Source organism: Priestia sp. FSL R5-0597, from assembly GCF_038006305.1.
GTDB lineage: Bacteria > Bacillota > Bacilli > Bacillales > Bacillaceae_H > Priestia > Priestia zanthoxyli.
The window spans coordinates 592,501-650,171 of sequence record NZ_JBBOUZ010000001.1 but is presented as its reverse complement, the minus strand read 5'-3'; the positions used below and the strand labels follow the sequence as shown (position 1 = coordinate 650,171).

General features: G+C 39.9%; 47 protein-coding genes, 19 tRNA genes and 2 rRNA genes (2 of these 68 only partly in view). 17 read left to right on the top strand and 51 right to left on the bottom strand.

Annotation, left to right across the window (positions count from 1 at the left end):
* Nucleotides 1-168, bottom strand: partial view of a bifunctional ornithine acetyltransferase/N-acetylglutamate synthase gene (gene argJ, locus MKX72_RS03460; RefSeq protein ID WP_033578034.1) — the start only. Its footprint begins 1,068 nt before the window's first position; 168 of the gene's 1,236 nt are visible here — the first part of the coding sequence; the start codon lies at nt 166-168; the stop codon falls past the left edge of the window.
* A gap of 45 nt (nt 169-213) precedes the next feature.
* Nucleotides 214-1,257: an N-acetyl-gamma-glutamyl-phosphate reductase gene (argC, locus tag MKX72_RS03455; protein ID WP_155008537.1), complete on the bottom strand. Its 1,044-nt coding sequence runs from the start codon at nt 1,255-1,257 to the stop codon at nt 214-216.
* Nucleotides 1,258-1,609: 352 nt separating this feature from the next.
* Here argC and MKX72_RS03450 point away from each other — a divergent pair, with 352 nt between their 5' ends.
* Complete coding sequence (locus MKX72_RS03450; RefSeq protein ID WP_033578032.1) at nt 1,610-2,308, top strand: Crp/Fnr family transcriptional regulator; 699 nt, start codon at nt 1,610-1,612, stop codon at nt 2,306-2,308.
* A gap of 31 nt (nt 2,309-2,339) precedes the next feature.
* On the opposite strand, the gene MKX72_RS03445 is transcribed toward MKX72_RS03450, so the two are convergent.
* Complete coding sequence (locus MKX72_RS03445; protein WP_013055384.1) at nt 2,340-2,648, bottom strand: metal-sulfur cluster assembly factor; 309 nt, start codon at nt 2,646-2,648, stop codon at nt 2,340-2,342.
* Nucleotides 2,649-2,883: 235 nt separating this feature from the next.
* Here MKX72_RS03445 and MKX72_RS03440 point away from each other — a divergent pair, with 235 nt between their 5' ends.
* The 3 genes from MKX72_RS03440 to MKX72_RS03430 all read left to right on the top strand — a co-directional run bounded on the left by MKX72_RS03440 (nt 2,884) and on the right by MKX72_RS03430 (nt 4,732).
* On the top strand, nt 2,884-3,696 hold the full coding sequence (locus tag MKX72_RS03440; protein ID WP_028412391.1) for a Cof-type HAD-IIB family hydrolase: 813 nt from the start codon (nt 2,884-2,886) through the stop codon (nt 3,694-3,696).
* A gap of 121 nt (nt 3,697-3,817) precedes the next feature.
* On the top strand, nt 3,818-3,967 hold the full coding sequence (locus MKX72_RS03435) for a hypothetical protein (RefSeq protein WP_162200718.1): 150 nt from the start codon (nt 3,818-3,820) through the stop codon (nt 3,965-3,967).
* Nucleotides 3,968-3,970: 3 nt separating this feature from the next.
* On the top strand, nt 3,971-4,732 hold the full coding sequence (locus MKX72_RS03430; RefSeq protein WP_155008539.1) for a DUF3813 family protein: 762 nt from the start codon (nt 3,971-3,973) through the stop codon (nt 4,730-4,732).
* 37 nt (nt 4,733-4,769) lie between these two features.
* On the opposite strand, the gene MKX72_RS03425 is transcribed toward MKX72_RS03430, so the two are convergent.
* The gene (locus MKX72_RS03425; RefSeq protein ID WP_025749916.1) at nt 4,770-5,609 is read right to left on the bottom strand and encodes a YitT family protein; all 840 of its coding nucleotides are present in this window, start codon (nt 5,607-5,609) and stop codon (nt 4,770-4,772) included.
* Between the two features lie 255 nt (nt 5,610-5,864).
* On the opposite strand from MKX72_RS03425, the gene MKX72_RS03420 reads away from it, so the two are divergent.
* On the top strand, nt 5,865-6,725 hold the full coding sequence (locus MKX72_RS03420) for a DegV family protein (protein ID WP_028412393.1): 861 nt from the start codon (nt 5,865-5,867) through the stop codon (nt 6,723-6,725).
* A gap of 52 nt (nt 6,726-6,777) precedes the next feature.
* On the top strand, nt 6,778-6,909 hold the full coding sequence (locus MKX72_RS03415; RefSeq protein ID WP_013055378.1) for a DUF3941 domain-containing protein: 132 nt from the start codon (nt 6,778-6,780) through the stop codon (nt 6,907-6,909).
* A 34-nt stretch (nt 6,910-6,943) separates the two neighbouring features.
* Here the strand turns inward: MKX72_RS03415 and MKX72_RS03410 are convergent, their stop codons facing one another.
* Nucleotides 6,944-7,807 carry a CvfB family protein gene (locus MKX72_RS03410; protein WP_028412394.1) on the bottom strand — a complete coding sequence of 288 codons (864 nt, stop codon included), beginning with the start codon at nt 7,805-7,807 and terminating at the stop codon, nt 6,944-6,946.
* A gap of 255 nt (nt 7,808-8,062) precedes the next feature.
* Here MKX72_RS03410 and MKX72_RS03405 point away from each other — a divergent pair, with 255 nt between their 5' ends.
* The 3 genes from MKX72_RS03405 (at nt 8,063) to MKX72_RS03395 (ending at nt 11,073) form a co-directional block, all read left to right on the top strand.
* Nucleotides 8,063-8,554 (top strand): YajQ family cyclic di-GMP-binding protein, encoded by a 492-nt coding sequence (locus MKX72_RS03405; RefSeq protein WP_014461618.1) that lies wholly within the window; start codon nt 8,063-8,065, stop codon nt 8,552-8,554.
* Nucleotides 8,555-8,692: 138 nt separating this feature from the next.
* Complete coding sequence (locus MKX72_RS03400; protein ID WP_014461619.1) at nt 8,693-9,556, top strand: SDR family oxidoreductase; 864 nt, start codon at nt 8,693-8,695, stop codon at nt 9,554-9,556.
* A 104-nt stretch (nt 9,557-9,660) separates the two neighbouring features.
* Nucleotides 9,661-11,073 (top strand): sigma-54 interaction domain-containing protein, encoded by a 1,413-nt coding sequence (locus tag MKX72_RS03395; RefSeq protein ID WP_098113545.1) that lies wholly within the window; start codon nt 9,661-9,663, stop codon nt 11,071-11,073.
* 27 nt (nt 11,074-11,100) lie between these two features.
* On the opposite strand, the gene MKX72_RS03390 is transcribed toward MKX72_RS03395, so the two are convergent.
* The 12 genes from MKX72_RS03390 to asnB form a co-directional block, all read right to left on the bottom strand.
* Nucleotides 11,101-12,519: an amino acid permease gene (locus MKX72_RS03390; RefSeq protein WP_098113546.1), complete on the bottom strand. Its 1,419-nt coding sequence runs from the start codon at nt 12,517-12,519 to the stop codon at nt 11,101-11,103.
* 23 nt (nt 12,520-12,542) lie between these two features.
* The gene (locus tag MKX72_RS03385) at nt 12,543-14,222 is read right to left on the bottom strand and encodes a M20/M25/M40 family metallo-hydrolase (RefSeq protein WP_098625746.1); all 1,680 of its coding nucleotides are present in this window, start codon (nt 14,220-14,222) and stop codon (nt 12,543-12,545) included.
* Between the two features lie 103 nt (nt 14,223-14,325).
* The gene (locus MKX72_RS03380; protein ID WP_155008540.1) at nt 14,326-15,531 is read right to left on the bottom strand and encodes an ornithine--oxo-acid transaminase; all 1,206 of its coding nucleotides are present in this window, start codon (nt 15,529-15,531) and stop codon (nt 14,326-14,328) included.
* Nucleotides 15,532-15,554: 23 nt separating this feature from the next.
* The gene (gene pruA, locus MKX72_RS03375) at nt 15,555-17,102 is read right to left on the bottom strand and encodes an L-glutamate gamma-semialdehyde dehydrogenase (RefSeq protein WP_098113549.1); all 1,548 of its coding nucleotides are present in this window, start codon (nt 17,100-17,102) and stop codon (nt 15,555-15,557) included.
* Nucleotides 17,103-17,447: 345 nt separating this feature from the next.
* Entirely contained in the window at nt 17,448-18,482 is a 1,035-nt protein-coding gene (locus MKX72_RS03370; protein ID WP_028412401.1) for a LacI family DNA-binding transcriptional regulator, read from the bottom strand.
* 57 nt (nt 18,483-18,539) lie between these two features.
* A complete protein-coding gene (locus MKX72_RS03365) occupies nt 18,540-20,054 on the bottom strand; it encodes an alpha-amylase family glycosyl hydrolase (protein ID WP_098113550.1) in 1,515 nt (504 codons plus the stop codon).
* A 149-nt stretch (nt 20,055-20,203) separates the two neighbouring features.
* Complete coding sequence (locus tag MKX72_RS03360; RefSeq protein ID WP_034327384.1) at nt 20,204-21,604, bottom strand: ammonium transporter; 1,401 nt, start codon at nt 21,602-21,604, stop codon at nt 20,204-20,206.
* A gap of 37 nt (nt 21,605-21,641) precedes the next feature.
* Nucleotides 21,642-21,983 (bottom strand): P-II family nitrogen regulator, encoded by a 342-nt coding sequence (locus MKX72_RS03355; RefSeq protein WP_098113552.1) that lies wholly within the window; start codon nt 21,981-21,983, stop codon nt 21,642-21,644.
* Nucleotides 21,984-22,168: 185 nt separating this feature from the next.
* Nucleotides 22,169-23,017 carry a phytoene/squalene synthase family protein gene (locus tag MKX72_RS03350; protein WP_034267741.1) on the bottom strand — a complete coding sequence of 283 codons (849 nt, stop codon included), beginning with the start codon at nt 23,015-23,017 and terminating at the stop codon, nt 22,169-22,171.
* A gap of 59 nt (nt 23,018-23,076) precedes the next feature.
* The gene (locus MKX72_RS03345; protein WP_028412406.1) at nt 23,077-24,534 is read right to left on the bottom strand and encodes a phytoene desaturase family protein; all 1,458 of its coding nucleotides are present in this window, start codon (nt 24,532-24,534) and stop codon (nt 23,077-23,079) included.
* Nucleotides 24,531-26,063, bottom strand: coding sequence for a phytoene desaturase family protein (locus MKX72_RS03340; protein WP_034267744.1), 1,533 nt, complete (start codon nt 26,061-26,063; stop codon nt 24,531-24,533). The genes MKX72_RS03345 and MKX72_RS03340 overlap by 4 nt, the downstream gene beginning before the upstream one ends.
* Nucleotides 26,064-26,377: 314 nt before the next feature.
* Nucleotides 26,378-28,225 (bottom strand): asparagine synthase (glutamine-hydrolyzing), encoded by a 1,848-nt coding sequence (gene asnB, locus MKX72_RS03335; protein ID WP_098113554.1) that lies wholly within the window; start codon nt 28,223-28,225, stop codon nt 26,378-26,380.
* A 171-nt stretch (nt 28,226-28,396) separates the two neighbouring features.
* Between asnB and MKX72_RS03330 the strand changes: the two genes are divergently transcribed.
* Nucleotides 28,397-28,957: a DUF2777 domain-containing protein gene (locus MKX72_RS03330; RefSeq protein ID WP_028412409.1), complete on the top strand. Its 561-nt coding sequence runs from the start codon at nt 28,397-28,399 to the stop codon at nt 28,955-28,957.
* A gap of 85 nt (nt 28,958-29,042) precedes the next feature.
* Here the strand turns inward: MKX72_RS03330 and MKX72_RS03325 are convergent, their stop codons facing one another.
* From MKX72_RS03325 to MKX72_RS03315, 3 genes are all read right to left on the bottom strand, one after another.
* Nucleotides 29,043-29,177 carry a hypothetical protein gene (locus tag MKX72_RS03325; RefSeq protein ID WP_255293414.1) on the bottom strand — a complete coding sequence of 45 codons (135 nt, stop codon included), beginning with the start codon at nt 29,175-29,177 and terminating at the stop codon, nt 29,043-29,045.
* A gap of 133 nt (nt 29,178-29,310) precedes the next feature.
* On the bottom strand, nt 29,311-29,658 hold the full coding sequence (locus tag MKX72_RS03320) for a DUF1516 family protein (RefSeq protein WP_013055360.1): 348 nt from the start codon (nt 29,656-29,658) through the stop codon (nt 29,311-29,313).
* Between the two features lie 78 nt (nt 29,659-29,736).
* Nucleotides 29,737-30,909, bottom strand: a complete 1,173-nt coding sequence (locus tag MKX72_RS03315) for a DUF418 domain-containing protein (protein ID WP_098625742.1) — start codon at nt 30,907-30,909, stop codon at nt 29,737-29,739.
* A 198-nt stretch (nt 30,910-31,107) separates the two neighbouring features.
* On the opposite strand from MKX72_RS03315, the gene MKX72_RS03310 reads away from it, so the two are divergent.
* From MKX72_RS03310 to MKX72_RS03285, 6 genes are all read left to right on the top strand, one after another.
* A complete protein-coding gene (locus MKX72_RS03310; protein WP_013055358.1) occupies nt 31,108-31,329 on the top strand; it encodes a spore germination protein in 222 nt (73 codons plus the stop codon).
* A 30-nt stretch (nt 31,330-31,359) separates the two neighbouring features.
* Nucleotides 31,360-31,635, top strand: a complete 276-nt coding sequence (locus MKX72_RS03305; protein WP_014461637.1) for a spore germination protein GerPB — start codon at nt 31,360-31,362, stop codon at nt 31,633-31,635.
* Nucleotides 31,636-31,724: 89 nt separating this feature from the next.
* Nucleotides 31,725-32,441 carry a spore germination protein GerPC gene (gene gerPC / locus MKX72_RS03300; protein WP_098625741.1) on the top strand — a complete coding sequence of 239 codons (717 nt, stop codon included), beginning with the start codon at nt 31,725-31,727 and terminating at the stop codon, nt 32,439-32,441.
* Nucleotides 32,438-32,614 (top strand): hypothetical protein, encoded by a 177-nt coding sequence (locus tag MKX72_RS03295; protein WP_013055355.1) that lies wholly within the window; start codon nt 32,438-32,440, stop codon nt 32,612-32,614. The genes gerPC and MKX72_RS03295 overlap by 4 nt, the downstream gene beginning before the upstream one ends.
* Nucleotides 32,615-32,626: 12 nt before the next feature.
* The gene (locus MKX72_RS03290) at nt 32,627-33,058 is read left to right on the top strand and encodes a spore germination protein GerPE (RefSeq protein WP_014461639.1); all 432 of its coding nucleotides are present in this window, start codon (nt 32,627-32,629) and stop codon (nt 33,056-33,058) included.
* A gap of 61 nt (nt 33,059-33,119) precedes the next feature.
* Complete coding sequence (locus MKX72_RS03285; protein WP_013055353.1) at nt 33,120-33,338, top strand: spore germination protein; 219 nt, start codon at nt 33,120-33,122, stop codon at nt 33,336-33,338.
* Between the two features lie 46 nt (nt 33,339-33,384).
* Here MKX72_RS03285 and MKX72_RS03280 read toward each other — a convergent pair whose 3' ends face one another.
* The 8 genes from MKX72_RS03280 to MKX72_RS03245 form a co-directional block, all read right to left on the bottom strand.
* Nucleotides 33,385-33,690, bottom strand: a complete 306-nt coding sequence (locus tag MKX72_RS03280; protein WP_013081707.1) for an HNH endonuclease — start codon at nt 33,688-33,690, stop codon at nt 33,385-33,387.
* 14 nt (nt 33,691-33,704) lie between these two features.
* Nucleotides 33,705-37,097: an SbcC/MukB-like Walker B domain-containing protein gene (locus MKX72_RS03275; protein WP_098625739.1), complete on the bottom strand. Its 3,393-nt coding sequence runs from the start codon at nt 37,095-37,097 to the stop codon at nt 33,705-33,707.
* Nucleotides 37,094-38,278: an exonuclease SbcCD subunit D gene (locus MKX72_RS03270; RefSeq protein WP_155008543.1), complete on the bottom strand. Its 1,185-nt coding sequence runs from the start codon at nt 38,276-38,278 to the stop codon at nt 37,094-37,096. The genes MKX72_RS03275 and MKX72_RS03270 overlap by 4 nt, the downstream gene beginning before the upstream one ends.
* A 53-nt stretch (nt 38,279-38,331) precedes the next feature.
* The gene (gene addA, locus MKX72_RS03265) at nt 38,332-42,069 is read right to left on the bottom strand and encodes a helicase-exonuclease AddAB subunit AddA (protein WP_098625735.1); all 3,738 of its coding nucleotides are present in this window, start codon (nt 42,067-42,069) and stop codon (nt 38,332-38,334) included.
* Nucleotides 42,062-45,562: a helicase-exonuclease AddAB subunit AddB gene (gene addB, locus MKX72_RS03260; RefSeq protein ID WP_098625733.1), complete on the bottom strand. Its 3,501-nt coding sequence runs from the start codon at nt 45,560-45,562 to the stop codon at nt 42,062-42,064. Before addB ends, addA begins: the two co-directional genes overlap by 8 nt.
* 263 nt (nt 45,563-45,825) lie before the next feature.
* A complete protein-coding gene (fabG, locus tag MKX72_RS03255; protein WP_014461644.1) occupies nt 45,826-46,566 on the bottom strand; it encodes a 3-oxoacyl-ACP reductase FabG in 741 nt (246 codons plus the stop codon).
* A gap of 580 nt (nt 46,567-47,146) precedes the next feature.
* Complete coding sequence (locus tag MKX72_RS03250) at nt 47,147-47,764, bottom strand: TVP38/TMEM64 family protein (RefSeq protein ID WP_028412419.1); 618 nt, start codon at nt 47,762-47,764, stop codon at nt 47,147-47,149.
* 164 nt (nt 47,765-47,928) lie between these two features.
* Entirely contained in the window at nt 47,929-49,908 is a 1,980-nt protein-coding gene (locus MKX72_RS03245) for a S9 family peptidase (RefSeq protein WP_155008544.1), read from the bottom strand.
* A 176-nt stretch (nt 49,909-50,084) separates the two neighbouring features.
* Between MKX72_RS03245 and MKX72_RS03240 the strand changes: the two genes are divergently transcribed.
* Entirely contained in the window at nt 50,085-50,321 is a 237-nt protein-coding gene (locus MKX72_RS03240) for an IDEAL domain-containing protein (RefSeq protein WP_028412421.1), read from the top strand.
* A gap of 195 nt (nt 50,322-50,516) precedes the next feature.
* Here MKX72_RS03240 and aceA read toward each other — a convergent pair whose 3' ends face one another.
* The 23 genes from aceA to MKX72_RS03125 form a co-directional block, all read right to left on the bottom strand.
* Nucleotides 50,517-51,800: an isocitrate lyase gene (aceA, locus tag MKX72_RS03235; RefSeq protein WP_028412422.1), complete on the bottom strand. Its 1,284-nt coding sequence runs from the start codon at nt 51,798-51,800 to the stop codon at nt 50,517-50,519.
* 392 nt (nt 51,801-52,192) lie between these two features.
* Nucleotides 52,193-53,452: a M48 family metallopeptidase gene (locus tag MKX72_RS03230; protein WP_154973623.1), complete on the bottom strand. Its 1,260-nt coding sequence runs from the start codon at nt 53,450-53,452 to the stop codon at nt 52,193-52,195.
* A gap of 209 nt (nt 53,453-53,661) precedes the next feature.
* Nucleotides 53,662-53,733, bottom strand: a tRNA-Glu gene (locus MKX72_RS03225).
* A 4-nt stretch (nt 53,734-53,737) separates the two neighbouring features.
* Nucleotides 53,738-53,812, bottom strand: a tRNA-Asn gene (locus tag MKX72_RS03220).
* A gap of 3 nt (nt 53,813-53,815) precedes the next feature.
* Nucleotides 53,816-53,892, bottom strand: a tRNA-Ile gene (locus MKX72_RS03215).
* A 6-nt stretch (nt 53,893-53,898) separates the two neighbouring features.
* A tRNA-Gly gene (locus tag MKX72_RS03210) sits at nt 53,899-53,972 on the bottom strand.
* 11 nt (nt 53,973-53,983) lie between these two features.
* A tRNA-His gene (locus MKX72_RS03205) sits at nt 53,984-54,059 on the bottom strand.
* Between the two features lie 10 nt (nt 54,060-54,069).
* Nucleotides 54,070-54,145: transfer RNA gene (locus tag MKX72_RS03200), tRNA-Phe, on the bottom strand.
* Between the two features lie 8 nt (nt 54,146-54,153).
* Nucleotides 54,154-54,229: transfer RNA gene (locus MKX72_RS03195), tRNA-Asp, on the bottom strand.
* A 4-nt stretch (nt 54,230-54,233) separates the two neighbouring features.
* Nucleotides 54,234-54,310 (bottom strand) — tRNA-Met (locus tag MKX72_RS03190).
* A 25-nt stretch (nt 54,311-54,335) separates the two neighbouring features.
* Nucleotides 54,336-54,428, bottom strand: a tRNA-Ser gene (locus MKX72_RS03185).
* A gap of 27 nt (nt 54,429-54,455) precedes the next feature.
* Nucleotides 54,456-54,532, bottom strand: a tRNA-Met gene (locus tag MKX72_RS03180).
* A 30-nt stretch (nt 54,533-54,562) separates the two neighbouring features.
* Nucleotides 54,563-54,638 (bottom strand) — tRNA-Ala (locus tag MKX72_RS03175).
* Nucleotides 54,639-54,643: 5 nt separating this feature from the next.
* Nucleotides 54,644-54,720: transfer RNA gene (locus tag MKX72_RS03170), tRNA-Pro, on the bottom strand.
* A 4-nt stretch (nt 54,721-54,724) separates the two neighbouring features.
* Nucleotides 54,725-54,801: transfer RNA gene (locus MKX72_RS03165), tRNA-Arg, on the bottom strand.
* Nucleotides 54,802-54,807: 6 nt separating this feature from the next.
* Nucleotides 54,808-54,882, bottom strand: a tRNA-Gly gene (locus MKX72_RS03160).
* A gap of 9 nt (nt 54,883-54,891) precedes the next feature.
* Nucleotides 54,892-54,964: transfer RNA gene (locus MKX72_RS03155), tRNA-Lys, on the bottom strand.
* 4 nt (nt 54,965-54,968) lie between these two features.
* Nucleotides 54,969-55,043 (bottom strand) — tRNA-Gln (locus MKX72_RS03150).
* A 6-nt stretch (nt 55,044-55,049) separates the two neighbouring features.
* Nucleotides 55,050-55,133 (bottom strand) — tRNA-Tyr (locus MKX72_RS03145).
* An 8-nt stretch (nt 55,134-55,141) separates the two neighbouring features.
* Nucleotides 55,142-55,217: transfer RNA gene (locus tag MKX72_RS03140), tRNA-Thr, on the bottom strand.
* 4 nt (nt 55,218-55,221) lie between these two features.
* Nucleotides 55,222-55,297 (bottom strand) — tRNA-Val (locus MKX72_RS03135).
* A gap of 106 nt (nt 55,298-55,403) precedes the next feature.
* Nucleotides 55,404-55,519: ribosomal RNA gene (gene rrf, locus MKX72_RS03130) — 5S ribosomal RNA — on the bottom strand.
* A gap of 63 nt (nt 55,520-55,582) precedes the next feature.
* Nucleotides 55,583-57,671 (bottom strand): 23S ribosomal RNA (locus tag MKX72_RS03125) (it continues 847 nt past the right edge of the window).

Genomic DNA, 57,671 nt, shown 5'->3' with positions numbered 1-57,671 from the left:
GTAAACAGCTGCGCAATTAGCTGGCACATCACTTACAATAACTCCTAAATCTTTTTTAGCATAACGTAAACCAGCGTGAACGCCATCTGCTGAAAAACCTAGCGGCGTTACAATTGTACCGTTCTCTATTTTCTTTATCTTTTCTTTCGTTTGTTTAACCGTAATCACTATACGTTCCCTCCTGCTTTTATCGTGATTAGTGATGCTGTGCTTTTATGGGAAGACAGGCAGTAGTCCAATACCCGTTTGCTGTTCAAATCCCATCATGGTATTGGCATTTTGAATGGCCTGACCGGCTGCCCCTTTAACTAAGTTATCAATGACAGAAACAATCGTGACACGCTTTGTTCGTTCGTCAAATGCAATACCAATATCGCAATAATTTGATGCACTTACTTCTTTAGTAGACGGAAATTCACCAGCTTTTCGAACGCGAACGAATGGGGAGTTTTGATATGTATCTACATATAGCTGATGAAGCTCTTGTACTGAGCTCTCTTCAGAAAGTTCAGCGTATATCGTACTCATAATCCCTCGCGTCATTGGAACTAAGTGCGTACTGAACGTAACATGGCCAATTTCCTCATCCCACTTTTCTAAAATAGATTCAATTTCTGGGATATGCTGATGCTGATTAACTTTGTATATTTTCATATTTTCATTGATTTCAGCATAATGAGCCATTTGCGAAAGACCACGTCCTGCTCCTGAAATTCCGGACTTTGCATCAATGATAATAGAGTTTGATTTCACCATTTGTTTACTAACGAGAGGAGCTAGCCCAAGCAGTGTAGCTGTTGGATAACAACCCGGGTTCGCAACGAACGTACTGCTTTCAACTTCTTCTGCAAACCATTCCGCTAACCCATACACGGACTGTTGTAAAAACGCTTCGGCTGCAGCAGGCTTTTTGTACCACTTTTCATAAAGAGCTTCTGTTTTTAATCTAAAATCTCCAGATAGATCTACCACTTTTATTCCTTCTTCTATTAATTGAGGTACAAGTTTGCTAGAAACACCGGACGGAGTTGCTGTAAACACTAAGTCTAATTCTTTGGCCATGTTCTTAGGGTTTATATCTTGCAGTGTATATACAGTATTAGAAAGGTGAGGATAAACTTCTGCTAGTTCCATCCCATCCTGAGAGGATGAATAAACTGCATAAACATGAAAATGCGGGTGATTCGCTAACAAACGAATCAGTTCTACTCCTCCATACCCTGTTGCTCCAACAATTCCTACCTTGTATTCTTTCATTTTAAAACTCCTTTTTCCACGTATCTATTTGAATTATTTATCATTATAATACCGTATAAAAATAAAATCAAATGAATATTTAAAAAAAACAACACTTTATTCTATATTTTTAAACATTTTTATTTATTCATAAGTTTTTATTTTTATAACTATCTTTCTATTTTTGTTTAGAAATTGTTCACAGATAGTTTTGGAAAACACTGGTTGTTTTTGTGTATAATAAGAGTATCGATAAAAATCATCCGTATGACATTTCTTCATACGGCTAGTGGACGTACAGGATATACAGACTGTTCTAACTTAATAGATTAATAAGTAACAGTCGCAAAAATTTTGAGTAAAAGGTGATAACATGATGAACATCACAACGGATTCTTTTTCAAATGAGCTGCAGCAATTTTTTATGGACTTTGATCATAAAATTTCGTTTAAAAAAGGTGACTTTCTCTTTCAAGAAGGTTCACCTTCAACTCATTTATTTTTTATTACTTCTGGAGCTGTACAAGTAAGTAAAGTGACGCCGGAAGGACGCGAACTGACGCTTCAGCTGGCAAGTTCAGGAGACTTAATCGGGGAAGTTATGCTGTTTTGCGGATCTACTCCCCATATGCTTCAAGCAAAAGCCATTGAACCTTGTACAGCGATCAGCATTCAAAAACGGGTGTTAGAAAACGAACTAGCACAATACCCTGCTCTTTCCATGGAGTACATGAAGTGGATGGGACTTCAAATTAAGCGAATGCAGACAAAGTTTAGAGACTTAATTCTAAATGGAAAAAAAGGAGCTCTCTATTCTACTCTGATTCGCATGTCCAATAGTTTTGGGGTAATGAAGCCAAATGGTATTTTATTAAACGTAACGTTGACAAATCAAGAGATCGCTAATCTATGCGGGACATCCCGAGAAGTGGTCAATCGTATGCTCGCTGAGTTGCGAAAAAATGAAGTAATCTCAATGACAGATGGAAAAATTATCATTCATAAGCTCTCTTTTTTAAAGAAAGAAATAGACTGTGAAGACTGCCCTGTGGAATTGTGCAGAATTGAATAAGAAAAAAAGCCATCAACGATGGCTTTTTTTCTTATTGAACACCTAATGCAATTTTAGCGTAGCGCGTCATGCGATCTTTATCCCATGGCGGGTTAAATGTGATATTCACTTCTACATTTTCTACTTCTTCAAGAGAAATTAATTGTTTTTTCACTTGTTCGCCAATCACACCCGCTAGCGGGCACCCAATAGAAGTTAACGTCATCGTCACGATAACCGTGTTGTTTTCTTCCATTTCCACCCCGTAAACTAAGCCTAAATTTACGATATCAACGCCAAGCTCTGGATCAATTACTTCTTCTAGTGATTCCATGATTTTATCTTCTAACTGTTTATCCATATTCATTCTCCTTTCTTTTACTTCCGTAATTATCTTCACGTATTAAATATACCCTTAAACAATTTATCGTAAGCAATCAATAACTATGTCTTACACCTTAACAAGACAACTTTTGCATGTCAATCGTTCTGCTTTGCTCATAAGGAAAAGTTGTGTAAAATATGGGAATACAAGCATGAATATTAGTAGAATTCAATATAATCGTATAACTACTTCAATTTAAAAGGAGCCCTATATGAGAAACGATCAACACTTAATCGCCTTAGATCTGGATGGAACATTGTTAACGAATGAAAAAACCATTTCACCTAAAACAAAACGGGTGTTAGAAAAAGCCAAACAAGACGGACATATTGTAATGATTGCAACTGGAAGACCTTATCGTTCCAGTGCTATGTATTACAGCGAATTAGATTTATCCACGCCTATCGTAAACTTTAACGGAGCGCTTGTCCATCATCCCCTTCAGCCTGATTTTGGCACGCATCACGAACCTTTAAATCGCCGAACTGTTCATGACATTGTGACAGCTATGCAAGACTATCGCATCAACAATATCATGGCAGAAGTACAAGATGATGTGTATCTTCATTTTGAAGATCGAAAATTAATGGATGTACTCAGCCTAGGGGATCCTAAATTACAAACGGGTGATTTGCGTCATACGCTGCAGCACGATCCAACGTCTATTTTAATTCACGCAGATGAAGAACATGTACAAGATATACGCTCTCACCTTTCAGATGTTCATGCAGAAGTACTAGAACATAGACGCTGGGGAGCACCTTGGCATGTCGTTGAAATTGTAAAAAAAGGACTTAATAAAGCTGTAGGTCTTGAGCGCGTAGCTAATCATTATCAAATTCCTCGCGAACGAATTATTGCATTTGGAGATGAAGACAATGATTTTGAAATGATTAAATTTGCAGGACACGGTATCGCCATGGAAAATGGTATTAGCGAATTAAAGCAGCTAGCGCGTGAAGTAACAAAATCGAATGAAAATGATGGTATTGCTTATTATTTGGAAAAAACGTTAAATTTATAACTTAGCTTTTTTTGAAAAGCAAGGTAAATTTTTATCGCTATCATTTTTTTTATTTAGCACACACTATAACCGACACTTCTTAAGGTGTCGGTTTTATTTATATTACGAGGAGGAATTTATGATGGGCAGAGGCAATCGATCAAAACGTTTTGTGAAACAAGGTGCAGACGCAGTTCAAAAACATGATGAACGAATTCCTTATCATATGACTATGGCGGAGGCAGAAGCATTTCAAGCTCACCAGCGCCAAACTCCTCATGGAGGACAGTAACTTATGAAAAATTCACTTTTTGGTCAAGTAAAAGATGCGATTCGAAACGCAGTATCCGGCCATTCAGAAGATCAGCTTCATCGTCAAAAGCACGGCAACGGTGAACTTGATATTTCAGAAGGCGTATTAAATAGTATTGCTTCTAAAGCTTCTCCTGAGGAGCAAGAGCAGCTGAAGCAATTCCAAAACTCATTGCATCAAGCGTATGATACAGATGGAGAATCACATTCAAAAGAGAAAAGCGCAGACATTACGTCCGATACGCTGTCTCATATCGTTCAGAATGCTTCTTCCGAAGAGAAGGCACAGCTTGAACAGCTTCAAAGCACTTTAGAAGGCGGTCAGTCTCACGCTCACGGTGAAGCTCACACGTCCAGTGAAAGCGTGGCAGCTGATATATTGTCTCATGCACAGCAAAATGCTTCTCCTGAAGAAAAGAGCCAGCTTGAACAGCTTCAAAGCACTTTAGAAGGCGGTCAGTCTCACGCTCACGGTGAAGCTCACACGTCTAGTGAAAACGTGGCAGCTGATATGCTGTCTCATGCACAGCAAAGCGCTTCTCCTGAAGAACAAGCTCAGCTTCAACAGCTTCAGAATACATTGGGAGCTGCTGGTCAAAATCATCAAACGTCTCAGGCTCATACGTCTGCAGCTTCTGATGAAAACATTGCAGCTGATATGCTGTCTCATGCGCAGCAAAATGCTTCTCCTGAAGAACAAGCTCAGCTTCAAGAACTTTCTAATGACTTAAAAGGCACACATTAATAAAAAAGAGTCCAGGTAATGAATACCTGGACTCTTTTTAATCTTTGCGAAACAAACCAAAGATTCCCGTTGTTTGAACGATATTAGTAAATGCCTTAGGATCCACCTCTTTAATTACTCGTTCCAAGTCAAATAATTCATACCTAGTTAAAACAATCATTAGCATTTCTTTATCTTCGTTTGTGAAGCCTCCTTTAGCCGGTACCGCCGTAATCCCTCGCACGAGTTTGGCATGAATCGCCTTTCTTAGCTCCACTCCTTTTTTCGTTACGATCATTGCTGTGAGTTTGACATGACGCGTATGAATAACATCAATGACGCGAGTGGTCGTATAAAGCGTCACAAGCGTATAAAGTGACTTCTCAGCACCATATAAAAGACCTGCTAGCACAATAATAATTGCATTTAATATGAACATATAAGTGCCAATTGGTCGGTCTTTTACTCGGGACAAAATCAGGGCAATGATATCGAGCCCACCAGTTGAAGCTCCAAATTTTAACGTAATTCCTACCCCTACCGCTAAAATAACGCCTCCAAAAACTGCATTAAGGATGATGTCCTTAGAAAGTGCTTGAATAGGAATAATTCCAAGAAACAAAGTTGTTGCAGCAACGCTGATAAAACTGTAAACAGTAAATGACTTCCCCACTTTTTTCCACCCTAAAATAGTTACAGGAATATTTAACAACAACAGCAGCACTCCAGTGGAAATAGTAAAAGGAGTGTAATCTGTCACGATACTCGAAACAAGCTGTGCTACTCCCGTAAAGCCGCTCGAATATACATTAGCAGGTATCAAAAACAAGTTGAGCGCAAGCGCATTCAATAATGCTCCTACTAAGACGACTATCGCTTTTTTTGTTTCAAGCCACATATTCAAATGACCGACCTCCGCTTTTTAAAACTTCTTACTTCCTTATACCCATTTATAAAATGAATAAAGTCAGCATCTTTAAAATAGTTAGTACATATAGTATGTACGATTTGGCAGAATTAAAAAAACTTATTCAAAAATTGTATTTTCCTCCAAGTGCTTATACACTAATACTATGTCGTATATAACGCTTTTCAATGTTTATACATCAAACTCATTTCATATTTTATAAATGCAATTAGGAAGGTGACATTTATGTCAATTAAACTTTTAACCGATAGTGCAAGCGATTTGCCTTTATCCTTTTTTCAAGAAAATAACGTTGGCTTTTTACCGCTTCGCGTAAGCTTGGATAATCAAGAATTTTTAGATCTACAAACGATTGAACCAGCTTCTGTCTACGAAGCCATCCGTAAAGGCAAGATGCCGAAAACGTCTCAAGCGGCTCCAACTACTATGTATGAAGTCTTTGAGAACATAGCTAAATCAGGTGATTCGTGTATTTATTTAGCTTTTTCTTCGGAATTGTCCGGTACATATCAAACAGCAATGATGATTCGAGAAGAACTCCTAGAAAAGTATCCCGATTTCCAATTAGAAATAATCGATACGAAATGTGCATCTCTTGGCCAGGGAGTAGTTACTTATTATGCAGCACAATTATTACACCAAAACCTCTCGCTAGTAGAAATGACAGAAAAAATAAAGCAATACGCTCTGCATATGGAGCATATTTTTACGGTTGATGACTTGGATTTTCTTGCTCAAGGAGGCCGCGTGAGCAAAGCTTCTGCTTTTGTAGGAGGTCTGCTTAATATTAAGCCGCTGCTTCATGTGGAAGATGGAAAATTGATTCCAATCGAAAAAATCCGCGGCCGTAAAAAAGTATTTAAACGCATGCTTGACGTGATGGAAGAGCGAGGAAAAAATCTCTCTTCTCAAACCATTGGAATTAGCCATGGAGATGATTTAGAAACAGCTCTTCAGCTGAAAGAGATGATCCAAGAACGTTTTGGCACCAAACATTTTATTATTAATATTATTGGTGCAGCCATAGGTTCTCATTCTGGCCCAGGGACGATTGCAGTCTTCTTTTTGAACGAAACCATCGAATAATTTAAAGAGGTCAGGGCATTCTAAAGGTACGATCAAAAAGGGGTGTATCACAATGCCAAAAACGAGCGATAACGATAAAAAAGCAAAAGATAATAACGCAAAGCTTCACGAAAAGAATCTGCAAGCTAAGCACAACCGTGAGCTTGGAAAACATTCATTTTCTAAAAAAACTGATCACTTATAAAAAGAAGCCGCTGAATTTTCAGCGGCTTCTCCTTTTAGTTTTCTTCTTTTTTAAAATATGTCCATCCTTCTTCTTGATAAACTTTTCCTTCTTTCATCAGTTTACCAAGCGCACGTTTGAACGCAGCTTTACTCATATTAAAGCGCTCACGAATATCTTCTGGATAGCTTTTATCCCAAAATGGCATAACGCCACCGCGGCTTTCCATGTAATCGTATAGTACTTGTGCATCTTCATCCATGCTTTCTTGTTTGCGCGGAAGAAGCGATACGTTTAGCGTTCCATCTTCTTTTACATTAATGACGCGGCCAGTTACATGCGTACCAAGCTTCGGTTCTTTACGTCTTTCGCTTTCGTGAATAAATCCAACATATCCTTCATCTGTCATAATAAATGAACCTACGCGCAGGACGCGATAGATATATCCGCTCACTTCACGATTAAAAAGTTCAGGTGGAGCATCTAAAGCCATTGCTTTCATCACATCGTCTGTAGCAATTTTCCCGTACATCTTACCGCGCTTTGAAATCTTCATCGTACAGTAAACTTTGTTTCCAACTTCTGGCCACAGCTCTTCTAGCGCAGGTAAGTCTGTTGAACCAATTAACATATCTTTATTCATGCCGATATTTACAAACACGCCTAAACCCGGATTAACATCTACGACTTCAACCCACTCATAGACACCTTCTTCAACAAGGGGTAAGTGCATCGTTGCCGTTAAGCGATCATGCTGATCAAGGTATAGAAAAACTTCTACTTCTTCCCCTTCAGCAAGCTCTCTTGTTGTTTCATTTTTATGTAGCAAAATTTCTTCTTCGCCTTCTGCTAACATATAACCAATCGGCGTTTCCCGGTTTACTGTTAAATACGCTTTCATCCCAGCTTCTACATTCATCGTTCTATCCATCCTTTATATAAATTAGTAGTGATTGTTCCTTCACCACATACCTTCTCACTTTGCATCAAACAGCATTCTAAAGTTCAAATTAACTTAAATGCATACGTTTTGTTAAAAAGCTGCTTCTATAGCTTACAACAAAAAGCATAACTTGTATTGTATCAATTACCGGCTCTCTATTCAATATCAGTTGTATACAGTTTGTGTTTTATTTATAATAAAAGAACAAACTCTTTACATATGGAGGTTATTATGGCTAAAGATAGTTCATTTGACGTTGTGTCACAAGTTGATTTATCAGAGGTAACAAACGGCATTACCATGGCAACAAAAGAAATTAAAACCCGCTACGATTTTAAAGGCAGTAAAAGCGAAATCTCGCTTGAAAACGAAGAGCTTGTTCTTATTTCTGATGATGAATTTAAGCTTGAACAGTTAAAAGACGTGCTGATTTCTAAGCTCATCAAACGCGGCGTACCTACACGCAATATCTCCTACGGTAAAATTGAAAATGCTTCTGGAGGAACGGTTAGACAGCGCGCTAAGTTAATTCAAGGTATCGACAAAGACAACGCTAAAAAGCTAAATACAATTATTAAAAATACCGGTTTAAAAGTAAAAAGCCAAATTCAAGATGATCAGCTTCGCGTAAGCGGTAAAAATCGTGATGACCTGCAGCAAATTATTTCAGCTATTCGCAGCGCTGATTTACCTATTGACGTACAATTTATTAATTACCGCTAAAAATGGATGCCCCTGGCATTCATTTTTTCTTTCAAAGCCTTTTTTATCCGTTTAGGCTTATCCCTATGCATAGATACACTCTCTTAACAAATACTAGTATACGCTTACATACTCATATTAATTAAGGAGTGTATACTAATGAATCAAAATCAAAAACAAAACTTCCCTCCTCAGCATCAGCAAACTCAGCCAGGTATTGAGAAAGATATGCATCCAATCCCTACCTCTATCGCTCCAGACTATAAGGCAAGCGGAAAATTACAGAACAAAGTAGCCGTTATCACAGGAGGAGACAGCGGAATTGGGCGTTCTGTCGCTTACCATTATGCGAAAGAAGGTGCAAACGTTGTTGTAACCTATCTTAATGAACACGATGATGCAAATGAAACTAAAAAACAAGTTGAACGAATGGGAGCTTCTTGTTTGTTGCTTGCTGGTGACATAGGAGATGAACATTTTTGTCAAGAAGTCATCTCAAAGGCCATTCAGACTTTCGGAAAAATAGACATCTTAGTCAATAATGCAGCTGAACAGCACCCTCAAAAAAGTATTACGGATATCACGACTGAACAGCTTACCCGTACGTTTCAAACGAATATTTTTTCAATTTTCCATTTGACCAAAGCTGCATTGCCTCATTTAAAACAAGGAAGCGCTATTATTAATACAACGTCTGTGACAGCCTATCATGGGCATGACCAGCTGATTGACTACTCTTCAACCAAGGGTGCTATCGTGGCTTTCACACGTTCTTTGTCAGCTTCGCTCGCAACAAAAGGCATTCGTGTAAACGGCGTAGCTCCAGGACCCATCTGGACACCTCTTATTCCGTCTACGTTCGACGAACAGCAAGTTGCAACATTTGGGTCTAACACACCTATGAAACGAGCAGGACAGCCTTCTGAGCTCGGAGCGGCCTATGTATATTTGGCAAGCTCTGATTCTTCTTATATGTCCGGGCAAGTCCTTCACATTAATGGAGGATCCATTGTAAACGGATAACATTTCTCTTCGGTCATTCATTTATTTTTCTATGGAAACACTATCAGAATTCAGCTATTTTTGTTTAAATAGAGATATGAACACCGCTAAAGGAGAGTATTTGAATGACCGATACATTAAGCACTCTTAAACATATATATGAAACCATTTTAAATAAAGTCGATGCCGGTATCCATGCGGTCGATGAAACAGGAAAAACCATTATTTACAATGAAAAGATGACAAAGATGGAGCTGATGGATGAACAAGACGTTTTACATAAAAACTTGTTAGATGTGTTTATGTTCAAAGAAAATCAGCAAAGCACGCTTGTACAGGCGCTGCAAAAAGGAAAAGAAACGGTTAACGTCAAACAAACGTATTTCAACAATCAAGGACAAGAAATCACGACGATTAATAATACCTTCCCTATTTTAAAAAACGGTGTCATTCAAGGAGCGGTTGAAATTGCTCAAGACGTGACGAAACTAGAGCGTCTAATCCGGCAAAACATTAGGCAAAAAGGAAACACACGCTTTACGTTTGATAGCATCATCGGAAGCAGTCAAGCCGTTCACGATGTTATTGAAGACGCTAAGCGCGCCACTAGAACTCCTTCTTATGTCTTAATTATTGGAGAAACAGGCACGGGGAAAGAACTGTTTGCCCAAAGCATACATAATGGCAGCAGCCGCTCTTCCGCTCCTTTTATTTCACAAAACTGCGCTGCGCTACCGGATAATTTAATTGAAAGCCTTTTGTTCGGTACGAAACGCGGAGCTTTTACAGGTGCAATGGATAATCCTGGTCTTTTCGAACAAGCGCAAGGAGGCACATTACTGCTAGATGAAATCAACTCGTTGAATCCAAATCTGCAGGCTAAGCTTCTTCGAGTACTGCAAGAAAAAACCGTACGAAGAATTGGGGATACAGTAGACAAACCGGTGAACGTTCGAGTCATCGCGAACATGAATGAAGACCCAATCGATGCGATTGCAGAAAATCGATTACGTAAAGACTTATATTATCGACTTGGCGTCGTGACGCTTTTTATTCCTCCTCTTCGTGAACGAAAAGAAGATATTATTGAATTAACAAAGTTTTTCATCAAAAAATACAATGATTTGTTTCAGATGAATGTAAAAACCGTAGATCACCAAGTCATGTCTTCTTTTCTCTCTTATGACTGGCCAGGAAACGTACGGGAATTAGAACACATTATTGAAGGTGCAATGAACTTGGTGATGGATGAAGATGTTATTCACTATTCTCACCTTCCTTTTCAATACAGAACAAAGTTCCAGCTAAAGCAGCATGAACATTTTGAAGATAAAACAAGCGGTGAAGCACCCTCTTATCCAAGCGCTTTTCACCCTCCTCTTCCTTTAAAGGAACAGCTGTTAGCGTTCGAAGCAGAATGCATTAAACAAACGCTTGAACAACACAGCCACAACATCTCAAAAAGTGCTAAGATACTAGGGCTGACTAGACAAAGCTTGCAGTATCGTATGAAACGATTAGACATCCGCTCTAAATAAAAAAGAAGTGCACAGTGCACTTCTTTTTTATTTTGCTTTATAAACCGGTGAATCCGATTGTTTTTGATTAATATTTTTCTTGATTCCTACGTGATAATACACGTAGAGTACAATAATTAAAGGGACCCCGCAGTAAAGACCAATTCGTTGATCCGGAATAAAAATTAAGCTGATTAATACAAGTCCATACAAACAAAAACCTAGAATAGGAACGAACGGATAAAGGGGCGTTTTAAATTTCAATTCCTTTACATCTCCTCCTTCCGCTAAAAAACGACGGCGGAACATAAATTGAGAGGCACAAATGGACATCCAAACAATAATGGTCACCATTCCTGAAATCGAAATAAACCAAAGATATACGGTTTCAGCAGCCACGACGCTTGTAATCAGCGAGCATCCCGAAATAATCATCGTCACAATTAACGCGTTAATTGGAACACCTTTTGAAGATAATTTCTTTAAAGGTTTTGGCCCCATATTGCTGTTTGACAATGACCAAAGCATACGGGAAGCAGCGTAGACCCCAGAGTTCGCCACGGATAACACAGCTGTTAAAATGACAAAGTTCATGATATCCGCTGCATAGGGAATTCCAATTTGATCTAATACGGCAACAAACGGACTTTCAATAACTCCCGCTGTTTTGTATGGCAGAATAGAGACTAAAACAAACATAGCTAACACAAAGAAAAACAGCGTTCTCCAAATGACGTTTCGAATAGATCTCGGCAACGTTTTCTCAGGACTTTCACTTTCTCCTGCTGCAATGCCGACAAGCTCCGTTCCTTGAAACGAAAAGTTAACCGTTACTAAAGTCAATAAAACTGCCAGTATTCCATTTGGAAAAAGACCTGCGCCTTGGGTAAAATGTGAAAGAAACGGTGCGGGTTCTCCTCCTTTAAAATCAATAAAACCAAAAACAGCAGCTCCTCCAATTAAAATAAATAGAATAATAGCCGTAACTTTAATACTCGAAAACCAAAACTCAGTTTCAGCATAGCTTCGAGCAGAAAGAGCGTTAATTAAAAACGTAATGACGCCAAAAATCAAGCACCATGACCATATAGGTACATCAGGAAACCACCTCTGCATTAAAATTCCTGCTGACGTAAATTCAAGCCCTGTCGTATTTGCCCAGCTGAACCAGTACAGCCATCCAATCATAAAGCCTGTAGAAGGTCCTAAAAACCTTGTAGCGTATTCTTGAAAGGAACCTGAAACCGGCATTGCTACCGCTAGCTCTCCTAAACAAAGCATAACTAAGTACATGAGGAAGCCGCCTATTATATAAGCAAGAATGGCTCCTCCCGGCCCTGCCTGGCTAATAGTAAAACCCGAACCTAAAAATAGGCCTGTTCCAATCACGCCTCCTAACGCAATCATAAATAAATGTCTGCTTTTCATTGTTCTCTGTAATTGGTTTTGTTCTGTATGTCTATTCATCGGTACCTCCATTCTTCATTTTCTTATATGTGGTTTGTACAAGCATGCTTACTTTTTAGCATCTGAACAGTTGTTTCTTGAATCAGCTTAGGAAGGACGCCGAACGAATAAGGCTTATACACTCGCTCTGTCCACTTATGTCCGTCTTTCCCATATACTCCTATATTGATGGACGGAATATTTAACTCTCGAATTTCACGGAAAGGAATCGCCCCTGCAATCCCCCACCCCGGAAAGTTACGTGTAAAAGCATCGATTTCCTCATCTGTCTCATGAAGAGATAAAAAGCTGCCATCCGCTAGGTAGGGAAAAAAATTTTTAAACTGAAACGTCTCTCCCGTCTGTTTTCCAACCTTCTCCACAGCCGCTTGTAAAGGATAAAGAAGCTGCTGATCTCTGCTTTCGTCTTTCTTCAAGTGATTATGAGGCAAATAAGGCGGTGCAAAAAAGACAATTACGCGCGGACTTTGATGCGGATCTAACTTTTGAAGTTCTTCAATTACTTTAAAGCACCTTGTTCTAAGTTCTAAATGCGCATACTGTTCGAAAGCTCGTTCAATACAAGCCTGAGCATTTATCCCTTTTTGATCCAATTCTTCCAGATAATCTTCCAAACTCACAACATCCACTTTCCAAGACAAGTTTCGCTTTGGTAAATTCGTTCTTCGCGCAAAAAGTTCGTAATAATCAGAAAGTTTTTTCTCTACTTTTTCACATGCTTCGATTGATAATCCAATTAATTGACTCATCACTTCTTTTGCCGTTCGTTCATAGATGAAATAGTTAAAATACAAATGACTGCTTACGGCGGTTTGCACATTATAAGCCTCTTTATTATCTCGTTGATACAGACAGGAAGGTGGCAGTACCAGCTCTCCTTCAATATTTTCAGCTAGATTAATATTGTTATGGATGCTTCCCGTAATCTCAGATGCAATCAAATTAGGATCTATACCAGCAAGCGTATCTCCTACGTGTACCTCCCTTCCGTAAATATAAAAACATGGAAGCAGCTTCCCAGCGGCTCCTGTATAAATATAGCGCGTGGAATCTCCATCGTAAAGAGGTGTAATAAAGTCGGTATTAATCGCTGCTACATATGAAAGATTTTTCTCTTTTTTCAAACGGTTCAGTTCAGAAACAGCAGAAATAATTCCAGCATGCTGACTTTCCTCATCTGGGTTGACCATAAAAAGGACGTTTCCTTCTAATTGATCTCGATGCTTAGTAAAATGCAGCACATTGGCTAAATGTACAGCAATTCCACTTTGCATATCAACGGCTCCTCTTCCAAACATCCATTCACCTGAACGAGCATCTCGCTGTACATCTTCATTAATGTTATGCATAGAGAAATAGTGCTGAAGTTCTTCTGGATCTAACGCTATGTCTTTTAATGGACCAAAATCTTCAATGCCAACCGTATCTAAGTGAGCGTGATAAATCATTGTTTGAGCATTTTTTTTGCTGCCTTGAATAAAAGCAAATACATTTTTTCTACCTAGCGTATCGCCATTAATTTTCTGTTCCCAAACGTGAAGGGGATTTTCTTTGAAATAAGGAAAACTTTGAAGCGTGTTTTTAATGAAATCAGCAATCTTTACTTCGCCGCTTGTCCCATTGATACTTTTGATTTTCACTAACGCTTTTGTTAAACATTCAACTTGCTCTTCTATGCTTAGCTGTGAGAGTTGGGTATACACTTCTATTCCTCCTGCCTATCAAATAAAAACGTTATTTAGCTGCATATGAACAAAAATAGTACGATATATACATATCGTACTATTTTTATTTATTTTAAACCGATTACTCAGCAAATACTTTTTCAATTCGTTCAATTGCCCAGTCCAACTCTTCTTTTGAAATCGTTAGGGGCGGAGCAAAACGAATAACCGTACTATGCGTTTCTTTACAAAGCAAACCTTGGTCTTTTAATTTTTCACAATAAGGACGAGCCTCTTCGTGTAATTCTACCCCGATGAACAGGCCTCGGCCGCGCACTTCTTTCACAACTGGATTGCTTAAGCTTTGGAGCTTCTGCTTGAAATAAGAACCTAATTCTAATGAACGCGCTGGAAGTTCTTCATCTTCAATTACTTCCAAAGCAGCTAATGATACGGCACAAGCAAGCGGGTTTCCTCCAAATGTTGAACCATGAGAGCCAGGGTTAAAGACACTTAAAATGTCTTCGTTAGCGACTACGCAAGAAATAGGGAAAACTCCTCCTCCAAGCGCTTTACCTAAAATCAGCATATCTGGTTCTACGTCTTCCCAATCACAAGCAAACATCTTGCCTGTACGCGCTAAGCCGACTTGGATTTCGTCAGCAATAAATAGCACATTGTTTTCTTTACATAAGTCAGCTGCAGCTTTTAAGAAGCCTTCTGGAGGTAAAACGATACCTGCTTCGCCTTGAATTGGCTCAATTAAAAATGCGGCCGTATTTGGTGTAATAGCAGCTTTTAACGCTTCTAAATCACCGTAAGGAATCGTTTGAAGTCCTGGAAGCATCGGTCCAAAACCACGTTGATATTCTGCTTCAGATGATAATGAAACAGCTGTCATTGTACGACCGTGGAAGTTGCCCACACATGCGATGATTTGTGCTTGATTTTCAGCAACACCTTTCACATCGTAAGCCCAGCGGCGTGCAGCTTTAATGGCTGTTTCAACCGCTTCTGCTCCCGTATTCATTGGAAGAGCCATATTTTTATTTGTTAATTTACAAATCTTTTCATACCATGGACCAAGCTGATCATTATGAAACGCTCGTGACGTTAACGTTACTTTATCAGCTTGACGTTTTAATGCTTCAATAATTTTCGGATGACGATGTCCTTGGTTAACAGCGGAATACGCGCTTAGCATATCCATATATTTATTATTTTCTGGATCGTGTACCCATACGCCTTCTGCTTTTTCAATTACAATCGGCAGCGGATGATAGTTATGTGCCCCAAACTTTTCTGTTTGCTCAATAATTTTCACCGTTTTTTGTGTTTCAGTTGTCATATTTATTCCTCCTTATTTTCCAATTAAAATGTTTCAGATGTTGTTTTTGCTTGCATGTGAAGAACTAGATAATCCGGTCCCCCTGCTTTTGAATCCGTTCCTGACATATTAAATCCGCCAAAAGGCTGGTATCCTACAATCGCTCCTGTACATCCTCTGTTAAAATACAGGTTTCCAACATGGAACTCTTCACGGGCGCGTTCAATATGCTCGCGGTTATTTGATAATAAAGCGCCTGTTAATGCATATTCTGTATTGTTTGCAATCTCCATCATATGATCAAAATCTCGCGCTTTAGAGAATGCTACTACCGGACCAAAAATTTCTTCTTGCATGAGACGAGCTTTTTCATCTACATCCGCAAAAATAGTTGGCTGAATAAAGTATCCAGTTGAATTGTCTGCTTCTCCTCCCGCAACGAGACGCCCTTCTTCTTTTCCAATTTCAATATACGATAATACTTTATTGTACGAAGCCTCGTGAATAACAGGTCCCATATAAGTCGAAACTTCTTCCGGGTTGCCAACAGTTAATGTTTTTGTTAGCGCAACTGCTTTTTCAAGCACTTCATCATATACATCTTGATGCACAACAGCACGAGAACCTGCGGAGCACTTTTGCCCTGCAAAACCAAATGCAGAATATACGATTGAAGAAGCTGCTAAATCAAGATCAGCATCTTTGTCTACAACCACCGTGTCTTTTCCGCCCATTTCAGCTATAACACGTTTTAGCCATTTTTGCCCCGGCTGTACTTTTGCTGCTCTTTCGTAAATGCGGCAACCCACTGCACGCGAGCCGGTAAATGAAACAAAGCGTGTTTTTGGATGTTCCACTAAGTAGTCACCAATTTCAGGTGTAGCACCAGGAATAAAGTTTAATACGCCTTTTGGTAATCCTGCTTCTTCCATTACTTCTACAAATTTCGCTGCTACTACAGGAGTGGCATCAGCTGGTTTTAATAAAATCGTATTTCCGGTTACAATAGCTGCTACTGCGGTTCCAGCCATAATAGCTAACGGGAAGTTAAATGGTGAAATAATAATACCTACGCCAAGCGGAATATAATTGTACTGATTATACTCACCGTCTCGGCTCTGTACTGGGGAACCGTCTTTTAATGTCAGGACTTGACGTGCATAGTACTCTAAAAAATCAATTGCTTCTGCTGTATCAGCATCTGCTTCGTTCCAAGGCTTTCCTGCTTCTTTTACAAGATAACTAGAAAATTCATGCTTTCTTCGACGAATGATGGCCGCTGCGCGGAAAAGAATATCTGCTCGGTGTTCTACTTTCCACTTTTTCCACGTTTCAAAAGCTTTTAGAGCTGACTGTATTGCTTGCTCTGCTAGATCTTTATTTACTGTAGATACATATCCAATTACTTCTTTTATGTTTGCTGGGTTAACAGACGTAATTTTCTCTTCGGTCTCCACTTTTTCACCGTTGATTACAAGTGGATACGTCTTGCCAAGCTGTGTATTCACATATGTTAATGCTTCTTGAAATACCTGTTTATTGTTTTCGTCCTTAAAATTTGTAAATGGTTCATGAGAATAAGAAACTACCATGATATATGCCTCCTAGTATGCAAATCTTTGTTTACTTTATAGTTATGCAAATAGCGTGCCAACTTTTAATAAAACTTTACAGCCTCTTTATCATCAAGGCTTTCACTACTAATATCATTCTTTCTTTTTGATAAAAGAAAAAATAATTGGCATATGTATATTTTTTTGGCGCTTAAAATGCCAATTTTTTTTGCGTAAAGAGGATGTTGAGACATACCTAAATCAATTCAATCTAAAAACGAAAAAATCCGAACGAGTTTGATTCTCCATCAAGAATCAAACTCGTTCGGATCTTCCTTCAACTACACTACTTTTGTCTCAGCCTCTTTCTATTTGTGTATTACGTTATCTTTTCGTCATTTGAATGGTTTTGCAGGACTGTCTTTTAATCATTTTGTGAGGAACGCGCACTTGTTCTGCAACAGCATATGGCGTTTCAATCTGCTTAATCAAGCAGCTTACAGCCTGATAACCAAGTTCAAAAATATTAATATCAATTGATGTAAGAGCTGGTCTAGCCATTTCAGCGATTAAGACATTATTAAAACTGACAATAGAGATGTCTTCAGGAACCGAAATTCCCATTTCATCCAATGTATTTAAAACGCCTAATGCCATTAGGTCATCTGCTACTACTAGAGCCGTTGGACGTTCTTTTAGAGATAAAAGTTCGCAAACAGCTTCTTTTCCTCCCTTCTGTAGAAATTCTTCATGAATCACATACTCATCCCGGTAAGGAATGTTTGCTTTTTGAATCGCTTTATCATAGCCTGTTAAACGGTCAATGGTAACGACTAATTCAAGACTTCCACCAATAAAAGCAATACGCTCATGACCAGATTCAATTAAATATTCCGTCGCTTCTTTTCCAGCTTTAAAATTGTCGTTATCAACAAACGTGATGCTTTCACTATGCTTAAACGGCTTTCCAATAACTACAAACGGAACGCTCTGTTCTTGCAAATAAGAAAGTACTTGATCATCAACTTTGGAGTACAGCAAAATTAATCCATCCACTCGTCTTCCCTGTACCATTTGAACAACTTCTGCAAAAATCTCTTCTTCCGTTTCTCCAGTGGACATATAAATCGCTCTTTTGTTTTCGTGAGCTCCGGTGCTGATTCCTCTTAGCACTTCTGGGAAGAATGGATTTTGAAACACCTTGTCTGCTGAGCTCGGCATCACTAGGCCGACTGCCTCTGTCGTTTGATTTGCTAGACTTCGCGCAATAATATTTGGGTGATAACCAAGTTCTTTCATAGCCGATCGCACGCGCTGTTTTGTTTTTTCACTAATTCTTGAGCTGTCTGCAATGACGCGAGATACCGTCGAAGGAGCTACATTTGCTAAATTTGCCACATCTTTTATTGTTACACCCATAATTCCACCTCTTAATTATGTTTTCTTCATTACTACTTATCCAATATAGTTTGACAACTACGACGCGCTGTCCTTTTTATGAGATTGAGAAATTTTCTTTTCTTTTCTTCTTTTTGACGATGCTTTGTACAAAAAGATGCCGAATCCCGTATAAACAGCGGCAACCGCTGCGATATATCCAATATTAACCCCTGAATTTTTCACTACTTTATATACATTTGTCGTCTCAGGCTCCAATGAAATGTTGTATACATCGTCAACTGGTCGTATAATTCCTTCCGTTATTAACCCTCTTAATTCATTTTCTTTTCCAACTTTTTTAAGCGGTACATTAATGGCCGACGTTTCCTTTGTATTATTAATCACAACAAACGTCGTTTCGTCCTTATACCTTCTCTTGTATACGGCCACACCTTTTTGCTCAGACACAAGGGTAAAGCTTCCTTTTCGAAGAGAAGGCGATTTTGCTCTAAGTTCAGCCAGTTTTTTTAAATGATCTATAATATCGGGATTAGCTAAAAAATTCATCATGCCATAATTTTCTGCTCCCTTTCCCCCATTCAGCGCAATTTCTGTTCCATAAAAAACGATCGGTACACTCGGCGAAGTATAAAGGTAGGAAAGCCCTTGCTTTGTTCGGGCTCCAGGATGGTTTTCACTCTTTAATGCTTTTGCTGTAAAACGTGTGCTATGAACATCATCTAAAAAATTGGCTAAAGGCAAATTACTTCCTTTTTCCCACTTGTCATACAACATTTTCTGCGGACGATTAGTACCGCTAAACGTAGCAGCAGTGGCTTCGGCTAGCGTTCTATCTACAAGCAAATCCATTCCTAATGAATCAGCCTGCTCACTTTTTTTTAATGAATGCCCGTTTATTTCTCCTATTAATAGAAAGGAAGGATCCATGCTTTTTAACGTCTGAGAAAAAGATGAAATAAATGCAGAAGGAGCTTGATCGATATCTTTAACGTAATATCCGTCAATATCTGTTTGTTTGCTCCACCAGGCAGCATTTTTAATAAGGTATTTCTGCACGGCGCTTTCTTTTAAGTTAAGGTGAGGCAATGCTTTAATTACTTCGTTATCCGTACCGGATTCATTACTTATCCATGTTTGTTTTCCTTTATCTGCTATCCAGGTATGATTGTTACTGATTGTCAAAGGAAATTCGACCATAATTTTTATATTGCGCTCATGTGCTTTCTTCACAAGATTTTGTAAGTCTTTTAACGTTCCAAAATGATCGTCTATTTTATAATGGTCGGTCACCGCATATCCATGATAGCCTGTCTCATCATTTTCCATAAAAGGAGTCAATAAAACAGCGGTAAATCCCATCTCTTGAATATAGTCTAACTTTTGTGCTACTCCCTGTAAATCGCCTCCATAATAGGCATCTGAGCGTTCATAGTTAACATTTCGATCATTCTGTTCACTTCCGTTATAAAAACGGTTAATCATCAATGAGTATATCACCTCATCACGTATATCTTTATGATCTTGCGCTGAGGCGCTGCTTCCAAAAAGCAATAATAGTATAAGTAGCATACTTGTCCTTTTCCATTTCATCTATTCCCCTCCTATAGACGAACTGTTTCAAACTCACTTTTGTTTCCATTATAACGTTAACGCTTACATTATTGTTAAATAAGTTGATAAAAACAAAAAAAGTGATTAAAAGTTTTTACTTTTAATCACTTTTTTCTATCTATATACTGCTATATCGTCTCATTTACGTTCGATATATGAGGTTTATCCGATACTTTACCCACTTTATTTAATCGATCAATCAATCCAACACCAAATTCAGGATGAAGATTGCCGTCTCCTGTCGCTACAAAACTTTCACGAAATTCGTATGCGGATGAACCGTGTTCAGCAAAATCTAAACCAGCAATTTCTTCTTCGCTTGATACTCGAATGGAAGAAAAACGCGTGAGAACAAATAAGAATAACCCAACCGTTCCAATTGTCCAGCCCATCACAGCTATAATTCCAAGAGCTTGAATACCTAATAGCTGTACGCCGCCACCATAAAATAAACCGTTAGCTGTATCAAACAGCCCCACTGCTAACGTCCCCCAAATACCGCAAATTCCATGAACAGTAATAGCGCCAACTGGATCGTCTAACTTCATTTTGCTATCGATAAAATGCACAGCTTCTACTAGAATAATTCCTGCAATCAGCCCAATGACGATCGCGCCCGGGATCGATACGTTTGCTGTTCCAGCTGTAATCCCTACAAGTCCAGCTAAGGCACCGTTTAATGTTAAGCTAGCATCAATACGTTTGTAGCGAAACTTTGTGTATAAAGCAGAAGACAGGACTCCGCATGACCCAGACATTAATGTTGTTGCAATGATTCCCGGGACAAGAGCAGGATCGGCTGCTAATGTACTTCCTCCATTAAATCCAAACCAGCCAAACCAGAGGATAAATACACCTAATGCGCCAAGCGGAATGTTATGCCCTTGAATAGCATTGACTTTTCCATCGCTTCCATACTTTCCAAGACGTGCTCCTAGAAAAGTAACTGCTACAGCCGCACCAAGAGCCCCGGTCAAATGAACAACTGTCGATCCTGCAAAATCTACGAAGCCTAGTTTGGACAACCACCCTCCTCCCCATACCCAGTGACCTACAACTGGATAAATCACAGCTACCATAGCAATCGTGAGCATCATATAGCTGGATAGTTTCATACGTTCCGCTACCGCTCCTGAAATAATCGTAGCGCACGTTGCTGCGAAAACAATTTGGAAGACGAAAAAGCTCATTTGATCGCTTTCTCCATTTAAAAAGAAACCGCTTGAACCGATAAATCCTCCTTTTGAATTTCCAAACATAAGGGCAAAACCAATCACAAAATACAATACGGAAGATACAGCTACCGTTAGCATATTTTTCATTAAGATATTAAGCGAATTTTTCGAACGAGTGAAGCCTGTTTCAACCATCGCAAACCCTGCGTGCATTAAAAACACAAGCACTGCCCCAAACATTACCCACATCATGTCAATTGATGCACTGACTGATTCGACAGTTGGATCAGCTGCATTAACGCGTGTTGCCGCCAACAAACTAATAAACAAAACCGCACTAATTTTCTTTTTCAACGCTTAACTCCCCCTCTATTAAAATAACACTCTCTTTTTATAAAATAGCCTCTACACCTGCTTCTCCTGTTCTAATTCGTACAGCATCCTCTACCGGATAGACAAAAACCTTTCCGTCGCCTATTTGGTTCGTAGAACAAATTGATTGAATGATCTTAATGACTTCATGAACTTGTTCTGCTTCTAAAATCATTTCTACCTTGACTTTAGGTACTAGTTTGATTTCAAAACTTTGTCCCCTGAACAGTCCCTGCTCTCCTTTTTGCTGACCGCAGCCTGCCACTTCTGAGACTGTTAATCCGTTTATTCCTACTTCCTCTAATTTTACGCGCAGTGCTTGAAATTTTTCTGGACGAATGATAGCTTCCACTTTTTTCATTGTAACCCCTCTTTCATGTTAGTTTTATTAACATTTAATGTTATGTATATTATCATATAGGTAATTTTCTGAATATTCAAGTTAATATGTGATAAAAATGAGACTTTTTTCTTATTTACATAATAGTTAACGCTTTCATATCTTTTCAAAAAAAAGTAACGCAAAGGAAAAGTAGCTCCTTTGCGTTACCCCGTAGAAATAGATGTCATAATTTGCTTTTTCACTTGACTTGTGACAAAATGCTTTTCTGTAAATACTTCATAATGTTCTTTTCGAATTTTATCAAGAATTGCTCGGTATAAATGCGCCGCTCCTGTAAGAGGTAAACGAGAAGCCACGGGATATTTATGAATCGACTGAAGCCCTTTTATATAATACATTTCTGCTTCTTTGGCCAGGTGCTCCCACATTTCTATAAATTCAGAAGTGACCCACCGGTTCTCTAATAGCGTGCGCGTATATCCGTAAGAATTCATAAGGTCTTTCGGTAAATAAATGCGCCCTCGCTCTAAGTCTTCCCCCACGTCTCTTAAAATGTTGGTCAGCTGCATCGCAATGCCTAACGCAACTGCTTCTTCTTCTAATTCTTTATGAGTAGTTGGAGCTAAAATCGGTAAAAGCATTAACCCTACCGTACTCGCTACATGATAGGAGTATGTTTTCACTTCATCAAGCGTATCGTATTCTTTTTTTACTAAATCCATTCGCTGACCGGTAATCATATCGTCAAATGCTTGAACATTCATTTCATATTGTTCAAATACATTGCGCAGAGCTACCCACATGGCGCTTTCGTTTAATAGTTCTCCATTTTTAAACCGAGCAAATTCTCCTTCGAATTGCTGCAGCTCTATTTCAGGATTACTTCCTTCATCTACAATATCATCGACTTGACGGCAAAATGCATATACCGCCCATACTGCCTTTCTTTGTTTTGACGGCAGCATGGAAAAAGCTTTGTAAAACGTTTTTGAGTTTTCTTTAATAATTTCTTCACACTGAGTGTACGCTTTGTCTAACGAAATGTTCATCATATAGGACCCCTTTCTCTATTAAAGGATAAACCATCATTTCCTTATGGCTTCACAAGATCTTAAGAGAGCTTTGCAACCGTTTGAATAGACGATTGTTCAATAAGATGATCAGCCAACATTTTTGCTCCTTGCATAACAATTGGCACGCCTCCGCCTGGATGTATAGATGCTCCCACCGCAAAAACATTTTTATATTCGTACGGCTGGTACTGAGGTCTGAATACGCCTGACTGAAACAGCTCAGGAGCAATACCAAAGCTTCCGCCTTCGTAAAGTCCAAATGCTTGAGCATCATTTGGCGTGCGTACTTTTACCCATTCTATTTCTTTACGCAGCTCCCCAAACCCTTTTTCTTCCAAAGTTCGAATGATTCCATCAACAAAATCTTGCTGATTGCTCCAATCAATGTGGCCACCTGATGGAACCGGTACAAGTGCATATAGCACACTTTTTCCTTCGGGAGCTAGGGATGGATCAATAACAGAGGGATTAAATGTATAAATAGCGGGATCTTCAGGAATCGTTTTATGCTTAAACACTGCTTCCATATGTTTAGCCAAATCATTGCCCATAAAGTATTGATGCACATTGTGATGATCATATTTTCTCTTCAAACCAAGATAAAGCAGCAGACAGCTGGACGAAGGCACATACTTCTTTTCTTTTTTTTGAGCAATTTTCGCCATATTAGGAAAGTCGCCATTTAAAATCACTTGATCAAATGGGTGAAGTTTTTCGTCAACAATAACCCCTTCTGTCTTGTCTCCTGATATAGAAAGCTCTTGAACCACCTTATTCAAATGAATGCTTACACCTTGCTCTATCAGCGCCTTTTCAAGAAGTGGCACAAGACTTGCGTATCCCCCTTTTACGTAATAGATGCCATGAGCATGCTCACTGTAAGGAACAAGGGAATAAATAGCTGGTGCCGAATAAGGATTCCCTCCAATATAGAGAGATTGCAGCGAGTAGGCATCTACTAGACGTTCATCATGGAAATACGTTGAAACAAATTTTCTCATTGATTTATTTGCATTCATTTTTTTTAATGCCTTAATGTTTTGCCATGTCCAAAAATCTCGTTTATTTACAAATGTTTTTTCCAAAAATGCATTACTTCCTAGTTCAAATCGCTTTTTTAATTCAGTCATAAAACGCCGGTAGTTTTGCTCTTCGCCTGGAAACAAACGGCTAATCTCCTCTAACTGATCTTTTTCAGTCGCTTTTTTTGTATAGGTCGTACCGTCTGGAAAATGAATATCATAAAGTGGATCACAGCGTATTAGTTCATATTGAGAAGCAGAAATGCCCGCTTCATCTAAAATACGTTCAAGCATTAAAGGCAGCAAGACAATCGTGGGACCTTCATCAATTTTATAACCGTCTTTTTCTACAAACGCCAGCCGGCCGCCCAGCTTGTTTTCTTTTTCGAAAATATCAACAGAAAAACCTCGTTTGCTTAATAACAAAGCGGTAATTAAACCGCCTATTCCGCCTCCAACAATTGCTGTTCTCATAATGCACTCTCCATTTCCTTCATGGTTTTAAACGGCTCATTCAGTAATTGTCCGTCTCTTTTTAAGATGAGCTTTGTCGTAATGCGGGATGATTCCAGAATAGTTGGTAGACCGCTCCCTGGATGAGTTCCTCCTCCAACTAGCCAGCAATTTTCTAATTCTTCAAATTTATTATGCGGACGCAGTACCATCATTTGAGTGAGCTGATGTCCAAGGTTAAATGTCGCTCCTTTATAGACCAGCACGTCTTCTTCCCACTGCTTTGGTGAAATGATTTTTTCAACTTCAATATGACTCTCTAAATCTTTGAAACCCGTTTTCTTTTCTACAATTTTTAATACTGCATCTCGAAAAGCTTTTTGTTTTTCATCCCAGTTTACACCGCTGAAATTATTTGGAACCGGCGCTAAAATATAAAGAGCAGACTTTCCTTCTGGTGCTAAAGTTGGGTCTGTTACACTTGGGTTTTGAATGTAGATGGAAGGGTCTTCTGAAAGAGCTAACGTTTTTGTGATCTCTTCTACATTTTTTTTATAATCTTCAGCGAACACAATCGTGTGATGAGGCAGATCTTTGTACTGTTTGTCTATGCCTAGATAAATCATAAAAGTGGAACAAGAGTATTTTTTCTTTTCAAGTTTTTTAACTGCATATTTTTTAAGCGTACCTTCATCTATTAAATTCGTCATGGCATGAGCAAAATCTCCATTGATAATGACGTCGTCTGCCCCTATTCGCTCTCCATTTTCTAGAATAATTCCTTTTACTCTCTTATTTTCAATCCATAGTTTTTGAACACCTTGGTTTAAGTGGATGTGCCCTTGATGTTCTTCCACTACTTTTGCCATTGCTTGAGATAGCTGATTTACTCCTCCTATCGGATGGAAGATACCGTAGGCATGTTCCATAAACGATAAAATAGAAAAGGCTCCTGGACATTCCCAAGGGGACATTCCCAAGTACTTCGATTGAAAAGTAAAAGCTAATTTCAATTTCTCATCAGTGAAATACTTGCCAAGTACATCATAGAGCGTTTTACCTAAGGATAAATGCGGCAGTGCTCGAATTGCTTCAGGCTTTAAATAGTGATGAAAACGATCCATCTGCCCTTGCAATAAAGGCAGCAAAGCCGCCATCTTTGCTTCGGTGTCTTTCATAAAGCGCTCATAGCCTTCCCCGTTTCCTGGGTATAAACGTTCGATTTCTTCTTTCATCTTTTTATGGTTATCCGTCATCTGAATCTGTGCATCATCAAAGATAAGCTCATACATGAGATTTAGACGTTTTAAGTCCATATAGTCATGCGCATTGCGATTAGCAGCTTGAAATAATTCTTCAAAAATCTGTGGCATGCTCAAAAATGTAGGACCCATATCAAACGTATAACCTGACATTTTAATCGCTGAATTTCGCCCGCCCACGTATCCTTGCTTTTCATATACATCTACTTTATAGCCATGACTTGCTAACAGCATTGCTGCCGCTAGTCCTCCTGGACCTGCTCCAATCACGATTACGTTTTTTTGCATACATACACTCCTAATCTTATACAATAGTTATACAAACATTATACAAAGCTTTATTATTAAACACAACGATAAACTGCTTGTCTTTATTCGAATCATAAAATTACCAATAACTAAACCATGAAAATATGACGTTTGTACCATTTTTCCAGGGTTTCAGTACACTTTCCCTTTATTCGGTGCTTTCAAGCTTTTATTTTATATCTATGTAAAGTTATACAAAAATAGACTGCGGTCTTCTTCTCTACTTAAACGTATAAAAAAGAGAAATGGATGACTGATTTTATAAAAAAACCCTCTGTACTGAGAGGGTCCTGTCATTCAACAATTTGAATATTATTGTGAGTAAACCAGACGTGAATTTGAGCTAGATGAGCTAGCAGCTGAGGCCCTGTCATTAATTGACCAAACCACGGCGCTTTAAATCCTTCTCCGCCTGTATCAATAATATGCTTTAACTGCTGCTTATCAAAAAATTCATAAAGAGGTGACTGTTTATCTTGTAAAAGAGATTGAAGCCATACAGTTACAGCTTTTGTATAAGCTGGGTTATGCGTTTTAGGGTAAGGGCTTTTCTTGCGATAAAGAACGTCATGAGGCAAAATTCCTTCAAGCGCTTTGCGTAAAATCCCCTTCTCTTTATTGCCCGTCATTTTCATCTCCCATGGAATATTCCATGCATATTCCACAAGGCGATGATCTGCAAAAGGTACGCGTACTTCTAAGCTCGCTCCCATGCTCATACGATCTTTACGATCTAATAAAGTTGTCATAAACCAAACCTGATTTAAATAAAACAGCTTTCTCCGCTGCGCATCTTCTAACGATTCACCTTCTAATTCAGGCACTTCCTTTAACGTTTCTTCATATCTTGCACGTACATAATCTTCTAACTGTAATTTCTTTCTCCATGAACTTTGCAGCAAATCAATTCGAGCATCTAATGAGCGCATCCACGGGAAAGTATCCGAAGACAAATCGTGTTTTCGGTGAAACCACGGATATCCTCCAAAAATTTCATCTGCACATTCTCCTGATAAGCTCACGACAAAATCTTGTTTGATTTCACGGCAAAACCAAAGCAACGATGAATCTACATCAGCCATTCCAGGAAGATCTCTCACCTCTACAGCCTCTGTTAAATGCTGCACAAGGTCCTCCGTTGAAATAATGCAGCGATGATGATTTGTTTGAAACGTATCGGACATGAGCTTGATATAAGTTCCATCAGAATTTGGCTGAAACTCATTTGCTTTAAAAAATTTATCATTGTCTTCATAGTCGATAGAATACGTATGAAGGGAGCCCTTGCCGCTTTCTTTGAACGCATTTGCAGCAATTGCTGTAATGGCGCTTGAGTCCACTCCACCTGATAAAAATGTACAAACCGGGACATCCGACACTAGCTGTCTTACAATCGCGTCTTGCACTAAAAATTTAACTTTTTCTGTTGTTTCAGCTAAATTATCTGTATGCTGCTCACTTTTTACGTTCCAGTATCGCCAAATCTTCAACCCGTTACGCGTAAGCGTGAGCGCGTGAGCCGGACGCAATTCATTTATTTCTTTAAATACGCCGTGGCCGGGAGAACGAGAAGGTCCTAAGCCAAACACTTCTGCTAATCCATCTAATCCTACTTCTGCTTTTACCTCAGGATGAGCTAATATCGCCTTTAATTCTGATGCAAATTGAATTCCACCTTCATAAGATCGATAGAATAAGGGCTTCACTCCCATTCTGTCGCGTGCTATAAATAACTTTTCATTGGCTTCATCCCAGATCGAAAAAGCAAAGATACCGTTAAAATGATCTACGCATGATTCTTTCCATTCTATATAAGATGTTAGAAGTACTTCCGTATCTGAATGTCCCTGAAATTGATAACCTCTTTTTAGTAATTCTTTCCGAATATCTTCCGTGTTGTAAAGCTCTCCATTATAGCAAAGCGTGTAGAGCTGTTCATTTTTTTCTCGCGTCATCGGCTGTCTTCCGCCTTGAGGATCTACTACAACTAAGCGTTTGTGCCCAAAAGCAACATGCTGCTGTGTCCATACGTTGGTGTCATCAGGACCTCTTTTCGATAAAGTGTCAGCCATTTTTGTTATTGTTGCTGTTTCATTTAAAAGCGATCGCTTTAAATCGACCCAACCCGTTATACCACACATCGTTTATCATCCTTTCTTTCACGCTCTTGTTTATGAATGAAATAATGCCATTGTATGCACGCAGTAGTTACAGTTGAATTGTCCTTATATTTTATTTTTACTTTTCAGTTATAAAGAGAGCTTTTTTAGGCAATAAAAAAATATGGATAAATTTCACACGGAGGTTTGATTATGAATCATTATTCTAAACAACAAGCTATGAACAATCAGCCGCGTTCCTTCGTGATTGGTACGGTTGAATGTGTTGATTCACAGTGGATTTTCTTTGAAGATGAAAGTGACGAAGCTTCCATGCTTCATGAAGTAATGGATGAGACATTAGAACTTCTTATTGATACACGCTGGGAAAAAGCCATTATGGTTGATGACCGTCAAATAAAGCTTCACGATGGAACGTATTTATTGCGAAATGGAGATAAGCTAAGACTGACTAAAAAGCTACCTTATGCATACGAACAGCTTCTTCAATCACTACCGAAAGAGACCTTTTTATCATTCACTCAGCACTTAAATTCATTAAAATTCTCTCTTTATGATTGTATTTACTGTCACAACACATTATGTTTTTTACCGACAGACGGTGATACAAAAGGTGCTAATTTTATCATTTATGACAATGAGGAAAAAATTTGTGCCGTTCAGCATTTATTCGAACGAGGCACGCAATACCTAGACCGATTTGAATATACCGTTAACGATGGAGAACGTTCAATGAATCTTTTTTTAGATTAAAGTAAAAGAAAAGAGTTTGAGACATAACTTCATCAACCTAATCTAAAAAGAAAAAATTGGATATATGAGTTCGTATTGATTGCTTTTAAACCGCTATTGGTTTCCGTGCAAGGCTTCGCTTTCCGCGGGCGGCCGATGAGCCTCCTCGTCGCTTACGCTCCTGCGGGGTCTCACCTGTGCCACTTTTCCCGCAGGAGTCTTCGCCTTGCCCTCCAATCAACAGCTAGAAGCACCTACACGCATTAAATTTACTTTCACCATGACAACGAAAAAAAACCGAAGTATTAATCAGAATTCTGATTAATACTTCGGTTTTTCTTTGAACTAAAATACTCTTGCCCTATCCTCTTTTCTTATCCTAGTACGACATATCCGTAATAGAATACTAAGATAAGCGCAATTACAAGAACTGCCCAAGCAACGCCTGTACGTTTTCTTTTTTCAGTACGAACAAGGACCATTTCCATTCCCACAAGCACTAACACTCCGGCAATTCCTTTAATGAGCGCTGCGCCTTGAAAATGGTACCAAGCTGCTAACATATGCAGACCTGATACTAATACTAATAAGTATAGAAGTCTCGCTACCATATGTAAGATTTTTTGACCTTTAGCTTTACCTGCTCGATGTAAAATCAACGAAACCACAAACGAGATAATCAATAATGTCCAAAGCGTTACATGAATATGTAGTGGAGCCATTCATCTCACGTCCTTTCTGAAAATATCATATCATGAAAACCTTTCCTTCACCAATAATAAAAGGAAGGAAAAGGATTTTTAGCGACTTCGTCCATAAGTAGCATACCGAATGAGTTTTTCAAGGGGCCCATCTAAAAATAGGCTAATCCATATCCAGCTTCCCAGCAGTTGAATAGAAAGGATAATCGCCGCAATAGACAAACCTTCTACAATTGAAATATGCCCATAGTATCCTAATCCATATGAGTAAAAAAGAAATGTACATACAATAGACTGGACAATATAATTAGTTAAAATCATTCTTCCCAAAAAAGCAAATGGCTGCATGACTTTTTGAATAGATACGCTTCGCATAGCTAATGTAACCAACGTTACAATAAAAATTGCTCCTGCCGTTCCTCCGATTGTATCGTGAATATAGGATGTGGCTACATTGTGATCTAAAGCATAAGGCAATACAGATGATGCTCCGTATACGATGAATGAAATAAGACAAATCCACTTTGTCTCAACTATATATTCTTCTATTTCTTTAAACCATTCGCTTTTTGCTATAAAGCCGCCTAATAAAAACAGCGGAAATAGTGATAAAAACATAAAAGGAACCGTATTTAAATTATAAGCGTAGTACCAATCAAGCAGGCGCTGATGAAAGATTGATGCAAAACTTCCGTGTCCATATACTTGAAGAGCTTTATCAATAATTGGCTGGTAAATTCCTGCCGCTGTCTCTCCTTCATTAGCAAAAGCAGCTACTGTTAAAATAACAGTCATAATTACAGCGTAAATACTAAATATTCCGGTTCCCCACGCTAATAACACTTCTTTCTTTGCTTCTTGAAAAAACAGCATAATCAAAGCAAAAAAGCTGTATATCACAATCATATCACCATGCCAAATAAATAAAGCATGAATGGCTCCAACGATAAGCAAAGCCGCCATTCTTCGTACATAAAAAGGAGTAAAACTTATTTGTCTTTCATATGTACGCTCGAACATTTTCATAAAACCAAACCCAAACAAAATAGCAAGCAGCGCGTATCCTGTCTGCCCTACAACTAGATCAACTAATCCGTTAGCAACATAATTCATTCTTGAACCGTCCAACAAATTATTGTCGTAATACGAAGCAGGCGAATAAAAATTCGGCATGTTTATGAGCAAAATACCGATAAGGGCAATTCCTTTTAATACATCCGCCGCTTCAATACGCTGTTCTTTATCAGCTGCATTCATTTTAAAACGTTTCATTCTTTCACACCTTACATGATTTCATTATTGCCTTCACATTATATCGAACGCAAAAGTTTTTCTTCAATGTTTACTATTTCCATTCCTCTTTTTAATGTTTTACTTCTCCTCTGCATATAGATAAGGAAAAAGCATTAATCACCTTTTTATCTAGGCTTCATATGCTGTTACTAGACTAAATTAAAAGGGTGTTTGCCTATGCCTGCCATTGTTGGTGTTGTTAATCTTAACAGTGTTGGTTCAGCCAGCGTCTTTCATATTGGAGATGTTTATACAATAGCCCCTATTTCCACTGCTAAAACATTTGCTGGCGCAGGTTCGTTTAATACAGGTGACGGATTATATGTTGTGAATCAGCAGAGCTCAACCAATACGTCAGACAATGACGTAAATGACCAAAATGTCGCTGGAAATCTATAATAGAAATGAAGCTCATACAGGGGGATGCTTATGAACTTTTACGTGAATCAAAGTATCTGTATTCAAAGTATGAAGATTAGTGCTGTAAGTAACTCGTCGGTACTTCAAATTGGAAGCGTAGGTGTTATTAAACCGAACTCAAATCTCTTTAATACAGGAGGATTTACAGGCGCTGCACCTACTGAAACAAAAAAAGGAATTCTTGGATCTGTCTCTCCTTCTACCTTTACTCCAGGAACCGGCGCAGGAGCCGCCCCAGCCCCTTTTTCACAGTCGCTAACTCCTCCAGCTCGAGACAACGACTGACATGTTACAGCCTTCAGCGCCATATGTATATATATAACTATTTTCTTTATCAGAAGGTAAGGAAATCGAGGTGATTGAAGGTGGATAACATGGACTATATTCAGCAGGTACATCAGTATGTTCAGCAAATGTCTTCGTATATTCAGCAGCAAGAAGGACGAATTGCTCAGCTTGAAAAAAACGTACAAGAACTTCAGCAGAAAATAAAAGAGTTAGGTGAACAGCCACCTATTAAAATTGATAAAATTGAATATAAATTTGAACAGTTAAAAATTGATTCTTTAGATGGAACACTTAATATTGGATTAAACCCTCTTACACCCGATAATTTAGAAGATATCATTATTAATGAGAAACCAGAAGTAACATTTCCGCAAGGAGCTCAGCCACAAGGGCAGCCGCCTCAAGGTGAGCAGCCGGGACAACCCGGAGGTCCTGGACCGCAAAATCCCAGCTTAAAACCATTGGATCGCCAGCTAGAAAAGCAGTGGGTCTCTGATATTCATGAAACGATTTTAAATGAGCTTAATCAATATGGATTTTCTATGGTTCAACATGTGCTTGATGAGCGCTCGATGATGATTGATGAATCGTACTACGAGTTTATTTTAGAAGATATTAAAAAGCAGCTGCAGCAGCGGATTACTTTTTATATACAGCAAGTTCAACCGGAAGAAATGGAACGAAATTTCGAACAAATCAAACCGCAAATTATCGGTAAACTTTATGAAGATATGAAAAAAGGAATTGACGCATTTTTAACGTATTTACCTGAATCTTTAAAGAAAGGTGGACCCCCTTCATGAACTTTAACGTTGTAAACCGCGAATTGCTTGTTGGAGACGTTAGTATTACAGGCGTATCTTCTTCCTCTCTTTTTTTAATTGGTGATGCAAACTATATCTCTTTATCCTCAACATTTGATACGCCAGCTGAATCTTTGATTATCGGCCCTTATGTCCCACTATCGTTATCATAAAGGAGCTTATGTATGCTTTCACGCACATCTTCTGTTAATTATATAGAAATCAATTCCTTGTCGGCGAGCTCCTTTTGCCAAATTGGAGATTCAACAGAAATTCACTTACTTAATAGAGCTTTAGCTGATCGGAGACAGTATCCGTTTTTCTACGGCAGAGAAGGAAATTTTGATGATTATGCTATCTTTAGTGAGCCTATTCCCCATGGTGACTACGAACCTATTCCCGTTCAAACGTGGAATGAAATACCTTTAATCCGCGTTAACAGAATTGATATAAAAGGGTGCTCATTCTCGTCAGTTATTCATGTTGGCTCGACCTGCAATGTTTATGCAGAAGCCCGCATTAAGCATATTCGTGAACTGATCAACGATGAACCTTCAAAGGAAGCTGAAGCCGGAACATCGAAAAAAGCTGCCTCAGCACCTAGCGGCAGTGAGTGAACCTTTTAAGAAATGGCTCATATACTAAACTAATATCACGAAAAAAAGGGGTGTGAACCTCATGCCAGCAATAATCGGACCCGTTAGTATCACGAGCGTCGGGGGCGGTGTCGTAACGTTTGGAGATACGTTTTATGTTTCTCCAAAAAGCGCTGCTAAAACAGCCTCAGGCTCCGGCTCTTTAAATACAGGTAACTTTGTTAATACAAATAACGGCATTTCAGGAACAAATACGTTAGATCCAGATTTATTCGATCAAAATATAGCGGCAAATGCTTAAAAAAACCCCTTATCTTTGCTACTAAAGCAGATAAGGGGTTTTTCATTCACTTGGACTTTCGGCTGTTTGATTTTTTGGTTTTAGGTAATTTAGAAGAAGGCTGTTTACGAATCCATTTAATAAAAGAGCTAATTTTAGAATCAGCTTGTAATAAAGAAATCGTATTAAGACGAATGGCTAATTCATCATTTGTGTATAACGCATGAATTTGTTTATGACACGGAATACATAAGTTTGCCGTCGGTTCAAACGCTCCGCCCATTTCCTTAGGCGTTAAATGATGTACGGTCGTCAAGACATCCTGCCTTCCGCATAATTCGCATGTTCCTATTCGCCTGTCTTTTTTCTTCATATAGATTTCCTTCCCTATAAAGTTTCTACTCTTACACTAGTTCCTTTGCCGGAAGGCTCGGACGGCTCAACAATCAAACGTTTTGGCAGCCGAGCCCGAAGTTCTTGCACGTGACTAATGACTCCAATTGATAAATTATTGGACTGAAGTTTTTCAAGCGCCGTAACCACGGTATCAAGAAGCTCGCCATCAAGCGTTCCAAAGCCTTCATCTAAAAAGAAAAACTGCAGCGGATATTCTCCTCTTAGCTGAATTTGTGCAGACAATGAAAGGGCCAAAGCCAGCGAAGTTAAAAACGTCTCTCCTCCGGATAAAGTTGAAACCGGACGTTTCACCCCTCCATTTGCATCATCTCTCATGATAAAGCCGCCTTGTGAATCAACTTCAATCGCATAGCGCTGACGTGTTAATATACCCAGACGCTCTGAAGCATCTCGGCTAACGGACATCAGCTGCTCTTCAGCAATATATTCCACGAAAGCATTCCCTTTAAATACTGTTTGAAGCTTCTGATATTGTTCAAATAAAGCTTGTTTTTCTTCACGGTTCTGTTCAAGCACTAAAAATCGCTCATGTCGTTCTTTGACGCTTTTTAACGTTTGCTCAGCCGCTCCCTTAAGCTGAACGGCTTCTTTTACAGCTGCTTTTATATCATGAAGCAGCTGCTGAGTTTCTTCAAATTGCTGCTCTTCTATGGACTGGTGATTCAGCTGGATATTTAACTGTTCAATTGATGACTTCATCTGTTTTATGTTGTCCCAATAAGCCTGAACAGTTTCATCCAACAATTTCATCTCATCATTTGATAACAAAGCTTGCTGAACTTCTTTTCCTTCGCTGAATAAAGAATTTCCTATAGCTTCTTCCCATTTTTCAGCTGCTTTTTTATACTGGATATGAGCTGTTTCTAGAGATTCGCTCGCTGCTTTTTCATCCATTTGCAGCGTTTGATACGCTTTTTGAACAGTCTGCCAATGCTGATACGCCTGCTGTTCATTCGTCTCTAACTCCGTAAGTAAGTGCAGTGTTTTTTGCAGCGCTTGTTCAATATCTTCTTGATCTGTAAGCGTACGCAAGCGTTCAATTTGCGAGTGAACAAGAGATTGTTTATGAGACAGCATTGCTTTTAATTCTGTAAATTCTTTTTCGCCCGCATATTTCTCTTCTTTTAGACCTTCGATTTTCTTTTGCTGATTTTCAAAAAATATGCTGCTTTTTTCAATTCGAGCCTTTATTGTCTGCTCTTCTTTTTCTCGCTCATTTAGCTGTTCGTTAATTTTTTCCATCTCTTCAAATACAAAGGAAGGATAATCTTGTTGAAAAGCTTCTTTTCCTGCTTGTAACGTTTGTTTTTGCTGATTGACTTTTCCTTCTAATTCAATTTGTTCTTTTTGATAATGAGCAAGCTCTAATTCAATCTTTTCAAGACTTTGCTGGACCTTTTGTACCTGCCCTAGAATTGCCTGCTGTTTTTCACTTACCTGCAAATAATCCTGCTCAAGAGATTTGATTTCAACTTCTATTTTCTTAGCATACTGCCCAAAGGCATCTGTACCCATTTCTCCTAAAGCAGAAACTTCGCCAGCTTCGTTCATAAACTCAGCTAACTCAGGTATTTTTTCAACAAGAGGTTTAGCTAGCTGTTCAAGCTGCATTTTGAGCGACGAATAGCTAAATCGCTGTTCACGCAATTGATTGACTTGATCTTCGAACTGATCCGCTGACTCAGTTGTGACGTCATCTTCTTGTTGGTGTAACACGGGGTTAGGATGATGCTCAGAGCCACAAACTGGACAAGGCTCTCCTTGGGTCAGCTGCTCAGCTAATTGATGAGCCAGACGGCGTGACCATTCTTTTTCTTTGCGTCTTTTTAGATCGCTCATTAAACGATCTGCTTGTTGAAAAAGCTGCTGAAACTCTTTTTCCCGCTCACATACAGTATGATACAAGCCTTGAATATCTGAAAATAACGCTTTACTTTGTTCTATTGTTTGCTGATATCTCTCTTGGTGTGTCTGTTTTTGTGTATGCAAATGCTGAAGCTGTTCCGCTTTTTCTTTATACGTTTTTTGGCCTTCATCTAGATTTTTTTTATCATTATTCCATACTTGATAACGGTAAAATGCTTGCTGAACAGCCTGCCGATAATCAGGTTGAATCTCCACCTTTGTTAATGCTTCTTTTAACTCTTTTTGAAGAGCCAAGCCTTGCTGATACCGCTTATCCGCTTCCATTAATTCATCGTTTTTCGCTTGAAGTGCCTGCTGCTTTTGCTGAAGAGAAACTTCCGCTTCTTTTACTTCTTGCTGCCCATCTTTAATTTGTTTTTGAAGATCAGAAGCTTGTTGAAGCTGTTCTTTTTGAACAACTAATTTGGGCTGCTGTTCATTTTTTTGTAAGCGAGCCTGCTCATATAAGCTATTCGATCGCTTATATTCCTCACTTTGCTGAACAATTTGCACTTTTAATTTTTCTACTTTATCTTTATAAAGCTTCTGCTGTTTTTCAGCTTGTTCAAATGTTTCTAAATAAGGAAAAAGACGCTCTGCCTGCTGCGCTTTCGTCAGCAAATCTTGCTTTTGTTTAATCTCCTCTTCCTGCTTAGAAGCATGCACTAGTTTTTCTTCTAACAGTGTTTTTTCCTGCTGCGCTTTCCAAAGAGATGCCTGCTGATCGTATCGTTCCTGCAAATCAGCCGCTTCTTTTTCTCGTTTTTCCAAAAGTACAATGCTATCACTTACAAGCTGCTCGGCTTCTGTTACTTTCTCTGTTGAAGCTTCACCTAATCCCGTTTGTTCTGCCGTGATTTTATCTAGGTCTGTTTTTAGCTGCTGAACTTGATAGCGTATTTTCTTACTAAGCTGATCTCCGTACTGCTCGAGATTAAAAAGACGCTGAAGCATTTGACGACGTTCCGTCCCTTTTAACGATAAAAACTCTGCAAATTTTCCTTGTGGTAATACAACAGCTCTTGTAAAATCATCAATTGTTAAACCAAGAAGTTCCTGTACCTGCTGGTTTACATCATTTGTTTTATCCGCTAATACGTACGTTTCATCTTCGATTTCAATCAATCGACTGGAAGCTGATTTCACACGCAGCTCATCTGTCCGTTTAAAGCTTCGTTCAACAGTATAGCGTTTTTTATGACTAGCGTTTTCCAGCTCGAACGTAAACGATACTTTCAGTTCATTTTCCCCGTGATTTAAAATTCCTTGTGTATTATTGGCTGCACGCTCTACTTTTCCGTATAAAGCTAGTGTAATGGCATCCAAAATGGAGGATTTCCCGCTTCCAGTAGGACCAAATATTCCAAACACACCGCCTGAACACAGCGCTTCAAAGTCGACAGTTTGTTTTTCTCTAAAACTGTGAAGCCCCGAAACGGTCAAGTTAATAGGTTTCATTTTTCATCCTCCTTTCCCGATACTTCTTCATCGTTAATCAAGGTTAAAAACAGTTTGACTAACTCATCATCAGGTGCCCCTCCGCCGGTTTGCCTGCTGTAGAACTTTGTAAACAGTTCTTCGATCGGCACTTCGCGCTGTGAACGTGTTTCATGTGCTAGTTCTTCTGCTTTGAATACCGGACGAATATGAATAAAGCCTGCATGAAGCTTGCGAAGTCGATGGATTTCTTCTAGTGAAAGTGCATCTTCTACGTGAACTTCTAAATCAACCCATGCCTGCGCATCTTTCTGTTCATCAAGCCACGTATATACTTCTGCCAATCCGTTTTTTGCTTTCCAACGCGTCAAAGGCTTTCCGCTAGATAATGGAATTTCCGTCATTTCAACCTCTTTTCCTGGCTGAGCATCTAAAATGGTAACAGACTTTGCATATCCTGACTCTGAAAAGCTATAGGCAAGAGGTGACCCAGAATATTTTGCAAAGGTGTTGGCGCGATTGATCATTTGCGGGCGATGCAAATGTCCTAGAGCTACATATTGAGCATTAGCAGGCAAACTAGTTGCCGCCACCGTATAAGCTCCTCCTACTTCAATTGGACGTTCTGAGTCCGTTGAACTTCCGCCTGCTACGTAAATATGACTCATCGCAATATTAACGGTATCTGTTGTGAACTGCTCACTCATTTTATCGAAAATACCTTTTACTCTGGCATCGTATGAATTTCGAAGAGCCAGCTCATCATTTTCTTCTGCTAACAGTTCCTTTAACCTTGATTCAGATGGGTAAGGAAGAGCCGCAACCTTTAATATTTCATCTGATGTAGGAATGTGAATGCTTTCTACATCGGTAGTAGGCAAACCAAGAAGTGTAATATTTTGATGAACAGCTAATGGAGAAGCCGCCGACAGCCGATCTGGGTTATCATGATTACCTGCAATAACAATAATTGGACGTTTTCCATTGTTGCTCAACCTAGACATACTTTCGTAAAAGAGCTGCTCTGCCGCTGCTGGAGGGTTAACCGTATCAAAGGCATCTCCCGCCATGAGAATAGCATCTATCTTTTCTTCTTCCACAATGTCTGCCAGTTCATCTAAAAACTGTGCTTGCTCAGCTAGACGGCTTCGACCTTCTAACGTTCGCCCCAAATGCCAATCCGCTGTATGTAATAAACGCATGTTACTCTCTCCTTATTGGTGAAAAAGAAGAAGACTATCGCCTTCTTCTTTTCTTATATTTCAACAGCATGTCCACCATCTAAAAAGTAAAGATAGCGATGCTGAACAGGTTGTTTCACAATCCGCTCAATGGCCTTTGCGTAAAGCTCTAACTGAATGCGGTATCTTTCAATTAGAAATGGTTTTGCTCGTTCAAAATCCCCTTGAAAACGATCCGAAATATTATCTGTTTTAAAATCAAGTAAAACGAGGCCTTCTTCCGTTTCATATAAACAATCAATAATACCTTGTACTAAAATCGTTTCATCTTCCTGCTCCCAACGATCATAGATTTCTTTAGCGGAGACACCTAAACTAAAAGGCATCTCTCTATAAACCGTGCGAGCCGTTCGAATACCTTGTGCAATGTCACTGTCTAAAAAGTCTGCTACATCATTTGCATCAACGGCATCCGCTTGCTGTTGCGTCAACAATTCTTTGGTAACCATTGATTGAATAAAGTCTTGAACCATTTCGAGGGTATAAGCTTTATTTAATGGAAGCTGCTGCATAACGGCATGTGTAGCTGTTCCTCTTTCAGCTCCTGTGAGAGATTTCTCTTGAAGAAACAGCGGACGATTTTCAAGAGGTGCTTTAGCTCCCCGAACAAGATCATTGCTTGCACCTGCATCCGTCAGCTGCTGCTGCCTTTTTAGTTCAGAAACAGATTGCTTTGAACGATGAACGGAAGCTACACGATAATCATAAGACCAATTTAAGCGTCTATACACTTCCTCTTTATAATCGCTGGATTCTGTAACTGGCTCATGCTTTTGAAGAGCGTTCAAAAGCTCTTCATGATGCTGCTGCTCTTCAAGAGGCTGTTCGGCTAAATCACCTGCTAATAACGTTGAAAGCTTCCAGCTTGAAGCATGCTGATAAATCATCTCGGCCGGCTGGACCTCTCCTTCAACCATATGACTAACATTTTTGTGACGAATTAAAGAAGGTCCAATCCAGTCTAAATAACATTTTGCATCTCTTCTCACGTGAGCTGGAAGCGTCCAATCTTCGTGTCCCATAACGGAGCTCCATTGTCTGAGCTTTTCTGGTGCGTCTTTTACTGTTCCAACTAAAATAAGTTTTTCTTTCGCACGCGTCAAAGCTACGTATAATACCCGCATTTCCTCTGCCATGCTTTCTTTTTTCATTTTTTTCTTCATGGTCTGCTGAAGAAGAGTCGGGTACGTAATACGCAGTTTCGGATCAATATATTTAGATCCAAAACCTAGTTCTTTATCGAGTAAATAAGCTTTATTCAAGTCCATTAAGTTAAACTGACGAGCAAGACCAGCTACGAAAACAACAGGAAATTCAAGACCTTTACTGCTGTGGATCGTCATCAAACGCACCACATCTTCTTGTTCTCCCAGCGCTCGAGCAGCTCCTAAATCGTTCCCTCGATCCTGCATCCGTTCAATAAAGCGTAAAAAGCGGAACAGACCTCTAAATGAAGTCGCCTCATACTGGCGAGCGCGATCGTAAAGAGCACGTAAATTGGCTTGACGCTGTTTCCCGCCAGGAAGTCCGCCAACAAATTCAAAGAAACCCGTGTCGCGGTAAATTTGCCATACTAGTTCTGACAAAGAGCTTTGTCTAGCTTGTGTTCTCCATGCTTTTAACTGCTCATAGAAATATTTCACTTTATCGCGAAGTTCTTCATCATCTGAAACCGCTAAGTACGTTTTTAACGCATCATAATACGTTCCTTTCTTTTGCTCTGCTCTCAGTGTAGCCAACTCTTCATCTGAAAGCCCTACTACCGGTGAGCGAAGAACAGAAGCTAACGGAATGTCTTGATGCGGGTTATCTACTACTTTTAATAAAGACATCATAATCATCACTTCAGTAGCATCAAAATAGCCTGTTGATAAATCCGCATAAATCGGCACGCCTTCTTGTTTAAATTCATCCATAATCTGCGCAGCCCAAGGCATGGAACGAAGCAAAATAACAAAGTCACGATACGTTACGTTTCTCATGATATCGAGCTTGCGATCATATATTTGAAAACGGTTTTGAACGAGTTCTTTGATTTTGCGCGCCATTGCTCTTGCCTCTAACTGAGCGGTTTCAAGCTCTGCTTCTGAAAAAGCGACGAGAGAAGAATCCGATTCTTCTTCCGCTCCTTCTTCTGCATTTTCTTTTGCAATCAGCAGAAGCTCCGTTTCCATTCCTTCCACTTTTGGATACGATGCTCCTAATTTTAAAGAAGCATCATCGTCATATGCAATTTCTCCTACTTCTTCATCCATCAGCTGGTTAAAAATAAAGTTTGTGGCGTCAAGCACTTGAGAACGACTTCGGAAGTTTTTATTTAAGTCAATACGTTTTCCAAATTGTCGTCCATCTTGCGTAAATCGCTTGTACTTCGTCAAAAACAAAAATGGCTCCGCTAAACGAAAGCGGTAAATGGATTGTTTTACATCTCCAACCATAAATAAATTCCCTTGTTCTTCACTATCTCTCGTCACTAATTTAATTAGTGTTTCTTGAACCATATTTGTATCTTGATATTCGTCAACAAGCACCTCTTCAAACTGAGTGCGATATTTTTGAGCAATGGACGAAGGCTTAAGCACCCCATCTTCTTTTACACTCAAGATTTGTAGGCAATAATGCTCTAAATCAGAAAAGTCCACTAACCCTTTCTCTTTTTTGATGTGTTCATATCGTTCACCGAAGCGCTGAACTAAAAAGATTAGCGTTTCAATAACGGGCTTCATTTTTTCAAAATCAGCCATGTAGCCGTACAAAGGCCTAGAAAACAAATCAGCATGAAGCTTTTCAAGGCTTGTTTTCGCTTTTTTGCGAAGCTCTCCGAAATCATCTAAAAGCTGCGAGTCGTATGCATCTCCTTTACATGGCTTTAAACGAGTAAAATTCAAATTCTGCATTTCCTCATGCAAATCAGCAAAAGAATGCTTAGAAGCGCTGATCAGCCGATGAATTTGAGCCAGGTCTTCCTCTGCATTAACGGCGCGAGGAGCAGGCCCTCCCGGCAGCTTTGTTAGCTCTAAGCCCTGTTTTAAAATCGACTCAATGCCCACGAGCTGCGTTGTTACTTCTTGTAAAAGAAAAGACAAAAACGGAAGTGAATCAATAGAAGAGTTCTCTGTGACATCATATTGACTCACAATCATTTTAAGCCAGCCGTTTGGGTCGGGATTAGATCGTGCAAAGTCATATAGCTTTCTTACCATAAGCTGAATATCTAAGTCATTTCTGTCGCTTGTATAACGATCAATTAAATCAAAGAATCGCTCGTTCTGTTCAATACTGTACTGCTCTTCAAACAATTCTTCTAATACTTCTTCACGCAGAAGATCCGCTTCCGTATCATCTGCAATCCGAAAACCAGGGTCTACATCGATCAAATAATAATACGTTCGAATGACTTCTAAACAAAAAGAATGGAGCGTAGAAATCGACGCACGGTTTAATAAATTAAGCTGTCTGCGCAAGTGTAAAGAAGATGGATTCTTTTTTAACTCTTTTTCCAATGCTTCTCCAATTCGATTTCTCATTTCGGCTGCAGAAGCATTTGTAAACGTAGCAACTAGTAATCTATCAACATCGATTGGTTCCTCGCCCATCGTAATCTTTTTAATAATACGTTCGACTAAAACCGCTGTTTTTCCTGAGCCAGCCGCCGCGGCTACTAATATATCTTGACCGGATGAAACAATGGCGTTCCACTGATCATCCGTCCACTGGGAGTCGGCCGGTTTTACGTGTATATCTTCACTCATCTCGTTTGGCCTCCTCTCGAATTTTATCTAAAATAACATTTTGACTCTCTGTACTAAGCTGACGATATTCGTTGTTTTCCATTGATTCATCGAACTGACAGATTGAGCGGTATTCACAAAACGCACATGGTGTTTTATCTTTTAGCTTATAAGGCGAAATATCAATTTTTCCATTTGTAATCTCAGTACCTGCCTCTACAAACTTACCTCGCACATACTGACGGAGATGTGTAAAATCTTCTTCGCTCGCAACCGAAGAATTGGAATAAAAGCCCCCTGTCTTTTTAATACCCGCCGATATAACCTGTGAGTGCCCTGATTCTAACGTTTCGTCCATTAATCGGACTGCTTCCTCGTCCCCTAAAAGCAGTCCTTTCATTTTAAACTTCTTGAAGATTTCGGCTTCAATTTGATCGGGTTGTAATGCTTTAGTACTGTTGATCATTGGATTATGAACGTGGAAATAAAGAACGCCAGCAGGCAATGCTCCTCTATTATCATGAAGAAGCTGTTCAGCATACGTCACGACTATGTCTAAATAAGCTAAAATTTGAAGAGATAAACCATAGTACACTTCCACTAAGTTTAATGCTTTATCGCTTGATTTATAGTCGACAATACGCAGTAAAAGTCCCTTGGAGCTTTCCGCTTTATCCACTCTGTCAATTCGGCCAACAAGTTCCATCGTATGGCCATTTGGCAGTGTAAACTGCATAGAAGGCAGCTCCGCGCTAGGACCAAACCCTAATTCCAATCCAACAGGAACAAACCCGCTCACCTTAGCGTGCTCACTTAACACAAGCGACGCACGTTCAATAATTTGCTGCAGCTTATGTGTTAAATAGTGGTGGCGATTAGAGCTCAATAAAATTTCATTTTGTAAGCGCGGAGCAAGTTCGTGCACCGCAGCCGTAGAAAGCTGCTGACAGTCTTTTCTCGTTAAGTTCTTCCATTCTTTTTGACCGCCCCGTAGCTCGTCTGAAATCATCTTCAGCGCCGCGTGAAATAACTCGCCTATGTCAGGAGCTGCTAATTTGAAAACTTTTCGTTCTTTAAGCTTAAGCCCGTGAGAAGCAAAATGAGCGTACGGACAGGCTTCAAATTTCTCCATTCTCGATACGCTTGCTTGAATATGCTTTCCATACAGACGCTGACTCGTTTTCTTTGTTAACCTTTTTGCTTCGTTTTTATAAAATAAACTGCTTAGTACTTTCTCGCTGTATGAGTTCCAATCTGAATTTTCTACATAAAAATTATATACATCCCACCAAGCGGAACTCATCGGATAATGGCGTTTCCACCCTTGCAGCTGGCTGGCTAAATGCGCGATGCTCGTTAAGGGATTTGTTATATAATCAACTTGCTTTTCTTCTTCTAAATCCGTAGGCTCCGTCATTAACAGCTTTTCCTGCAGGAGCGGAAATAGCTCTTTTACTCGATTAATAACGAGTGAAGGCAGCAGAGTCTTCCCTTCCTCATTGGCAAGAGGATACGAAACATAAAGTTTTTCAGAAGAGCTGGAAAGTGCTAAATAAATGAGAAATTGTTCGTCAAACAGCTTTTGCCTTCCAGTTGGCGCAAGTAATAAGCCTGATTCAAGCAGCTGCTCTCTCTCTTTCTCAGATAACAGGCCATCGCTTTTTGGTTTAGCTGGAATCACACCGTCATTTACGCCTAGCACAAAGCTTGCTTTGATATCGGATAAACGCGAACGCTCAAAACTTGCCACAACCACTTGATCCAGTGCAGGCGGAACAAGTGCAAACTGCATGCTGTCAAGCCCTGTCTCAAATAGATCCGCGAACAAAGAAATCGATACTTTCTCTTCTCCCATCATTTCAACAAACTGATCAAATAAGTGAAGAATTGCTTTCCATACCTGCTCGTGCTCTCTTGCTTCTTGAAGCTTTCCTTCTTCTTCACATCGATTGCGCAGCGCTTCTATCTTTTGTGGAATATCTAAATTCGTTAAAAAACGATAGAGTGCTTCTGCTTTTTCTTTTCCTATTTTCGCTTGTTTTAATTTTTGCTGAAGCGAATAAATAGGAGGAACAATCATATTTTTTAATTCATTTATTTTTTGCTCAAAAGCAAGCTCTTCGTCAGTTTTCCCAAGGTTCATGTCTTCAAGCGAACGATATTTTCTGTAGGTAAATGGCTCCTTACTCGTCCACTTAGATCCTTGAATACCGTAAGCAAGTACGTAATTTTCTAATTCATCCATCTCTTCGCGAAGCTGGTGCACATCAGATGACAAAGGAAATAAAAGGTCTGTTTTCACTGCCCGAAAGATGGTTTCGTATCGCCATGACCCGCTTACCACCTCTAAGACTGAGCGAATAAATTCAACGAGTGGATGGTGAAACATCGCTCGCTTTTGGTCAATAAAGTACGGAATTTCATAATCTCGAAAAATGGTTTGAAGCAAGTCATGATAGTCTTCTGCATTTCTAACAATCAAGGCAATATCACGATAGCGATAGCCGTGATCGCGCACAAGCGACAGCACTTCTCTTGCAATCCCTTCTACCTCTGCTCTTCGGCTAACAGCAGGCAGCAGCTGAATGTGCTCGGGCTCTGACTGAAATTCCGGCGTTGGCCGTTCATCATAATATCGTTCTAAATAGGCAAGCTCTGGACTGTTTTGATGCCTTTTTTGTTCATTAAATACGTTTGGCTCTTGAATCTCTATCCCGTTTTCAGCCGCCAGGCCCATTATTTCTTGATACGTTTCGCTCGTTAATCGAAACAAGTGCAGGTCATTTGGAATAAAATCTTGATATGAATAATCAGAAGTAACCGCTATTTTCACTTCTCTACAAACTTTCATCAGCTCTACTAATACCGTTAATTCTTGAGGAGTATAGTGATGAAATCCATCTACATAAATCGTTGCTTGAGCAAGGTACGCAGAAGAGACTACTTTTTCGCTCAACAGCTTCAAATAATCTTCTCCATCTACATATTTTGTCATCAGCTGTTTTTCTAATTCTCCGTAAATGAGATGTAAATCATGTAATTTATCAGCAAGGACTTTCTCATCTTCTGCTTGAAGTTTTTGCTTCATCTCTTCGAGAGACGGTGCATCTACCGTGTACTGTTTAAATTCTTTAACCATTTTTTCTAGTTCTTCAATAAACCCTGCTTGTTCTGAAGAATTCGCAAACAATCGAAGCTCTTTTTTTTGATGCTCGATAATTTTTTTAAGCATCATATGAATACCTGTTTGATCCACATGATAGCGGCTAATACCTCCGACTTCTTGCAGAATACGCCACGCAAGACGTGTAAAACTATAAACTTGAGCACGCATCATGCCTTCTAACCCAGGTGTTTGAACAAGCGCATACTCCGACTGAAACGTCATCTGTTCAGGTACAATATAAATAAGTGGATGCCCAAGCGGAGCATTTAACAGCTCTTGGCGCATGCTATTTAAAAGATATTCCGTTTTCCCGCTTCCTGAACGTCCTAATAAAAACTGTAGCCCCACGTTTTCACCCCTTCATTTTTCTTCTCTATATTTTTAGTTGTTTAAGTGCAAAATGGATAAACGCCACGCAAACACGTGACGCAGTCGTCAAAATTTTATAGTGATAATCAGCTAAATCTCTCTATCTCTCTCCTTATTATTTTACTGAACTTGCAGACAAAATTCCACTTTGCACATATGTGAAATGCTGGATGCAACAAAAAAACTTTTCAGTAGCCAAATGACCACTGAAAAGTTTTAGAAAAGCGAGTTATTTTCTACTTTTACATCATGATTCCACCATCTACATGCAGTGTTGTGCCGTTAATATAGTTGGACTCATCAGAGGCTAAATAAAGATAAGCATAACCAATGTCAGAAGGCTGACCTAACCTTTGTAAAGGAATAGTGGATTTCATTTGATCAATGATTTTGTCCGGCATCGCCTTCACCATATCCGTCTCAATAAACCCGGGAGCTACAGCGTTTACATTAATTCCTTTTCGCCCAAGCTCTTTAGCCCATGTTTTTGTCATTCCCACTACGCCGGCTTTTGTCGCCGCATAGTTTGTTTGACCAACATTTCCATATACGCCGGATACCGAAGATGTGCTGATAATTTTCCCTTTACCTTGAGCAATCATATGCGGTACAACGGCTTGCGTACAGTGAAAAACGCCTGTAAGGTTTACGTTAATGACCGCTTGAAAATTTTCAACTGATAATTTAGTTAGCATTCCATCTCTGGTAATACCTGCATTATTAATTAAAATATCTATTTTAGAGAAGCGTTTCACGACTTCTTCTACCATTGCATCTACACTGTCTCGATCCGCTACGTTTACTTGAAAGAATGCTACATCTCCGCCTTCTTCTTTTAGCTGAGCTGCTCGTTCTTCTCCTACTTTTGCATCGTAGTCAACCATAGCGACCTTTGCACCCTCTTGTGCGAAAATTCGAGAAGCTTCGAACCCTAACCCATTTGCTGCACCCGTAATAATTGCCACTTTATCTTTTAATCTCATGTCACCCGCGCTATAAGACGCTTACTAACAACGATTAATCAGCAAGTCGCTTGAATCTTAGTAGCGCATTCCCCTCCTCAAAACGACGCCAAGCACGTCTTAATGATCATTCGGTGCTTTTCTAGTAATGATCCCTCTACTTACATCTTAGTAGTCAAGCTCAAAAATCATTCATATAATTTTTAAGAAAACGTTTTGAAATACATGAGGTGATAATACATGTTGAGAAAAAACATGTATATCTCTAGAAAACAAAGGGTTCATTACTTAGGTGCAACTAGGAATAGACGTCTAATTTATTCCCAGTTTTTTCTTTTATTTTAGCATATTTTTCACAATTGATAAACAAAAAACTTGTTCATTACTAGACAGATACTCTGTATGTGCATTGTTCTACCAACCGAATAAACAGACAAATAACTTCTTTAAGAAAAAGGCAAAAAGCCTTTCAAAAATGCTGCTGTATTCCTATAAGAAAAGGTTTTTCCATAGTTTACAATACCCTCTTCTGCTGTATGTATAACAAAAGACTGCCTATTAAAAAGCAGTCTTTCATCACTATTTGTTATATATAAACAAACTATTTGTCATACTGTTTCACTTTAGATTTTTCATTTAATCTTCGTTCAATTTGCTTTCCAACAAGCCATAGGACAAAAATGATCACTAAAACAAGTACTGCTTTTAAAGGCTGTTTCACAAATGAAACAAAATCGGCCCCAATAAAGCTCATCATAAATATCATGACCATTTTACCCGCTAATACAGCAAGCATAAACTGAGCCATACTGACACGTGATAGTCCAGCTACTACATTAATCGCTGAAGACGGCGTAAAAGGGAAACAAAGCATAATAAACAGCGGTCCAAAACCGTGTCTTTCCACCCAAATCATAATCTTTCGAATTTGCGCATGGCGGCTGATAAAATGTAAAAACCTCGCCTGTCCGTATTTTCTAAAAATCAAAAAGACAAGCAGTGATCCAACGCAGCTCCCGATCCATGAAATTAAAAAGCCTAACCATAAGCCAAAGGCAGCAGCATTAGCCATTACAAACGCAAAAAGCGGCAAGATAGGAATAAACGCTTCTAAAATAGGCAACAGCAGTCCGGGAATGATCCCAAATGATTGATATTGTTTTAATAACTCGAGGACGCCGTCTAATGTCAAATAATGCTTTAATGTTTCAAAATCCATCGAATGTTCTCCTTATTTAAACAACTGTGCTACTTTTCACTTATTGTACTACTTTCCTTTACCAAACAAAAGTTTTACAGCGTTTTATCTTTCCTGCCCTGTTGCGCTTGCCATATAGCCAGCCCTTACTTACACGAACAGAACCTCTAGAACAACATGTGCTTTTACTTAGACTGCTGCAAATAACGTTTAAACCAGCTGGTTAAATATTTTAGTCTCGCCGTTCGTAAATTAGGCTTACCGCTTCTAGAAAGTTCATGGTTAGACTGAGGAAAACGAATAAATTCTACTTCTTTATCTTTTCTTTTTAGTGCCACATAAAGCTGTTCAGCTTGTTCAATTGGACATCTATAATCCTGTTCGCTATGCAAGATTAACAGCGGTGTTTTCACGTTCTCCGCTAAACGAAGCGGCGAGTGGTTCCAAAGTTTTTCCGGATTCTCATAAATATCAGCTTTCAATTCCCATTCGGTAAAATAATAGCCAATATCACTAACGCCGTAAAAACTCGTCCAATTTGAAATAGACCGTTGCGTCACCGCTGCTTTAAACCGATTTGTACTTCCTACAATCCAGTTTGTCATAAATCCTCCGTAGCTTCCTCCTGTTACGCCAAGTTTATCTTCATTAATATAAGAGTAGCGGTTAATTGCTTCGTCGGTTACTGCCATCAAATCCATATAATCCATGCCTCCGTAATCTCCTCGAACGGCATCTGTAAAGGCTTGACCATATCCTCTTCCGCCTCTTGGATTAGAAAAGAGGATATTGAACCCTTTTGATGCAAGCACTTGAAATTCAAACATAAATGTATGACCATACATAAGATGCGGACCTCCGTGAATTTCTAAAATGGTTGGAGATACATCGTTGGCAGCAGCCGCTTTTACGACCCAACTGTGGATATGTATACCGTCCGTGGCAGTCGCGCAAAAAGATTCTGCTTCCGTTAACTGCACATGCTTTAAAAATGAATCATTAACGTTTGTCAGCTTCACTAGTTCCTCTGTTTTTAAATTTAAAGAATAAAGATCTCCGGGATGTGTAAATGTACTGATTGCTACGATAGCTTCCTCACCGTTGGGAAGAACAGATACCCCGTATACGTGAGCATTATCCATAAGCACAGAGTCTAACTTTCCATTTACATTTCCTTTATATATGCCTACAGAACCCTTTTCACTTACGACAAAATAAAATTCTTCCTTACTGCTCCACATAATTCCCGCTGCGGTTCTTCCAAAGTGAAAATCTCCTGCTACCATATCTCCTATTTCTAAGTCTATACCTGCAGTGATACAAGCTGTTTTTTGATTGGAGACCTGATAAATATATATGTCATTCATTGAAGCCGATCCGTATGTACGTTCATTTCCAATGTAAGCTATGTATGACCCATCTGGTGACCACGAAACTTGATGAAAATATCCTGTTTCTGCTGTAATAGATGTTAACTTTTTAGTATCACGATGCAAAATAAACACGTCCATGGTTAACGATAAATCCGGATTCTCTCCTCGACTGCTGCAAAATACAATTGAATTTGCATCAGGGGCCCAGCATCCTACAGAGTGATGATAAGGTCCATCCGTTAAAAACGTCACTTCTTTATTTTTAAGTTTAACGACCGCAACTTGCGTATATTCACCTTTTAAATAGCCACTAGCATCGGATTTATACAACAAACGTTCCACTTCGTATGGCTGAGGATGCTCATGATTTTGTTCAACTCTTACAGCTTTTTCTTCCACTTTTGTAGAAAACATAATTTCGTCACTATAAGGAGACCATACGGGATTACTAACGCCTTTTTCACAATCTGTGAGTGCTTCTGCTTCCCCGCCTGTCGCTGCTAATAGATAGAGCTGAACGGTTTGACTGCGATCTGATAAAAAAGCAATCCACCTGCCGTCAGGAGACCATGCAGGAGAGTGATTATTTCCTTTATAATACGTCAATTGCTTTGTTTTTTTTGTTTCAAGATCTAACATAAACAGCTTCGTCTCATAACCGTTTTCTATTTTTTTCGTTTCTCGAACCGTATAAACTACACTTTTTCCATCTGGAGAAATCTGAGGGTTATACACAGACTTCAATTCATACAAATCCTCTACCGTTACCGTACGCTTTTTTACATGATTCAATTTCTTCGCCCCCAAGGATTCATTTTTAAACCAAATAGCCAATCGATAAAAACGAAAGTAGCGTTTCCCTCTTACTTTATCATTTCTAAAAATAAAAATCTAAAAATTTAGAAAATTAGTTGTTTTTTCTTCTTTTAATCTATATAATAATAAAAAGGGTGCAGAGGTGATGAGGTATGAACAATGAAAAATCGTACACGGAAATGATGAAGTCCCTCGCTCGCAAGAAAAAAGTAATTGATACTGTGAGTATGTTGGATGTTTATATCGAAATGGTAATTGATGAATCGCTTTTTAAGCGTCAAAAAGAACTGTTAGAAACAAACATTAACACGGCATTAGATCAACGTGATGAAACTGCTTTTTATGAGCTATCAGCACAGTACCAATCCTTACTTCAAACATCTACTTAATATTTCAAGAAGTTCATTCATGTTAATGATTTATATGTACGTTTAACAGGCAGAACCTTTCTTCTCAGGAAGAACAGCTGTCTGTTAAATCGTGTTTACTACATAAAAAAAGATTCTTACAGATGTAAGAATCTTTTTTGTTAGAATTTTTTCTATGAGTGGAAGTAAACAACCGTTCCACTCATAGATTTTTTGTTATTTATGCGCCTGAAACTGCTCTTCTTCTGTTGAACCTTTTAAAGCTGTTGTAGAGGAAGTCCCACCGGAAACTACTTGCGCCACTTCATCAAAATAACCCGTTCCTACTTCACGCTGATGTCTTGTAGCAGTATATCCATTTATTTCACTAGCAAACTCTCTTTCTTGTAACTCTGAATAAGCTGCCATTCCTCTTGTTTTATATCCTCGTGCCAGTTCAAACATGCTGTGATTTAAAGCGTGGAAGCCAGCAAGCGTAACGAATTGGAATTTGTAGCCCATTTTTGCGATTTCTCTTTGAAACTTTTCAATCGTTTTCTTATCTAATTTTTTCTTCCAGTTGAAAGATGGTGAACAGTTATAAGCAAGCATTTTACCTGGGAATTTTTCATGAATAGCATCTGCAAATTTTTGTGCCTGTTCCAAGTTTGGTTCAGACGTCTCACACCATACTAGATCAGCATATGGCGCATATGCTAAGCCACGAGCGATAGCTTGATCGATTCCGGCTCTCGTGCGATAAAACCCTTCAGCGGTGCGTTCACCTGTAATAAACTGGCGATCTACAGGATCAACATCACTTGTAATTAAATCAGCGGCATCAGCATCGGTACGAGCAATCAGAAGTGTTGGAACACCCATTACATCAGCAGCTAAACGAGCAGCAATCAAGTTTTTCACAGCTGTCTGAGTTGGAAGCAATACCTTGCCGCCAAGATGACCACACTTTTTCTCAGATGACAATTGATCTTCGAAGTGTACCGCAGATGCTCCTGACTCAATCATTCCTTTCATTAATTCAAATACGTTCAACTGTCCTCCGAACCCTGCTTCTGCATCTGCTACAATTGGAGCAAAGTAATCAATATCTCCTTCTCCTTCTAAATGCTGAATTTGATCGGCACGCTGCAGCGCTTGATTGATTCGTTTCACAACATGCGGCACGCTGTTTGCTGGATATAGACTTTGATCAGGATACATATTTCCTGAAAGGTTTGCATCTGCAGCTACTTGCCATCCACTGAGATAAATGGCTTTTAACCCTGCTTTTACCTGTTGTACTGCTTGATTTCCTGTTAAAGCTCCTAATGCATGAACGTATGGCTCTGTTTTTAATAAGTTCCAGAACTTTTCGGCCCCTCTTCTAGCAAGCGTGTGTTCAATATCAATGGATCCTCTCAGTCCAATGACTTTTTCTGCAGAATATGGACGTTCAATTCCTTTCCAACGCTCATCGCTTTTCCAGTTCTCTTCAAGGTTTTTTACACGAATCTCTTTCATTCTTTATACCCCCTAATGAATTTAAAATTCTATATTCATAAAAATATAAAACGCAGCAGTGAGAATATGTCTGTTTCATGATGAAGTAAATTAGCAGTTTGCCATAGTTTTAGTAAGAACGTAGATGAAATAAGTAAATAGTTGAAGGACATGTAGTAAGACTTTGCTGAGGTGAATATACGCTGATAAGTTTGACTGCTATCTTTTCAATCACAAATAACTATTCCTCCCTATTGTTATAAAACAGTTTTTATTTTACATACGTTATTATATAACAGTACTTTCGAAAATGAAACCTCCTTTTAGAATTTTTTTCCTACTCGCAAGGAGGCTTTTCTATTAATACCTACGTATAAAAGGCTTCATATATCCTTTACTTTTTCTTATATCACTTATTCATTTCTTTCATACTTCTCAACAAATGAAATTCTTTCCAATATTGTTGGATGACCATATCGAAAAATTTTCACTAAATACGGCGGATTCACCTGGGACAGTCCTGATTTTGTTAAATCCTGAAATGTTTTAATAGCAGCTTGTTTATCTCCTGTTAAGTCCATGGCGTACGTGTCAGATTGAAGTTCATGATGACGCGACTGCATATTTGTTAAAGGACTTACAGCAAATGTGAGCACAGAAAAAATAAGTAGAATAAGCGGTAATGAATTTAAATCACTAAGAGAAGTGATTTTTAATGCTTTCCCCCATCTCTTAATCACAAAGCTAGCTAAATGTTTCGTTAGCCATAAACCTACAATCGATAAAACTAAGGCTGAAGCAATCCCTACATAAATATGTTTCTTCACATAGTGACCCATTTCGTGCGCCATGATAAACAAAATTTCACGTTCCGTCAATTTATTAAGAGTAGTATCCCATAACACAATTCTTGAATTAGAACCTATTCCCGTTACATATGCATTGAGAGAGTTCGTTTTTTCAGACATGTTTACTTCATATACATGCTTAGCAGGTATATGAGCTTCATCTGCTAAATGCAAAATTTTCGTCTCCAGCTCTTTATTCTTTAATGGATAAAAATCGTTATATAACGGATCGATAACCACTGGTTGAATAAACGTCAAAAATAGCGTAAATGGAATAGATACTAGCCACGCATACAGCCACCATCTTTTTGAAAACTTACGAATGAATGCATATAACACAGCAATCACTAAAAACATCGTGGCATAGTTCACCCAAAAATCTGTAAAAAGATCTTTCATCCATCCTTGGAAAGGTTGCGTCGTAATATGGTAAGCCGTTGAAAGCTTATAGCTAATCCAGTCCATAGGAAAAGAGTAGATCAGCAGCAGAACAGATAACCAAAATACATAAATAGCAGTTTGGAGAAGACTGAAACGACTGACGTCTTTAGACCACTTATTCACTTTCTTAGACACACCTAACACTAAAATTAAAATAAACCCTAACCACTCATATGGAATTCGGATAAAAAAGAGCGCATCTCTAATCTTTGAATATTTTTCGGTTAACATAAGTTCTCTTGCATTCATAAACGTAGCAGGATCCACGCTGGTACCTTTTAATGATTGTGGAATAGAGGTGTCACTTATATAAAATAAATACACCCATATACAAGCTGCATACACAAGAAAAACTCCGATGGACCACAAAACAAGTTTTTTCACGCATTCCCCTCCTTTTGTACAAACAGTATTCTGTTATTACTATTGTAGGTTTTTTTTCGAAATTTAGAACAAGCGTTTAGAGATGTGCCATAGGAAATGCAAATTGTGAAGAGAAAATCATAGAAAAACGAAAAATAGAGTTTATTCTTTTGTCTAAACTCTGTTTACAAACAAAAAAAGCAGTTTGCATATGCAAACTGCTTTTGAGATGACCCGTACGGGATTCGAACCCGTGTTACCGCCGTGAAAGGGCGGTGTCTTAACCGCTTGACCAACGGGCCAGTATGGCTCCACAGGTAGGACTCGAACCTACGACCGATCGGTTAACAGCCGATAGCTCTACCACTGAGCTACTGTGGAATATGGTGGGCCTAAGTGGACTCGAACCACCGACCTCACGCTTATCAGGCGTGCGCTCTAACCAGCTGAGCTATAGGCCCATTATTTGGAGCGGGTGATGAGAATCGAACTCACGACATCAGCTTGGAAGGCTGAGGTTTTACCACTAAACTACACCCGCGTTACTTAAGATGGGGCGACTGATGGGAATCGAACCCACGAATGCCGGAACCACAATCCGGTGCGTTAACCACTTCGCCACAATCGCCGTCTTAAAATGGTGGCTCGGGACGGAATCGAACCGCCGACACAAGGATTTTCAGTCCTTTGCTCTACCAACTGAGCTACCGAGCCAAATAAAATGGCGGTCCCGACGGGAATCGAACCCGCGATCTCCTGCGTGACAGGCAGGCATGTTAACCGCTACACCACGGGACCACTTTGGTTGCGGGGACAGGATTTGAACCTGCGACCTTCGGGTTATGAGCCCGACGAGCTACCGAACTGCTCCACCCCGCGATGATATGAATATGATATAAATAAATGGCGGAGGAAGAGGGATTCGAACCCCCGCGGGCTTTAACACCCCTGTCGGTTTTCAAGACCGATCCCTTCAGCCGGACTTGGGTATTCCTCCGTATATTTATAACAAATGTAACTTATATGGTAGCGGCGGAGGGAGTCGAACCCACGACCTCACGGGTATGAACCGTACGCTCTAGCCAGCTGAGCTACACCGCCATATTATTCGTTACAATTATTTAATTTCATTGGTGGAGCCTAGCGGGATCGAACCGCTGACCTCCTGCGTGCAAGGCAGGCGCTCTCCCAGCTGAGCTAAGGCCCCATAAATGGTCGGGAAGACAGGATTCGAACCTGCGACCCCTTGGTCCCAAACCAAGTGCTCTACCAAGCTGAGCTACTTCCCGTTTATGGCGCGCCCGAGAGGAGTCGAACCCCTAACCTTTTGATCCGTAGTCAAACGCTCTATCCAATTGAGCTACGGGCGCTTTATATGGAGCGGAAGACGAGGTTCGAACTCGCGACCCCCACCTTGGCAAGGTGGTGTTCTACCACTGAACTACTTCCGCTTATTAAAATGAGCCATGAAGGACTCGAACCTTCGACCCTCTGATTAAAAGTCAGATGCTCTACCAACTGAGCTAATGGCTCTCTATGGCTGGGCTAGCTGGATTCGAACCAACGCATGACGGAATCAAAATCCGTTGCCTTACCGCTTGGCGATAGCCCAATAAAATGGTGGAGGGGGGCAGATTCGAACTGCCGAACCCGAAGGAGCGGATTTACAGTCCGCCGCGTTTAGCCACTTCGCTACCCCTCCGATATAAATGGTGCCGGCAAGAGGACTTGAACCCCCAACCTACTGATTACAAGTCAGTTGCTCTACCAGTTGAGCTACACCGGCACGGTGGTGGAGGATGACGGGATCGAACCGCCGACCCCCTGCTTGTAAGGCAGGTGCTCTCCCAGCTGAGCTAATCCTCCAAATATCATACACAACATTAAATGTGTATATAAGTTTTTTACAAATGAGCCAAATAAAAAACCCCTAGACTCTTTTACAAGAGCATAAAAAGGGGTCTTATTCATTGCCTGGCAACGTCCTACTCTCACAGGGACAAAGTCCCAACTACCATTGGCGCTAAAGAGCTTAACTTCCGTGTTCGGTATGGGAACGGGTGTGACCTCTTCGCTATCGCCACCAGACAAGAGATTGCTCTCTCAAAACTAGATAACAATTTGCTGAGTAAAGCTTACGCTTTTAAAAGTTTGGTTAAGTCCTCGATCGATTAGTATCAGTCAGCTACACATGTCGCCACGCTTCCACCTCTGACCTATCAACCTGATCATCTTTCAGGGATCTTACTAGCTTGCGCTATGGGAAATCTCATCTTGAGGGGGGCTTCATGCTTAGATGCTTTCAGCACTTATCCCGTCCACACATAGCTACCCAGCGATGCCTTTGGCAAGACAACTGGTACACCAGCGGTGTGTCCATCCCGGTCCTCTCGTACTAAGGACAGCTCCTCTCAAATTTCCTACGCCCACGACGGATAGGGACCGAACTGTCTCACGACGTTCTGAACCCAGCTCGCGTACCGCTTTAATGGGCGAACAGCCCAACCCTTGGGACCGACTACAGCCCCAGGATGCGATGAGCCGACATCGAGGTGCCAAACCTCCCCGTCGATGTGGACTCTTGGGGGAGATAAGCCTGTTATCCCCGGGGTAGCTTTTATCCGTTGAGCGATGGCCCTTCCATGCGGAACCACCGGATCACTAAGCCCGACTTTCGTCCCTGCTCGACTTGTAGGTCTCGCAGTCAAGCTCCCTTGTGCCTTTACACTCTACGAATGATTTCCAACCATTCTGAGGGAACCTTTGGGCGCCTCCGTTACATTTTAGGAGGCGACCGCCCCAGTCAAACTGCCCACCTGACACTGTCTCCCGGCCCGATCAGGGCCGCGGGTTAGAATTTCAATACAGCCAGGGTAGTATCCCACCGACGCCTCCACCGAAGCTAGCGCTCCGGCTTCTCAGGCTCCTACCTATCCTGTACAAGCTGTACCAAAATTCAATATCAGGCTACAGTAAAGCTCCACGGGGTCTTTCCGTCCTGTCGCGGGTAACCTGCATCTTCACAGGTACTATAATTTCACCGAGTCTCTCGTTGAGACAGTGCCCAGATCGTTACGCCTTTCGTGCGGGTCGGAACTTACCCGACAAGGAATTTCGCTACCTTAGGACCGTTATAGTTACGGCCGCCGTTTACTGGGGCTTCGATTCAGAGCTTCTCCCAAAGGATAACCCCTCCTCTTAACCTTCCAGCACCGGGCAGGCGTCAGCCCCTATACTTCGCCTTGCGGCTTCGCAGAGACCTGTGTTTTTGCTAAACAGTCGCCTGGGCCTATTCACTGCGGCTCTCTCGGGCTATACACCCTACCAGAGCACCCCTTCTCCCGAAGTTACGGGGTCATTTTGCCGAGTTCCTTAACGAGAGTTCTCTCGATCACCTTAGGATTCTCTCCTCGCCTACCTGTGTCGGTTTGCGGTACGGGCACCTCCCGCCTCGCTAGAGGCTTTTCTTGGCAGTGTGGAATCAGGAACTTCGGTACTATAATTCCCTCGTCATCACAGCTCAGCCTTTATGATGAGCGGATTTGCCTACTCATCAGCCTAACTGCTTGAACGCGCATATCCAGCAGCGCGCTTACCCTATCCTACTGCGTCCCCCCATTACTCAAACGGCGGGGAGGTGGTACAGGAATATCAACCTGTTGGCCATCGCCTACGCTTTTCAGCCTCGGCTTAGGTCCCGACTAACCCTGAGCGGACGAGCCTTCCTCAGGAAACCTTAGGCATTCGGTGGACAAGATTCTCACTTGTCTTTCGCTACTCATACCGGCATTCTCACTTCTAAGCGCTCCACCAGTCCTTACGGTCTGACTTCGCTGCACTTAGAACGCTCTCCTACCACTGACATCAAAGATGTCAATCCACAGCTTCGGTGATACGTTTAGCCCCGGTACATTTTCGGCGCAGAGTCACTCGACCAGTGAGCTATTACGCACTCTTTAAATGGTGGCTGCTTCTAAGCCAACATCCTGGTTGTCTAAGCAACTCCACATCCTTTTCCACTTAACGTATACTTGGGGACCTTAGCTGGTGGTCTGGGCTGTTTCCCTTTTGACTACGGATCTTATCACTCGCAGTCTGACTCCCATGGATAAGTCTTTGGCATTCGGAGTTTGACTGAATTCGGTAACCCGTTGGGGGCCCCTAGTCCAATCAGTGCTCTACCTCCAAGACTCTCACAACATGAGGCTAGCCCTAAAGCTATTTCGGAGAGAACCAGCTA

Excerpts from the sequence above, each read along its gene's own strand:
- argC (WP_155008537.1), bottom strand. The coding sequence starts at position 1,257 with ATGAAAGAATACAAGGTAGGAATTGTTGGAGCAACAGGGTATGGAGGA.
- MKX72_RS03450 (WP_033578032.1), top strand. The coding sequence starts at position 1,610 with ATGATGAACATCACAACGGATTCTTTTTCAAATGAGCTGCAGCAATTT.
- MKX72_RS03445 (WP_013055384.1), bottom strand. The coding sequence starts at position 2,648 with ATGGATAAACAGTTAGAAGATAAAATCATGGAATCACTAGAAGAAGTA.
- MKX72_RS03440 (WP_028412391.1), top strand. The coding sequence starts at position 2,884 with ATGAGAAACGATCAACACTTAATCGCCTTAGATCTGGATGGAACATTG.
- MKX72_RS03435 (WP_162200718.1), top strand. The coding sequence starts at position 3,818 with ATGGGCAGAGGCAATCGATCAAAACGTTTTGTGAAACAAGGTGCAGAC.
- MKX72_RS03430 (WP_155008539.1), top strand. The coding sequence starts at position 3,971 with ATGAAAAATTCACTTTTTGGTCAAGTAAAAGATGCGATTCGAAACGCA.
- MKX72_RS03425 (WP_025749916.1), bottom strand. The coding sequence starts at position 5,609 with ATGTGGCTTGAAACAAAAAAAGCGATAGTCGTCTTAGTAGGAGCATTA.
- MKX72_RS03420 (WP_028412393.1), top strand. The coding sequence starts at position 5,865 with ATGTCAATTAAACTTTTAACCGATAGTGCAAGCGATTTGCCTTTATCC.
- MKX72_RS03415 (WP_013055378.1), top strand. The coding sequence starts at position 6,778 with ATGCCAAAAACGAGCGATAACGATAAAAAAGCAAAAGATAATAACGCA.
- MKX72_RS03410 (WP_028412394.1), bottom strand. The coding sequence starts at position 7,807 with ATGAATGTAGAAGCTGGGATGAAAGCGTATTTAACAGTAAACCGGGAA.
- MKX72_RS03405 (WP_014461618.1), top strand. The coding sequence starts at position 8,063 with ATGGCTAAAGATAGTTCATTTGACGTTGTGTCACAAGTTGATTTATCA.
- MKX72_RS03400 (WP_014461619.1), top strand. The coding sequence starts at position 8,693 with ATGAATCAAAATCAAAAACAAAACTTCCCTCCTCAGCATCAGCAAACT.
- MKX72_RS03395 (WP_098113545.1), top strand. The coding sequence starts at position 9,661 with ATGACCGATACATTAAGCACTCTTAAACATATATATGAAACCATTTTA.
- MKX72_RS03390 (WP_098113546.1), bottom strand. The coding sequence starts at position 12,519 with ATGAATAGACATACAGAACAAAACCAATTACAGAGAACAATGAAAAGC.
- MKX72_RS03380 (WP_155008540.1), bottom strand. The coding sequence starts at position 15,531 with ATGACAACTGAAACACAAAAAACGGTGAAAATTATTGAGCAAACAGAA.
- pruA (WP_098113549.1), bottom strand. The coding sequence starts at position 17,102 with ATGGTAGTTTCTTATTCTCATGAACCATTTACAAATTTTAAGGACGAA.
- MKX72_RS03370 (WP_028412401.1), bottom strand. The coding sequence starts at position 18,482 with ATGGGTGTAACAATAAAAGATGTGGCAAATTTAGCAAATGTAGCTCCT.
- MKX72_RS03365 (WP_098113550.1), bottom strand. The coding sequence starts at position 20,054 with ATGAAATGGAAAAGGACAAGTATGCTACTTATACTATTATTGCTTTTT.
- MKX72_RS03355 (WP_098113552.1), bottom strand. The coding sequence starts at position 21,983 with ATGAAAAAAGTGGAAGCTATCATTCGTCCAGAAAAATTTCAAGCACTG.
- MKX72_RS03350 (WP_034267741.1), bottom strand. The coding sequence starts at position 23,017 with ATGATGAACATTTCGTTAGACAAAGCGTACACTCAGTGTGAAGAAATT.
- MKX72_RS03345 (WP_028412406.1), bottom strand. The coding sequence starts at position 24,534 with ATGAGAACAGCAATTGTTGGAGGCGGAATAGGCGGTTTAATTACCGCT.
- MKX72_RS03340 (WP_034267744.1), bottom strand. The coding sequence starts at position 26,063 with ATGCAAAAAAACGTAATCGTGATTGGAGCAGGTCCAGGAGGACTAGCG.
- asnB (WP_098113554.1), bottom strand. The coding sequence starts at position 28,225 with ATGTGTGGTATAACGGGTTGGGTCGATTTAAAGCGATCGCTTTTAAAT.
- MKX72_RS03330 (WP_028412409.1), top strand. The coding sequence starts at position 28,397 with ATGAATCATTATTCTAAACAACAAGCTATGAACAATCAGCCGCGTTCC.
- MKX72_RS03320 (WP_013055360.1), bottom strand. The coding sequence starts at position 29,658 with ATGGCTCCACTACATATTCATGTAACGCTTTGGACATTATTGATTATC.
- MKX72_RS03315 (WP_098625742.1), bottom strand. The coding sequence starts at position 30,909 with ATGAAACGTTTTAAAATGAATGCAGCTGATAAAGAACAGCGTATTGAA.
- MKX72_RS03310 (WP_013055358.1), top strand. The coding sequence starts at position 31,108 with ATGCCTGCCATTGTTGGTGTTGTTAATCTTAACAGTGTTGGTTCAGCC.
- MKX72_RS03305 (WP_014461637.1), top strand. The coding sequence starts at position 31,360 with ATGAACTTTTACGTGAATCAAAGTATCTGTATTCAAAGTATGAAGATT.
- gerPC (WP_098625741.1), top strand. The coding sequence starts at position 31,725 with ATGGACTATATTCAGCAGGTACATCAGTATGTTCAGCAAATGTCTTCG.
- MKX72_RS03295 (WP_013055355.1), top strand. The coding sequence starts at position 32,438 with ATGAACTTTAACGTTGTAAACCGCGAATTGCTTGTTGGAGACGTTAGT.
- MKX72_RS03290 (WP_014461639.1), top strand. The coding sequence starts at position 32,627 with ATGCTTTCACGCACATCTTCTGTTAATTATATAGAAATCAATTCCTTG.
- MKX72_RS03285 (WP_013055353.1), top strand. The coding sequence starts at position 33,120 with ATGCCAGCAATAATCGGACCCGTTAGTATCACGAGCGTCGGGGGCGGT.
- MKX72_RS03280 (WP_013081707.1), bottom strand. The coding sequence starts at position 33,690 with ATGAAGAAAAAAGACAGGCGAATAGGAACATGCGAATTATGCGGAAGG.
- MKX72_RS03275 (WP_098625739.1), bottom strand. The coding sequence starts at position 37,097 with ATGAAACCTATTAACTTGACCGTTTCGGGGCTTCACAGTTTTAGAGAA.
- MKX72_RS03270 (WP_155008543.1), bottom strand. The coding sequence starts at position 38,278 with ATGCGTTTATTACATACAGCGGATTGGCATTTGGGGCGAACGTTAGAA.
- addA (WP_098625735.1), bottom strand. The coding sequence starts at position 42,069 with ATGAGTGAAGATATACACGTAAAACCGGCCGACTCCCAGTGGACGGAT.
- fabG (WP_014461644.1), bottom strand. The coding sequence starts at position 46,566 with ATGAGATTAAAAGATAAAGTGGCAATTATTACGGGTGCAGCAAATGGG.
- MKX72_RS03250 (WP_028412419.1), bottom strand. The coding sequence starts at position 47,764 with ATGGATTTTGAAACATTAAAGCATTATTTGACATTAGACGGCGTCCTC.
- MKX72_RS03240 (WP_028412421.1), top strand. The coding sequence starts at position 50,085 with ATGAACAATGAAAAATCGTACACGGAAATGATGAAGTCCCTCGCTCGC.
- aceA (WP_028412422.1), bottom strand. The coding sequence starts at position 51,800 with ATGAAAGAGATTCGTGTAAAAAACCTTGAAGAGAACTGGAAAAGCGAT.